This is a genomic window from Macrococcoides caseolyticum (assembly GCF_002902665.1).
GTDB lineage: Bacteria > Bacillota > Bacilli > Staphylococcales > Staphylococcaceae > Macrococcoides > Macrococcoides caseolyticum.
On the sequence record NZ_PPRM01000018.1, the window covers coordinates 57,672 to 99,435 of the forward strand.

The following is a 41,764-nucleotide window of genomic DNA, read 5'->3' on the forward strand; positions in this document are numbered from 1 at the left end:
TATCTTATGCAAAAGTGTTAAGCGTTAAACCATTTGAACAACTAAAGAATGATATCGATGTATTACTAGAACAGGGATATAATGTTATTAAAGTCAAACTCGGTGGAGATGTAGTATCGGACTGCAGAAAGTTACAACAGATTCTGGATTATGTAGACGAATCGATTGAAGTTCGTGTCGATTGTAATCAGGCGTGGTCTTCGCCGAAACGTGTTGCACAAATGGTCAATCAATTAGATTATCCGAATTTAATGTGGATAGAACAACCGTTAAGTTATAATGAGATTGAAGGGCTAAATTACTTATATAACCATATGAAAGTACCATTGATGGTGGATGAGAGTATATTAAATGTTAAGCAGCTTGTACAACTTAATATTAATACAGATTTAATCAACGTAAAATTAATGAAATGCGGCGGTATAAAAGCAGCAATACACATTATTAATTATGCTGAGGCACACGATATTCCGTGTCAGATAGGTTCTATGGTTGAATCCTCTATCGGCAGTGCTGCGGGATATCATGTCGCAATGAGCCATCATAATGTACAGTCTACTGAACTGACTGGACCACTATTATTCAGTGAAGAAATCGGAAATTTAAAATATGAAATTCCGTATGTCTACTTAAGTGATGCACCAGGACTTGGAATCGAAATAGATCAGCAAAGTTTAAATGCAATAACGACACGACAATTCGAAATGAGTGAAACAAATGAATAGTACTACTTTTAAAAATAAAATACATGAAATAAATACAGAACTGAACAGTATTGCAGAAGTAAGCTGGAAAGAACAGAAGACGACCGAGTATTTAACCACGTATTTAAAGGACTATACCATTGAACGTTTCAATAAAACTGGTTTTTTGCTGCAAATTGATGGTGAGATTAAAGATGCAATTGCATTTCGTACGGATATCGATGCGCTTCCATATCGTTTAAATAATGAATTGAAGGTGCTGCATGCATGTGGACATGATGTACATATGACGATATTAACAGGTTTCATCTTAAAGCTAAAAGAAATGGACTATAAACCGAAACACACATTAAAGTTTATTTTTCAGCCTGCTGAAGAACTAGGAGAAGGCGCGAAGTATGTTGTGGAACATGAACAAGAAGTTTTGGAGCATGTACACTATTTATTTGGTATGCATGTACGTCCTTTAGATGAACTTAAAAAAGGTCAGTTTTCCGCAAGTATACAGCATGGTGCGAGCGGTACAATCTATATGGATGTAATTACTAAAGCGGGACATGCGGGACGACCTTGGGAATCAATTAACAGTATTGATATCGTAATGGAGATATATGAACATATAAAGCGTATCAACATGGGAAGTAACCGTAATTATTCTATTAAGATGACAAAGATTAATACGATGAATGGACAGGATAATTCCATTCCTGGTCACGTAAGCGTAACATTTGATATTAGAGCGAACTATAATGATATGATGGATGAACTGATCGCGGTTTTTAATAAGATGATCGATGATAGGAAAGTTCAATATGCTGAACAAGATGTGTTTATCGATACTAGAATCGACAGTTATACAGTAGCTGCACAAATAGATACAGATGCGAAAGAATTTCTGAAAAAAGCGATAAAAAGTAAAGGATTTGAATATGTGGATACAATCTATACGCCAGGCGCAGAAGATTTCCATAACTATACGTATGCACTGCCGAATATCAAGTCGACAATGCTAGGGATTGGCTGTAATATGGAACATGGATTGCATCATCCTGATATGAAACTGGATAAATCAGTCATCTTTGATGCGATAGAAATATTTTATCAACTTTTAATAGATATCGATAAATAATAGGCAAATTTATTTAGGGGGATTGTTGTGGATAAAACTGTATGGACAGTCAAAAAACCTGTAGATACAATTCCTGCAGCGTTAATTAAAAAATATGACATCACTGAAATTAATAGGAAGATATTAGAGTCTCGTCATATTGTGACGGAAGCAGCATTACATGATATTTTTGTGGCAGATGACATTCATGATCCATTTGCGATGCACGATATGAGTAAAGCAGTTAAACGTATTCAAACCGCGATAGATAATAATGAAATGATACTCGTTTATGGAGATTATGATGCAGATGGTGTAACAAGTGTCACTGTTCTCGTTAACAGCTTGAAATCTATCGGTGCAAAGGTAGGCTGGTACATTCCGAATCGTTTTACAGAAGGATATGGACCAAATGAGCAGGCCTTTCGTGAAGCGCATGATGCGGGTATATCTTTAATCATTACGGTTGATAACGGAATACAAGGTCATCATGAAGTAAATGTTGCGAACGAACTAGGTATAGATGTTATTATTACAGATCACCACGAGATTGGTCAGACCCTTCCAGATGCATATGCAATTTTGCATCCGATGCATCCGGATGGCAGCTATCCCTTTCACCATCTCGCAGGTGTAGGGGTGAGCTATAAGCTTGCGTGTGCGCTAAACGGGCAGATGAATGAGCATCTACTCGGATTTGTTGCGATTGGTACAATCAGTGATCTTGTATCATTGACGGGTGAGAATCGAGCGCTCGTAAAGCGGGGACTTAAAGCCTTAAATGTAGATACACCGATTGGTTTAAAGGCATTACTCAAGCAAGCCTCTTTTAATGGTGAGATCACGGAAGAGACAGTCGGGTTTATTATAGGTCCGAGACTGAATGCAGTCGGTAGATTAGATGATGCACGATTAGCATGCGAATTACTGCAAATAGATAATGAAGATGAAGCAGAGTGGATGAGCGAACAAGTCGATCAGTTCAATATTGAACGCAAGGAGATTGTAAGCTCGATTACTGAACAAGCATTGATAGATGTTGAAGAAAAAATCGCTAATGGCAATCGTTTTATCGTTGTTGCAAAGGAAGGCTGGAACGAAGGTGTGCTCGGCATTGTCGCAAGTAGAATTACAGAGCAGTACCATTTACCCGCAATCGTATTGAACATTGATTATGATAAAGGCTACGCGAAAGGCTCTGCAAGAAGTATTGCGCAAGTATCGATGTATGACAGTCTTGAGGAAACGAGAAATCTTATTACTAAATTTGGTGGACATCATATGGCGGCTGGGATGACATTGCCCATTGAAAATATTGAACGACTCGAACAAGCATTGAATAACCATTTAGATACTTTGATCGATGGTGAAATCATTCAGGAAATAGAAATTGATGCTGCTGTTGAAATGTCAGATATTACAATAAAAAATATTAATGATATGGATAAACTCAGACCGTTCGGAACAGACTTCAGTGCCCCTTTACTCTCATTAATGAATGCTGAACTAACAGACGTGAAGCAAATTGGGCAGAACCAGGCTCATTTAAAGATGACTGTTCAAAATACACTTAATGCACTTATGTGGAATGAAGGTGCAAGAATATCAGGCCTTCCAGTAGGCAGTCAAGTGAATTTAGCAGGTACGCTGCAACTAAACGAATGGAATGGCAACGTTCAGCCACAGATGATTGTACGTCATATAAAGCAAGACACTATGCAGATGATTGATTTTAGAAACGTACACCCCAATTCATACAAATTTTTAAAGACCGAACAAGCTGCTTTTGTTATTAATCCACGTAAAAATAAATTAAATGAACATTATTTTTATTATGGTGAAATGATATCGGGTTATGACAAAGTTGTATTCCGCGATCTGCCTGAAAGTGAAGAAAGGTTTCTAGAGACTTATCACAGTCTGGATGCGACATTAATCTATTTTATATTTCACACACCAAGACAATTATATTTTGAAGGTATGCCGACAGCAGAGAAATTTAAGCTGTTATATAAATGCATCATCATAAAACCAGAGATTAATCTAGAAAAAGAAGGCGGTTATCTACTTCAGACCATAAATGTGTCACCGGATACTTTGCTGTTTATGCTAGATGTGTATCATGAAGTCGGCCTTATTGTTAAAGAAGGTCAATTTATAAAAAAGCAGGAAGTTGATAAAAAGGTCGATTTATTGAGCTCAAGTACTTATCAAGCACGATTAAATCAGTTAAAATTAGAAAGTAAGCTATTGTTTTCATCATTCGATGAATTAAAACAATTTATCTTATCGAATAACTCATTGTCCTAGGAGGCATATTATGGATCTAAAGCAATATATTACTCAGGTAAAAGACTGGCCAAAACCAGGCGTAAATTTCAAAGATATTACAACAATCATGGATAACGGAGCGGCATATAAATATGCAACGGATCAAATTGTGGAATATGCAAAAGAGAAACAAGTTGATATCGTTGTCGGTCCTGAAGCACGTGGCTTTATTATTGGCTGCCCGGTTGCTTATGCGATGAACATTGGCTTTGCACCTGTCCGTAAAAAAGGGAAGCTTCCTCGTGAAGTTATTAGCTATGAATATGAACTCGAATATGGTACGAACGTACTCACAATGCATAAAGATGCAATAAAACCTGGTCAGCGTGTACTAATAACAGATGATCTACTTGCTACGGGCGGAACAATTGAAGCGACTATCAAATTAGTTGAATCTCTTGGAGGTATCGTTGCAGGGATTGCATTTATCATCGATCTTAAATACTTGAACGGTATGGAGAAGTTAAAAGGATATGATGTGATTTCACTCGTTGAGTATGAAGTAGAATAATTATGTTTAAAAAGGATAAGTATGTACTTATTCTTTTTTTATATTATTTATTTTATATAGAGATTGTAGTATTATTAATACATTATAGCTTAGGAGGTGATAGGATGAATAATGAATATCCATACACTAAAGATGATGTGCTTGAGATGACAAGAAGCTATTTATCAGAGAAAGATTATCAGTTTGTAGTAAAAAGTTATGAGTTGGCAGAAAAGGCACATGAAGGTCAATTTCGTAAAAATGGACTTCCTTATATCATGCATCCTATCCAGGTCGCAGGCATACTTGCCGAAATGAAATTAGACGGACCTACAATCGTTGCTGGATTCCTGCACGATGTTGTGGAGGATACGCCTTATACGTACGAAGATCTGAAACAGATGTTCAATGAAGAGGTTGCTTATATCGTTGATGGAGTGACGAAGCTCGAAAAAGTAAAGTACCGTTCTAAAGCTGAGGAACAGGCAGAAAATCATCGTAAACTATTTATTGCGATTGCAAAAGATGTCCGTGTTATTCTCGTAAAACTCGCAGACAGACTACATAATATGCGTACATTAAAAGCGATGCCCCATGAAAAGCAAGTACGTATCGCTAAAGAAACGCTAGAAATCTATGCCCCTCTGGCCCACCGTCTTGGTATCAATACGATAAAATGGGAACTTGAAGATATTTCACTGAGATATATTGATAGTATCCAGTATTTTAGAATTGTTCATCTTATGAAAAAGAAACGTAGTGAACGTGAATCTTATATAGAGAATGCCATCGACAATATTCAAAAAGAGATGCAGATTACAGGAATTAACGGTGAGATCACAGGAAGACCGAAACATATATACAGCATTTATAGAAAGATGGTTAAGCAGAAGAAACAGTTTGATCAGATATTTGATTTATTAGCAATCCGTATTATTGTTGATAGTATTAAAGATTGTTATGCGGTGCTTGGACTTGTACATACATTATGGAAACCGATGCCTGGTCGTTTTAAGGACTATATCGCGATGCCGAAACCCAATATGTATCAATCACTTCATACAACAGTAGTAGGACCGAATGGCGATCCGCTTGAAATCCAGATTCGAACACATGAAATGCATGAAATTGCTGAACATGGGGTTGCTGCACACTGGGCATATAAAGAAGGAAAGTCATTAGTGAACCCAGATGAAGCGAGAAGTTTAAGCAAGATGAGCTGGATGAAGGAAATCGAAGAAACAGATTCTACTTCACCAGATGCGGAAGCTTTTATGGAATCATTAAAGTATGAGCTTCAAAGCGATAAGGTATATGTGTTTACCCCAGAATCAGATGTTGTTGAGCTTCCGATTGGTGCAGTGCCGATCGACTTTGCATACGCAGTGCATAGTGAAGTCGGCAACAAGATGATTGGTGCAAAGGTAAATGGTAAGATTGTACCGATTGATTATGAATTATCGACCGGGGATATTATAGAGATTAGAACATCAAAACATTCCTATGGCCCAAGTCGTGACTGGCTGAAAATTGTTAAAAGTGCAAGTGCAAAAAGTAAGATAAAGAGTTTCTTCAAGAAACAGGACCGTTCTAGCAATGTTGAAAAAGGTCGATTTATGATAGAAGCTGAAATCAAAGAAAACGGTTATCAAGTTGAAGAGATTATGACGAGTGAAAATATTCAGACCGTCGTGGAAAAGTATAATTTCCAAAGTGTTGAAGATGTATATGCGGCAATTGGTTTTGGTGGATTAACTGCATCGGCTGTTTTTAATAAGCTTTCAGAGAAACAAAGGATTAAAGAGAAGGAACTGAAGCTGAATCAAGTTCAGGAAGTAAATAAACAGTTAAGTGTTAAGGGTAATATCCAGACAGAGTCAGGTGTATATGTCGAGGGTATGGATAACATGCTGATAAAGCTTTCAAGATGCTGTAACCCAATTCCTGGGGATGAAATTGTCGGCTATATTACTAAAGGGCATGGTGTAAAAGTTCATCGTGCGGAATGCCCTAATATCGTAAATGAAACAGAGCGTTTAATCGATGTAGAGTGGGTTGTCTCTTCTTCTGAGAATAAGACATATCAAGTTGACCTGGAGATAACAGCTTATGACCGTCTCGGACTTATTAATGAAGTGTTGCAGGCCATAAACGCGACGAAAGTAGCACTTATTCAAGTTTCTGGAAAATCTGATGTTGATAAGAACGCGAAAATTAAAATCAGTATCATGGTTAGAAATGTATCAGAATTAATGAAAGTCGTAGACAAAATTAAGCAGCTTGGTGATATCTATACAGTAACAAGAACATTAAACTGAGGTGTTGTATGAGAGTTTTAGTACAAAGAGTGAAAGAAGCTTCCGTGAAGAGTGGTGATTATTACGGATCGGTTCAAAAAGGATTGCTGCTACTTGTAGGTGTCCATGAGCTCAGCACAGAAAGTGATGCAGATGCATTGGCAGATAAAATTGTGAAGTCCAGAATCTTTGAAGATGATGCCGGTAAGATGAACTTATCTGTTCAGGATATCGCCGGAGAAATTTTGTCGATTTCTCAGTTTACATTGTATGCAGATGTAAAAAAAGGTAATCGTCCAAGCTTTACCAAAGCTATGCAGCCACAAAAAGCAGAGCAGATATACCATTATTTTAATACACAGCTTAAAAATAAAGGATTAAAGGTTGTACAAGGATGTTTCGGCGAGATGATGGATATTGCACTAATAAATGAAGGCCCCGTTACTATCATGTATGAGAGTAAAGATGGTAAGTTAGTATGACGAAGATAAAGCTTACGACAAAAGCATTGAAACTATTGCTGGCACTTTCTTTGTTCGTATTAATTGTGCTGATCGTATTTGCTTTCATTGCAAAGCAGGAAAATCCAAAACGTTTGTCATTAGTTGAAGATAATTCTCTCAGAACTGGTCCGAATGCGATGTATCCTGAAATCTTCAAAGTTAAAAAAGGAGAGTCCTTCAAAATATTGAAACAGGATAAAAAATGGTTCTTCGTTCAAAATGATGAAAAAAAAGGATGGGTTGCAGGCTGGCACACGAACTTAAATATTAAACGTGACCATGTTCATCGGGAACATCCATTAAAAAATAAGACCATCATCATAGATGCAGGGCATGGTGGTGGTGACCAAGGTGCATCAAGTAAAAATGGTACAAAAGAAAAGGAAATCACCTTAAAGACCAGTCTCATGCTGAGGGATAAGTTACAGGATGAAGGTGCGAATGTAATTATGACGCGCGCAACTGATGAATACGTTACGCTCAATGACCGTAAAGGAAAAGCTGATGCATTTTTAAGTATTCATGCAGATGCGTTGGATGGATCTGCACCCCATGGTCTCACAGTCTATTATTACAGCGATTCACAAAAAATGCTCGCTGATACATTGCACATGGCGATTAAGAAAAAGGCATTATTATCTGATCGTGGGGTCAGACAAGAGAACTTTCAGGTCATACGTCAGACGAAGCAGCCGGCAGTATTGTTAGAACTCGGTTATATCAGTAATCCTACTGATGAATATATGATGAACGATAAAATATACCGTCAGATTACGACGACGAGTATAGTAGATGGTCTTAGAAATTACTTTTCTTATTAACTTGACTTTAAACAGTTAAATTAGTAATATAAACCTAATATTAATTCCATATCAACCGTTATGAGCTTATATATTGTTATTAATTATTTAAAGAGACATCTACAGCTGCTGGGAGTAGATGATTAATGATAGCAATGCGAACAATAGGCAAGGTTGCTTTATGAAAGTAAAGCCGTAATGCATGCGTTAAATGTACTAAAGAGGATATTCTATTCTGTTGAATATCAATTTGGGTGGCACCACGAATATTTCGTCCCTTATGCATATGCATAAGGGGCTTTTTTATATTAAGGAGGATAATGATGATTAATATACCAAGAGGAACACAAGATATATTACCTGCTGAAACTGCCAAGTGGCGTTATGTCGAATCAAAGTTACATAATATTGCAGCAAACTATAACTATAAGGAAATCCGTACACCGATGTTTGAGTCTACGGACCTCTTCGCACGTGGTGTCGGAGGTTCTACAGATATCGTTCAAAAAGAAATGTATACGTTCAAAGATAAAGGAGATCGTAGTTTAACATTACGTCCAGAAGGGACAGCAGCTGTTGTAAGAAGTTATATCGAGAATAAGATGAATGGAGATGCTAATCAACCGGTTAAACTTTATTATAATGGTCCGATGTTCCGCTACGAACGTAAACAAAAAGGACGTTATCGTCAGTTTGTACAGTTCGGTGTTGAAGCAATTGGTAGTGAAAATCCAGCGATTGATGCAGAAGTTATTCATATGGTGTATAACATATACAAATCATTTGGGTTGAAGCATATTAAGATTGTACTGAACTCAATCGGTGATATGGATAGTAGAGAAGAGTATAAACAGGCATTGATTGAGCATTTTGAACCACATATCAATAATTTTTGTAACGACTGTAAAAACAGATTGCATACAAATCCGATGCGTATCCTGGATTGTAAAGTTGACCATGAGCAGCCAACAGTGAAAACGGCGCCAAAGATTACTGAGTACTTGAACGATTATTCAAAAAATTATTATGAAGAAGTGAAACAATACTTAGACCTGCTAAACATTCCGTATATCGAAGATGCAAGTTTAGTGCGTGGTCTGGATTACTATACGCATACTGCATTTGAAGTGATGAGTGAGGCGGAAGGTTTCGGAGCGATTACTACACTATGCGGTGGCGGGCGTTATAATGGATTACTGGAGATGCTGGATGGACCTAAAGAAACAGGGATCGGCTTTGCATTGAGTATTGAACGATTACTGCTTGCAATCGAAGCAGAGGATATTCAATTAGATGTTGAAGAATCAGTAGATATATTTGTTGTAACGATGCCTGAAACTGTGAAGGAAGCGGTTAAGATTGTTGCAGAACTGCGTAATGCAGGTATACGTGCTGATATGGATTATCTCGGCCGTAAGATGAAAGGTCAGATGAAACAGGCAGACCGTATCCATGCAACATATACAGTGGTGCTTGGCAGCAACGAAATTGAGACGAACAAAATAGAGATTAAAGCGATGCAGACTGGGGAAAGTGAAACGATAAAGCTACAGGATATTGCATCATATATTAAAGGAGAATAATGAATGGATAATAGAACAACATATTGTGGCTTAGTCACAGAATCATATATCGGACAAGAAATTATTTTAAAAGGATGGGTACAAAAACGTCGAGACCTTGGAGGATTAATCTTTATTGATCTACGCGACCGTGAAGGTGTCGTACAGATTGTATTTAACCCGGATTTCTCAAAAGAAGCGTTGACAATTGCTGAAACCATCCGTTCTGAATATGTCATAGAAGTTCATGGTAAGGTAACGATGCGTGATGAAGCTGTCATCAACCCAAAGATTAAAACAGGTAAGGTAGAAGTTCAGGTTAGTGAAGTAACAATTATTAATAAATCTGAAACACCACCATTCCAGATTGAAGCAGAGACTGATAGCTCAGAAGACGTGCGTTTAAAATATCGTTACCTAGATTTACGCCGTGAACCTTTAGCGAATACATTCAAGATGCGTCATCAAATTACACGTGCTGTACGTAACTACTTAGATGAAAGTGGATTTTACGAAGTTGAAACACCTGTACTTACGAAATCTACTCCAGAAGGGGCGCGTGATTATCTTGTTCCATCACGTGTACAAGAAGGAGAATTCTATGCATTACCACAGTCTCCGCAAATTTTTAAACAGCTATTGATGATCGGTGGATTTGATAAATATTATCAGATCGTTAAGTGTTTCCGTGATGAAGACTTACGTGCAGACCGTCAGCCAGAGTTCACTCAGATCGATATTGAGATGAGTTTCGTCGATCAGGAAGATGTTATGTCAATGAATGAAGGAATGCTTAAGCGTATTATGAAAGATGTTAAAGGTATCGATATTGCGACACCTTTCCCGCGTATGACGTATGAAGAAGCGATGCGTGATTATGGAATCGATAAACCTGACACACGTTTTGATATGAAACTTGTGACTTTAAATGACCTTGCTTCAAAGATGGAATTTAAAGTATTCAAAGGTGCGGTAGAAAGTGGTGGTGCCGTTAAAGCAATCGTTGTCAAAGGCGCAAGCGATAAATATTCACGTAAAGATATTGATGCGTTACAGGAATATGCAAAGATATATGGTGCGAAAGGGTTAGCATGGGTTAAAGTTACTGAAGATGGATTAAACGGACCAATCGTGAAATTCTTTGAAGAAAGTCATGTATCAGAATTATTAGATGCGACAAATGCAGAGATGGGTGATTTAATATTATTTGTTGCTGATAAGTGGAGTGTTGTCAACGCAAGTCTCGCAAACTTACGTAATAAGCTTGGTAAGGAACTCGGCTTGATTGATGAGAATAAATATAACTTCTTGTGGGTAACAGACTGGCCGTTATTTGAATATGACGAGGAGCTAGATCGCTACTTCGCAGCACACCATCCATTCACAGCACCGAAAAAAGAGCATATAGAAATGCTTAAGACAGACAAAGAAAAAGTACAGGCGAATGCATATGACGTCGTATTAAATGGTTATGAGCTCGGTGGGGGATCTATCCGTATACATGATCAGGAAATGCAGAAAAAGATGTTCGAAGCTTTAGGATTTAGTGATGAAGAGGCACAGGAGCAGTTCGGGTTCTTGATGGATGCATTTAAATACGGTGCACCACCACATGGCGGTATTGCTTTAGGATTAGACCGTATGGTGATGCTGTTATCAGGCCGCTCGAACTTACGTGACGTAATCGCATTCCCGAAAACTGCAAGTGCAACTTGTTTATTGACAGATGCACCAAGTAAAGTGGACGACAAGCAATTAGAAGAACTTCATATCCAGCTAAATATTGAAAATTCAGAAAAATAGAAAGTTTTTTATTTGCATTATATGAAATATATGATATTATAAAGACATAAGATAGGTGTCTGAAGAGTACGACATTAGTTTTTATATTTTGACCTAACACTTTATGATCAGGGAGCCTAATAGGTTTTCTTAGGATGCACACGCCTCTACTGGAGGACTTGCTGAATAAGAAACAGGGCACCCACCTGAATTTATCAGGCCAAAATGATCAACTATACAATGACGGCTCAGTTGGATACTATCGTATTGGCGAAGGACTTATGTCCTTCGCCTTTTTTGTATTCACAAATTCGAGTTATATGGTAGGATATACATATAATGAAAGAAGAATGGAGAACATTATGAAACATCAATTTTCAAGAAATGAACTTGCATATGGAAAAGAAGGATTAGATGCATTAAATAATAAAACAGTCATGATATTAGGTGTCGGTGGTGTCGGCTCATTCGCTGCAGAAGCGTTAGCGCGTACAAATATCGGGCACATTATACTGATCGATAAAGATGATGTAGATATTACGAACGTTAACCGTCAAATTCACGCTTTAACGACAACTGTGGGACAATCTAAAGTGACATTAATGGAAGAACGTATAAAATTAATCAACCCTGAATGTAAGGTGACTCCTCTGCATATGTTCTATACAGACGAAACGTATGAAGAGATATTCGAATATGACATCGATTATGTCGTAGACGCATCAGATACGATTATGTACAAAATTCATCTTATGAAAGAATGTCTAAAGCGTGGGATAAAGATTATTTCGAGCATGGGTGCTGCAAATAAAACGGATCCGACGCGTTTCCAGATTGCAGATATCTCGAAGACACATACAGATCCTATGGCGAAAGTAATTCGTACAAAGCTGCGTAAAGAGAAGATTTATAAAGGCATCCCTGTTGTTTTCTCTGATGAAAGTCCGATTGTCATACGTGAAGATGTGAAATCATATGTCGGTAACCCGGATGCTCCGATTCGTAAAGCGCAGATGCCCCCGTCTTCTAACGCTTTTGTACCAAGTGTTGTCGGATTAATTTGTGCGAGCTATGTGGTAAATGATATTTTGAAGGATTTCCCGGTAACACGAGTTAAAGATAAACAGTAAGGACGACCTTATTGTCTTTTGTGAATTTTTATTGGTAATTTCAGCATTTTATAGATATTTAATTCAATTAATACAAAACGACAAAAGCGATCAACGCTTTTGTCGTTTTATATTATCATAGATCTGTTTGAACTGCTGCTCTGACTTACTTGTTGTTTTTGGTTCGTAATATTGTTTATGTTTTAACGTATCAGGTAAATACTGCTGCACGACATAGCCACTTTCAAAGCTGTGTGGATATTTATAATCAACACCATTTCCTAAGTCTTTGGCACCTTGATAATGTGCATCTTTCAAATGTTTCGGTATCGCACCGACTTTACCGGATTTAACATCTTTTAGTGCATGATCGATCGCACTGATACCAGAGTTTGATTTCGGACTTAAACATAATTCGATCACAGCTTGTGCGAGTGGGATGCGTGCTTCCGGAAATCCTAGACGTTCTGCAGATTCTATCGCAGCGAGGATTCTTGCACCAGCACCTGGTGAGGCAAGTCCAACATCTTCATAGCTGATGACGAGCAGACGTCTCGCAATTGTCGGTAAGTCTCCACCTTCAATCAGGCGTGCTAAATAATGGAGGCTTGCATCAACATCACTACCACGAATGGATTTCTGAAATGCACTCATTATATCGTAATGCATATCCCCATCTGCATCGAAATTAAAACTTGGTTTCTGCAGACAATCTTTCGCATCTTGTAACGTTATATGAACAGGGTCACCTTGTGCAGATAAAACTGCAAGTTCCAGTGCATTCAGTGCAGTTCTGATATCCCCGGCAGCACTTTGGACAAAGTGAGAAACTGCATCATCATCAATTTTAACATCTTTTTTACCATATCCATTCACATCATCATTTAAAGCACGCGTCAACGCCTGCTTTACTTCTTTATCGCCGTGTGGGTACAATTCGAAAATTTGTGTCCTGCTACGAATGGCAGGATTAATAGCATGATATGGATTGCTCGTTGTTGCACCAATCAGTATAATACTGCCCTTTTCTAGATGCGGCAGCAAAAAATCTTGTTTTCCTTTATCGAGTCGATGAATTTCATCCAGTAATAATATGACTTGACCACTCATCTTTGCCTCTTCAGCGATGAGCTGCATATCTTTCTTAGTATTTGTTACAGCATTTAATTGTCTGAATTTAAGATTTGTACTTCCAGCGATGGCTTGTGCGATACTTGTCTTGCCAATGCCGGGAGGTCCATATAATATCATTGAGGACAAACGTTTCGCCTCAACCATACGTCTGATAATGCCACGAGGACCAACGAGATGTGCCTGTCCGATGATATCATCAATCGTATTCGGTCTCATTCTATATGCTAATGGTTCCAAAAAAATCCTCCCCTTTTCATATAAAGTGTACCTTATTTCGAATAAAAATGTGATAAAATTGATTTATTGAAAAGGAGCATCTATATAATGAAAATATCTACTAAAGGAAGATATGGTTTAACGTTAATGATATCGCTCGCGAAACGATATGATAAAGGTGAAACTGTATCCTTAAAAACGATTGCAGAAGAAAATCATTTAAGTGATTTATATTTAGAACAACTTGTTGGACCACTTAGAAATGCAGGACTCATTAAAAGTGTACGTGGTGCACGTGGTGGCTATAAGTTGATGAAACATCCGAAAGAAGTGACAACGAGTGAAATTATTCGTTTGTTAGAAGGACCGATTACGCCAGTGGAGGGCATTGAAGATGAACCGCCGGCACAGAAACAGTTATGGATTGATATTCGTGATGCGGTGAAGAAAGTGCTTGATGAAACGACATTGTATGACTTAATGCATTATAAAGAGAGCAGTCCGATAGAAGGGTATATGTTCTATATATAATGTTTGATTATATGTTGTGATAGGGAGTAGATGCCGAACATGGTGAAAGTTCGCCACCTACAAGTGTTAAGACAGCCACCTGTAAGGTATAGATGCCGAACATGGTGAAAGTTCGCCACCTACAAGTGTCAGGGCGACCACCCGTATGGTCTAGGTGCCGAACATGGTGAAAGTTCGCCACCTACAAGCGTTAAGACAGCCACCTGTAAGGTCTAGATGCCGAACATCGTGAAAGTTCGCCACCTACAAGCGTTAAGACAGCCACCTGTAAGGTCTAGGTGCCGAACATGGTGAAAGTTCGTCACCTACAAGCGACAGGACGCACCCACAGCATCACCCCCACATATAACATTAAAAAACTCCCGGATCTATGATCCGGGAGTTTTAAATTATGATGTTAGTGCTTTAAACTTACGATAGCTTTCATGCTGTTTATCAATATCATATATATAACTTACAGCGATAAACTCATCTACATTAAATTCTTCTTGAAATGCTTCCAGCTGTGCTTTCACTGTCTCTTCAGAACCGATAAATCCAGTCGCTGTGCGTGACATGGCCATCAATTTCTCTTGAGGACTCCACAGTGCATCCATATTTTCTACAGGTGGCTGCATCGGGATACGTGCATTTCGGATAATGCTTAAGAACATCTGGTGCATCGTTGTTGCCAGGTATTCTGCTTCTTCGTCTGTTTCTCCGATGATAACATTTGTTCCGACCATAACATATGGTTCTTTCAAATATTCAGAAGGTGTAAATAAATTTCTGTATATCTGAATGGCTTCTTTCATCTGTTCTGGTGCAAAGTGTGATGCGAAAGCATAAGGGAGACCTAATCGCGCTGCTAGATGTGCAGAATCTGTTGAAGATCCTAATATATAGATAGGAACGTTCGTATCTGCACCTGGATACGCTTTGACGTAGCCTTGTTTTTCTTCTGGTCCAAAGTATTGCAATAAGTCTTTCACTTCATCAGGGAATGTGTAGACACTATCGTGTCTATCACGTCTTAATGCACTTGCAGTCATCATATCTGTTCCAGGTGCACGTCCTAATCCTAGACTTACACGGTTCGGATAAATTGTTGCGAGAGTTCCGAACTGTTCGGCAACAACAAGTGGTGCATGGTTTGGAAGCATAATACCACCAGAACCAACTTCGATCGTCTTCGTATGTTGTAATACGTGACCGATTAATATGCTCGTTGCAGAACTTACTAAGTTCGGTGTATTATGATGTTCTGCTATCCAATACCTTCTGTAATCGAGCTCTTCAGCGAATTGTGCGAGTGCTGTCATCTGTTCTACTGCTTCTTTATTTGTCGAACCTTTTCTAACAGGTGCTAAATTTAATATCGAAACAGGTACTTTAATATTTGACAATGTTATTCCTCCTAATACTTTTTCATGTATCGCTATTTTAACATTACGTCAGAAACAATGAATAGCAATTTGCTTTAAGTGATATATTTTATACAATGAAGTTGTTCCTATAGTTTTTTTATTGAAAGGGTGTTAATATAAGTTATTGAAAAAATAGAAAGGATGTTCAATATGAAAGTTTATGCAGATTATGCTGCGACGACGCATGTATCACCAACTGTAGCACAAGTGATATATGATGGGATTACTCAACAATTTGGTAATGCATCAAGTATTCACACAGTAGGTCGTGAAGCACGAAAATTGTTAGATGATGCACGTCGAAATATCGCACGTGAATTTAATGTCGATGCGAAAGAGATTATCTTTACGAGTGGCGCTACTGAATCAAATAATACAGCAATAAAAGGAGCGGCATATCGTCATCAGCATAAGGGGAAGCATGTTATTACTTCTCAAGTTGAACATCACGCTGTACTGCATGTCTTCAATAAGTTAGAGCAAGAAGGATTTGAAGTGACGTACTTACCGGTCGATCGTCATGGTGTGATTAATATTGAAGATCTGAAGCATGCGTTAAGAAGCGATACAATACTCGTCTCAATCATGACCGGCAATAATGAAGTCGGCGCGATACAGCCGATTGATGAAATAGGTGAACTATTATATGGGCATCAGGCATTATTTCACACGGATGGCGTACAGGCAGTCGGTCATATGCCACTCGATTTTCGTGCATTGAACATAGATTTGTTCACTTTAACTGCTCATAAATTATATGGACCTAAAGGTGTTGGTTTACTCTATGTTAAACAAGGTGTGGATTTAGAATATCAGCAGCTTGGAGGGTCTCAGGAGACAAAGCGTCGTGCAGGAACGGAGAATATCCCTTATATTCTTGGGATGACACAGGCAATCAAAGAAGCACATGAAAACATGACAGAACGCAATGTGAAACTTGTTAATTTAAAGATGCACTTTATTAATGCATTAACTGAACGCGATATCCCATTCGAAGTAAATGGCGACTTGAACAATCAGTTACCTCACATTCTTAATCTTTACTTTCCGTTTAGTGATGTAGAGATTATGTTAACGCGTCTTGATATGGCTGGTGTATATGTATCAAGCGGTTCAGCGTGCACAGCAGGCAGTATCGAACCTTCACATGTTCTCACAGCAATGTATGGTGAGGATAAGCGTACGAAGCAGTCCGTTCGCTTTAGCTTCTCGTACACAATGACAGAAGAAGAAATTGAATTTATCGCACAAAGTATACAGGAAATATATAATAATTAAGGATTGATAACATGGATAACAGTAAAACAAAAGTAGTAGTAGGAATGAGTGGCGGTGTTGATAGCTCTGTTACAGCGCTCTTACTGAAAGAACAAGGGTATGACGTTATCGGTATTTTTATGAAGAACTGGGATGATACGGACGAGTTTGGTGTATGTACAGCGACTGAGGATTATGAAGATGTGATTCGCGTATGCAATCAAATCGGCATACCCTATTACGCAGTGAACTTTGAACAGGAATATTGGGACAAAGTGTTTACATACTTCTTAGACGAATATAAAAAGGGACGTACACCAAATCCTGACGTGATGTGTAACAAAGAGATCAAGTTTAAAGCATTTCTTGAGCACGCAGTGAAACTTGGTGCAGATTATGTTGCAACAGGACACTATGCCCAAATAAGACGTTCAGAAGACGGTGTAGAAATGTTGCGTGGCGTCGATAACAATAAAGATCAGACATATTTCTTAAACCAGTTAACGCAAGAACAACTCTCACGTGTGATGTTTCCGCTTGGACATCTGCAAAAGCCTGAAGTGCGCGAAATTGCTTTGAAACATGATTTAGCGACAGCAAAGAAAAAAGATTCTACGGGCATATGTTTCATCGGTGAGCGGAACTTTAAAGAATTTTTAAGTGGATATTTACCAGCACAAAACGGTGAAATGCAGACATTGGATGGTAAACCGATGGGCACACATAGCGGTTTAATGTACTATACGATTGGACAGCGACACGGATTAGGTATCGGTGGAGACGGAGATCCTTGGTTTGTCGTAGGTAAAAACTTGAAGGATAACGTTTTATATGTTGAGCAGGGATTTGATCATGATGCGTTATACAGTGATTATTTAATCGCATCTGATGTATCGTTTGTAAATCCTGTTGATTTAACGACGCCACTTGAATGTACTGCGAAGTTCAGATATCGTCAGAAAGACACGAAAGTTACAGTTGAAAAAATTGATGATAATACAATTAAGGTAACGTATGCAGAACCTGTACGTGCAATTACACCGGGCCAAGCAGTTGTGTTTTATAATGGAGAAGTTTGTCTCGGTGGTGCAACAATCGACGATGTATATAAGACGTCAGGACAGTTAGAATATGTAGTACAGAATTAGAAGACAATTTGTCTTCTTTTTTTATAGTTTGATATAATAGTAGTATTTGGAGGTTATACAATGAATGATAATCAGTTGATGGAATTAATTAAGAATAAAAAATATGAAGAAGCGTTAAAGTTGTTATTTGAAGCAATTGAGTCTGAGCCTGAAGAGGTGACGCACTATATTAATGTTGGTACGATCTTGTTTGATACAGGTAAGCTTGAAGAGGCAGAGCGTTTCTTCCAGAAGGCGATCACTGTTAATCCTGAGCATGGTGGCGCTTATTACGGCTTAGCCAATATTTATTATAATGCTGAACGATTTGATGAAGCAGTGAAGTTGTATCAGAAGGCGATAGCGTATGAGCTGCAGGATGCGGATACGTATTATATGCTCGGTATGTCGTTCGTTAATCTAGGTGAGATGAGTAGCGCATTGCCGTATTTGATGCGTGCACATGAGCTAAATGATGCAGATATTGAGATCGCGTTCCAATATGGTCTCGTGATGTGTCAACTTAGTATGTATGGTGACGCTGTCAATATGCTGCAGCGTGTAATGGATCAGGACGCGTCTCATGCGGATGCGTTATATAATTTAACGCTTGCACAATATATGATTGATGAAGATGCAGATAAAGCAATTGAGGGGTTTAAGCGTGTATTAGAGATCGCTCCAGATCATATGCTTGCTGGTCACGCTGTTAAGCAATTCGAATTACTTAAGGAGGAGTAGCATTGGAAAATATGACTTTGTTTGAGCAATCCTTTGTAAAAGGGACAATAACGAGAATATTATTCTATAACAATGATAATTTCTATACTGTGCTGAAGGCTGAAGTGATTGAATCAAATGAAGATTTTGATGATGATGCTACGATTACAGGTTATCTCCCACAAATTGCAGAAGGCGATACATATACTTTTACCGGTAAGATTATAACGCATCCGAAGTATGGAAAGCAGCTCCAGGCGGATAAATTTGAGAAGGATATGCCACAGTCGCGTGATGGTATTATTCATTATTTATCAAGTGATTTGTTTAAAGGAGTCGGTAAGAAAACAGCGAGAACGATTGTAGAAGTGCTTGGTGAAGATGCACTGAACATTATTCTTGATGATAAAAGTAGTCTTGACCAGGTGCCGAAGTTATCAGATGAGAAGAAAGAATTAATCTATAGTACGATTCATGATAATCAGGCGATTGAGAAAATCATGATTCAGCTGAATGAATTTGGGTTCGGGCCGCAGCTTGCGATGAAGATTTATCAGTTCTATAAGGACGATACGCTGAAGGTGATTAATGAATCTCCGTATCAACTCGTGATGGATATTGAAGGGATCGGATTTAATAAAGCGGATGAACTGGCAGGGAAACTCGGTATCGATAACAATCACCCAGAGCGTCTGAAAGCAGCGCTCGTGTTTACGATAGAACAAGCCTCTAACCAGAATGGACATACATATATTCCGGACCAGGTATTACTTGAAACAAGCTTTAATCTACTGACGAAAAATGGCAGTCAAGTCAATCCTGATCGCCTCGTTATCGCACTCACTGAACTGACAGAGGAACATAAGCTCGTTGAACATGAGAAGAACATCTATATTCCAAGTCTATTCTATTCTGAAACAAAAGCTGTACAAATATTGCATCGATTAATGAACCATAAGAATCAGGTGAAAGAGTTCGAACAGTCAGAAGTATTGATGGCAATCGGAGAACTGGAAGCACTGTTTGAAGTCAGCTATGCAGAACGGCAGAAAGATGCGCTTATTACGGCGATGAACTCTAAGCTGATGATATTAACGGGTGGGCCTGGTACAGGAAAGACGACAGTCGTACGTGGTATTGTTAATTTATATGCCGAACTGCATGGCTTGAGTCTAGATTATGATGACTATGACGGACATGACTATCCGATTGTCGTCGCAGCACCGACTGGTCGTGCGTCAAAGCGTCTTCAGGAATCGACGGGACTTGAAGCGACGACGATACACAGGTTAATTGGATGGACGAAAGAAAATAAACCGGACGATGTGCTGGAAACCGAAATTACAGCGAAACTGGTCATTATTGATGAAATGTCAATGGTTGATACGTGGCTTATGTTTCAATTGATGAAGGCTGTACCTGACGATGCCCAGATTATATTTGTCGGTGACCAGGACCAGCTCCCTTCGGTCGGTCCAGGTCAAGTATTTAAGGATATGATTGATGCACACATTATGCCGCAGATTGAGCTGAACGAGGTGTATAGACAGCAGGAAGGTTCCTCGATTGTCGAACTAGCACATCAGATTAAGCGCAATGAACCTTTTGACATTAAGAAAAGATATAATGACAGAAGTTTTATACCGTGTACAAGCAACCAAATTCCGGAAGTGATTGAGAAAATTGTATGCAGCGCTGTGAATAAAGGGTACGATATGCGTGACATACAAGTACTCGCACCGATATATAGGGGGCCAGCAGGTATACGTGCATTGAATAAAGTATTGCAGGAAATACTGAATCCAAGCGATGAAAACAAACGTGAACTGCAGTTTGGTGATGTTTATTTCAGAACGGGTGATAAAGTTTTGCAGCTTGTCAATCGACCTGAAGATAATGTATTTAATGGTGATATCGGAGAAGTCACTGGTATATTTATGGCAGCTGAGAATGCATTAAATAAAGATGTTGTGATTGTTGACTATGATGGCAGTGAAGTAACGTATACGAAAGCAGATTTAATGGAAATTACACATGCATATTGCTGTTCTATTCATAAGTCCCAAGGTTCGGAATTTCCGATAGTAATCATGCCTGTAGTCAATCAGTACTACAGAATGTTGCAGAAGAATATTCTGTATACGGGATTAACACGTGCAAAACAATCCCTGATATTCTGTGGAGATGTTCACGCTTTTAATGAAGGAATTAAGCGTATCGGTAATGCAAGATTTACAAGCTTCTATCAGTTTCTAATCGATTATTTTAACGAAGACGAAATAAATGACAAAAAGCAAGATGACCAAGGTAATATACTACCTTTCAACGTGGGGGAGATGACTGAAGACAATATGCATCTTGTTGATCCGATGATCAATATGGAAGGTATAACACCATATGATTTTATAAGTTGACGATTACTGCTTATTTTTTTATAATTTATGTAATTCAATATACTTTAAAGATGAGTAAGCAAACTGTACTTTTATAGAGACATATCGGCTGGTGAGAGATGTGATGTGCGGTTGCTGAAGCTACTTTAATAGTTTTAAATGAATAACGATTGAGTGATGACTTTGTCATAACTAGGGTGGTACCGCGAACACGTTCGTCCCTTTATAGGGCGAGCGTGTATTTTTTAGATTAAAGGAGAAGATAGGATGAAACGATTAACGGCTGCAGAAATAAGACAGATGTATTTAGATTTCTTTGTAGAGAAAAGTCATATGATTGAACCGTCAGCACCATTAGTACCAATTGATGATGACACATTATTATGGATTAACTCAGGTGTCGCAACGCTTAAGAAATATTTTGATGGACGTGTGATTCCAAGTAATCCAAGAATTACGAATGCACAAAAATCAATTCGTACGAATGATATTGAAAATGTTGGATTCACTGCTCGTCACCATACGTTTTTTGAGATGCTTGGGAACTTCTCAATCGGGGATTACTTTAAGAAAGAAGCGATTGAGTTCGCATGGGAGTTCTTAACGAGCGAACGCTGGATGGCAATCGAGCCTGAGAAATTATATGTGACCATTCATCCTGAAGACACAGAAGCATATGACTTATGGGTGAATGAAATTGGTTTAACTGATGATCGTATCACACGTATTGAAGGTAACTTCTGGGATATTGGTGAAGGACCAAGTGGACCGAATACTGAGATTTTCTATGATCGCGGAGAAAGTTATGGGCAAGATGATCCGGCTGAAGAGATGTATCCAGGTGGCGAAAACGAACGCTATTTAGAAGTGTGGAACTTAGTATTTTCTGAGTTCAATCATAATCCAGACCATACGTACTCTCCGCTTCCAAAGCAGAACATCGATACAGGGATGGGATTAGAGCGTATGGCATCTATCTCTCAAGATGTTCCGACAAACTATGATACGGATTTATTTATGCCGATTATCAAAGCAACAGAGCAAATTTCAGGGCGTAAATATCGTGATAACAAAGAAGACGATGTTGCATTCAAAGTGATCGCGGACCACATTCGTACAGTAAGCTTTGCTATTGGAGATGGCGCTTTACCTTCAAATGAAGGTCGAGGCTATGTGTTACGTCGTTTATTACGCCGTGCAGTGCGTTTTGCACAGAAGATCGATATTAATAAACCGTTTATGTATGACCTCGTTGATATAGTAGCAGCAATTATGAAACCTTATTATCCTGACGTTGATAAGAATAAGGATTTCATCAAGAAAGTCGTGAAGTCTGAAGAAGATCGCTTCCATGAGACATTAGAAGAAGGTTTAGTGCAGTTCAATGCACTTAAAGATAGTGCCAAAGCTTCTGACAATGTCTTAAAGGGAGAAGATGTGTTCAAGCTTTATGATACATTCGGTTTTCCAGTTGAATTAACGGAAGAGCTTGCTGAAGAAGCGGGTGTAGAAGTTGATCACGAAGGTTTTGAAGTGGCGATGGAAGCACAGCGTACGCGTGCACGTGAAGCACGTCAGAAGACACAGAGTATGCAGGTGCAAAATGAAGTGTTATCGAATATTAGAGTATCCAGCACCTTCGTCGGCTATGATACATTAACAGTAGACACGAACATCATTGCGTTATTACAGGATGGTGTTGAAGTAGAAGAAGCAGACGACCGTTCTGATGTGCAGTTCATCATGGCAGAAACGCCATTCTATGCTGTAAGTGGTGGACAGGTTGCAGATACAGGAACTGTCACAGGAGAAGGTTTCGAAATTGAAGTGACAGAAGTTACGAAAGCGCCGAACGGCCAAAATTTACACACAGGTACAGTACGTTTCGGTAAAGTAACGAAATCTGCAGTGAACGCAACAGTGAACGCAGAATTCAGAACATTCGTCATTAAAAACCACAGTGCAACACATTTAATGCATCAAGCCTTAAAAGATGTGTTAGGCACACATGTTAACCAGGCAGGATCTTTAGTTACACCTGAGCGCTTACGCTTTGATTTCTCACACTTTGGACCTGTTACAAAAGAAGAGATTGCAAAAGTTGAACAAATTGTGAATGAAAAAATCTGGCAGAACATACATGTGGAGATCAACGAGATGCCGATTAGTGAAGCGAAGGCAAAGGGCGCTATGGCGTTGTTCGGTGAAAAGTATGGTGATATTGTTCGTGTTGTTGAAATGAGCGATTATTCAATCGAATTATGTGGTGGTGTCCACGTCCGTAATACAGGTGAAATTGGATTGTTCAAGATTGTGTCTGAATCTGGAACTGGTGCAGGTGTTCGTCGTATTGAAGCGGTTACAAGTAAAGCAGCGTTCAGCTACTTATCTGAGTATGTGGATACAGTAGATACGTTACTGCCAGTTGTAAAAGTAAAAGCTAAAGAACAGTTAACTGAAAAAGTAAATGAGATAACTTCAATGGTGAAAGAGCAAGAAAAACAGATTGTTCAGTTGAATAAAGAAATTTCTGCTTTAAAGATGGGGGATATTTCAAATAATATTCAAGAAATCAATGGCATAAAAGTGTTAAGTACGGAAGTGGAAGTACAGGACGCTAAAATGTTACGAGAACTTATGGATGACTATAAATCTAAAGTGCAAGACGCAGTCATCTTCCTAGTTGCTGCAACAGATAAATTAAACTACATGGCGAGCGTTCCTAAAGCTCTAACGGATAAAGTTAAAGCAGGAGACTTAATTAAAGCAGTTGCACAGGAAACTGGTGGTAAAGGTGGCGGACGTCCAGATTCAGCTCAAGGCGGAGCCCCGAATCCTAAAGACGTTACGAAAGCATTACAATTCGTTAATAGTTACATTAATCAATTGTAATTAAAATGTTATGTATAGTATGATGAATGTGTATCAGGTCATACTAAAAGGAGTGTTTCAAGTGGAATTTGACAAGACGATGAAATTTAATATTGAAGAATTACCTAAAGAAGAAGTACGCACCGTATTATTGAACGTCTATAACACGTTGGAAGAACGCGGATATAGTCCGATTAACCAAATTGTGGGCTACCTATTATCTGGAGACCCAGCCTATATTCCTAGACATAATGATGCACGTAATCAAATTCGCAGATTAGACCGTGACGAAATTATGGAACAACTCGTTTCAAGCTATATCAGTTCAGAGAAGACAGATGAATAAGTCAATTGGATTGGATGTAGGTTCTAAAACCATTGGAGTCGCACTCAGTGATGCAATGGGATGGACTGCTCAAGGTTTAACAACACTCCGTATCGATGAAGCGAATGAAGATTATGGAATTGAAGCACTTAAAGAAATAATAGAAACAAATAATGTAACTACGGCGGTAATCGGACTCCCTAAAAATATGAATAATACGATTGGCCCAAGTGGAGAGGCATCACTGCATTTCAGTGAAATATTAAAGTCAACTTGTCCTGAACTTGATATCATCATGTGGGATGAGCGACTGTCTACAGTTGGGGCTGAGCGTAGTCTGCTTGAAGCCGATGTATCACGTAAGAAACGTAAGCAAGTAATCGACAAGATGGCAGCGGTCTTTATACTGCAAGGTTATCTTAACTCTAAATAGAAAAGGATGATAAACATGACAGAAAATAATGAATTAAATCAAGGAACATTAGATATTAATAACGAGGAAGAGCTATTAACATTATTTGATGAAGCAGGTAATGAAGTACTATATCGCAAATTATTAGAATTCTATCACCCTGAATTTGAGAAGACATACATTATCTTAGCTGAAGAAGGCGCAGATGAGGAAGAAGAGATTGAATTAATTCCTATGATCAATGAACCTAGTGAAGACGGTGAAGGTGGTAAATTACTACCAGTTGAAACAGATGAAGAATGGGACATGATTGAAGAAGTTGTAAATACAAACTTTGACGGAGAATAATAGAAGGAGACTGTGATGACAAACAGGAACAAAGAAATTAGAGATTCAAAGACATTCTCTAAACTTCTTTCTTCTATTATCATTGGTATTATTTTATTAGGTGCTGTTATATTAGGTATTACAGGCTTTATATATTTTAATGCAAGTCAAAAGCCACTGGATCCAGGGAATAAGACAGTAACGAAAGTCGAAGTGCTTCCAGGTGAAACGGCAACGATGATTGGAGAAAAGTTAGAGAAAAAGAAAATCATTAAGAATAGTAAGATGTTCAAATATTATTTAAAGTTTAATAATATTTCTAACTTCCAGGCAGGAAATTATGAATTCTCACCTTCAATGACTTATGATCAAATCGCAAAGAGCTTACAAAAAGGTGAAGTATATCTCCCTGTACTATTCAAGATGAATGTGCCTGAAGGGATAACGATGGATCAAATTGCTGATATCGTATCTAAGAAGACGGATATCTCTAAAGAAGAATTTATGAAGACTGTAAATGATAAAACTTTTGTTAAAAAGATGATGAAGAAGCATCCGAAGTTAATTACAGATGATGTATTATCTAAAGATATCAAGTCCCCACTAGAAGGGTATTTATTCCCAGCAACGTATGATTTTACCGAAGAGAACCCAACCATTGAACAAGTGGTAGATAAGATGCTTACCGCTATGGAACATCATGCATTTCCATTATGGGATAAGTACGGTGGCATTAATATTACTGAAGCAGGCAAAGAGAGAAAGCTTACATTCCATGAGTTTTTAACATTCAGTTCGCTCGTTGAACGTGAAGCAACAGGTCTTACAGATCGTGCTAAAATTGCATCAGTATTTATTAACCGTATGGGTGAGAACCCAGAAATGCCGCTACAAACAGATCCGACTGTTTTATATGCATTAGGTAAGCATAAAGCAGTAACATATGAAGCAGACCTAAAAGTGGATTCGCCATATAATACCTACATTCATCCAGGACTACCACCAGGACCGATTGCAACGAGCGGTACTGCCTCTATGGAAAGTGTACTAAACCCGGCGAAAACGAACTATTTATACTTTTTAGCAGATAAAGACGGGAAAAACTATTTCTCTAAAACATTAGATGAACATTTAGAGAAAAAGGATAAACATATCGATAGTGTACAAAATTAATAATTAAAATCCGGATGGTGACTTTTCGTCATTGACCGGATTTTAATTATATGCATAACGTTTGTTAATGAATTACCTATTACATTTTCTACTGAAATATGATACAATACTTTGAAAATAAATTTTCTACTACCAGCCGTGTGGTTGGTAATTTTTTCGTTAAAGGATTGTTTAGATGATTAAAGAAGCAACATATATCAGTAATTTAAATCCAGTAAATGATATTGATACGTTAATTCAATATGCAATTGATAATGAAGTGCCGATTATGGATAAGGTTTCTGTAGAATTTATTAAACAGTTGATTCGAATTCATAAAGCACAATCTATTCTTGAAATAGGTACAGCGATTGGTTATAGTGCTTTGCATTTTGCTTCTGTAGATGATGCGATTCATGTTACGACGATTGAACGTAATGAAACAATGTATAAAGCAGCGCTGTTAAATTTTGAGTCGTTTAATTCGAAGCAGATTAGACCGATATACAAAGATGCACTTGAAGCATTTCATAATGTAAATGACAGACAGTATGATATATTGTTTATCGATGCGGCAAAAGCGCAGTCAATGAAGTTTTTTGAGCTGTACAGTCCACTCGTAAAAAGAGGAGGATTAATTATTACGGACAACATTTTATATCATGATTTTGTTGGTAATATTGAAATTGTACGCAGTAGAAATGTAAAGCAGATGGTACGTAAAATCGAAAAATATAATGCGTGGTTAAGTAAACACCCGGATTATGATACAAACTTTCTTGATATCGGCGATGGCATGAGCATATCAATTAAGAAATAAAGGAGAACACAATGACAGAATTATTAGTGACACCAAAATCATTATCACATATAGATGCATTAATTGAAGCGGGTGCTGATGCATTTTTAATCGGTGAGTCAAAGTTTGGATTAAGACTTGCCGGTGAATTCAATAGAGAAGAGGTAAGACTTGCTGCTGAGAAGATTCATGCACATGGCAAGAAGGTGTATGTAGCAGTTAATGGATTATTTCATAATGAACATTTGGATGAAGTTGAAGATTATATGAAGTATCTGCATACATTAGATATTGACGCGATTAGTTTCGGTGATCCGGCGATTGTTATGTATGCACGTGAACTTGGAAATACGATTCCTTTACAGTGGAATCAAGAGACGCTCGTAACTAATTATTTTCAGTGCAATTACTGGGGTGAGCGTGGCGCGAATCGTGCGGTGCTAGCGCGCGAACTTTCATTAGAAGAAGTAATGAATATTAAAGCGCATGCGAATGTTGAAGTAGAAGTGCAGGTGCATGGAATGACATGTATGTTCCAGTCAAAACGTAATTTGCTCGGGAACTACTTTATGTATCAGGATAAAGTAATGAAGATTGAGAATAGAGCACAAGCGGACGGCATGCTCTTATATGATGAAGAGCGTAATAATAAATATCCAATCTTTGAAGACAGTAATGGAACACATATTATGAGCCCGAACGATATCTGTGTCATCGAAGAATTAGAAGAGCTGCTTGAAGCAGATATCGATAGCTTTAAGATTGATGGCGTATTGCATAGTGAAGATTATATTACGACAGTAACGAGAGCTTACCGTCAGGCAATCGATCTATTTAACGAAGATCCCGACCTATATGATGATGCCAAGTTTGATTTAATCGATATGATTGAAGAAATCCAGCCTGAACATCGTCCACTTGACCAAGGATTCTTATTTAAACAAACTGTTTACTAATATGGAAATTAAGGAATGATAATATGAAAACTGAAATGGAAATCATCAATCAGCAACCAAAAGTTAAAAAGCCGGAATTGTTAGCGCCTGCTGGAAACCTTGAAAAGTTAAAGATAGCAGTACATTATGGTGCCGACGCTGTCTTCTTAGGTGGACAGGAGTATGGTCTGCGCTCTAATGCTGATAACTTTACAATAGAAGAAATTAAAGAAGGCGTTGAATTTGCCAAACGATATGGTGCAAAAATATATATAACAACAAATATTATTGCTCATGACGAGAACATGCCTGGATTAGAAGAATATTTACAGAAGTTAGAAGGGGCGGGGGCAACAGGTATTATCGTTGCAGATCCGTTAATTATTGAGACGTGTAAGCGCGTCGCACCAAAATTAGAAATCCATTTATCAACACAGCAATCGTTATCGAATGTTAAAGCAGTTGAGTACTGGAAATCTGAAGGGTTAGAGCGTGTTGTATTAGCACGTGAGACTAGCGCAGAAGAAATAAAAGAAATGAAAGAGAAAATAGACATCGAGATTGAAGCGTTTATTCATGGTGCAATGTGTATTGCATATTCTGGACGCTGTACATTAAGTAATCATATGACAGCAAGAGACTCAAATCGTGGTGGCTGTTGTCAGAGCTGTCGCTGGGATTATGATCTTATTACAGTTAATGATGGTGAACTAGATGTAGCTTATGAAGGCGATAATGTAACACCATTTGCAATGAGTCCAAAAGACTTGAAGCTTATTGAAAGCATTCCGAAGATGATTGATATCGGTGTTGACTCGCTAAAAATTGAAGGTCGTATGAAATCAATCCACTATATTGCAACGGTTGTATCCGTTTATCGTAAGGTCATTGATGCTTATGTCAATGACCCGGAAAACTTTAAGATTGATCCAGAATGGTTAGTCGAGCTTGATAAATGTGCGAACCGTGACACAGCATCTGCTTTCTTTGAAGGTGTTCCGGGATTTGAAGAGCAGATGTTTGGACACGAGCAATCTAAGAAAACACCGTATGATTTCTGTGGTTTAGTACTGGATTATGATGAAGCAACTCAAATTGCGACCATTCAGCAACGCAATAACTTTAAACCAGGCCAGGAAATTGAATTTTTTGGACCAGAAATTGAAAACTTCAGACAAGTTGTAACTGAAATTGTCGATGAAGAAGGTAATGTATTAGATGCTGCCCGTCATCCGTTACAAATTGTACAAATTAAAGTAGATCATCCGGTCTATCCAATGAATATGATGAGGAAGGAACTGAACTAATGAGCAAAACGACAATTATCGGCATTGCGGGAGGATCAGGTTCAGGTAAAACTTCCGTGACATCTAAGATATTAAAGAATTTAGAAGGATACAGTGTTGCTCTCATTGAGCAGGATTATTATTATAAAAATCAGGACCATCTCACATTTGAAGAACGTCTAAAAACAAACTATGACCATCCTTTTGCATTTGATAATGAGCTGCTCATTCAAAACTTGAAAGATTTGCGTAATGGTAAAACGGTAGAAGTCCCGACATATGATTATTCAAATCATACAAGAAGTGAGAAAACGATTACATTTGAACCAAAAGATGTTATTATAGTAGAAGGCATTTTTGCACTGGAAAATAGCAATCTTCGTGACCTCATGGATGTTAAGATCTATGTAGATACCGATGCCGATTTAAGAATACTGCGTCGTATCGTCAGAGACATCGAAGAACGCGGACGCACGATGGAATCTGTTATCGATCAGTATTTGACGGTGGTAAGACCGATGCATAATCAGTTTATCGAACCAACCAAGAAATATGCTGATATTATTATTCCTGAAGGTGGAAGCAATTCAGTTGCAATCGATATAATGACAACAAAAATACAATCATTAATTCAAGTTTAGAATTAGGAAAGAAGGATTATTTATGGAAATGCAAAAAGAGTATCCAATGACACAAGAAGGTTTTGACAAATTAGAAGTTGAATTAGAACATTTAAAGACGGTACGTCGTCCTGAGGTTGTAGAAAAAATTAAAGTTGCACGTAGCTTCGGTGATTTATCTGAGAACTCTGAGTATGACGCAGCAAAAGATGAGCAAGGTTTCGTTGAACAGGAAATTACAAAAATCGAAATGATGCTACGTCACGCTGTAATCATTGAAGATGACGGTTCAAAGTCAGAAGTCCAAATCGGTCGTACTGTAACATTCGCAGAAGTACCTGGAAACGAAGAAGAATCATATAAGATTGTCGGTAGCGCAGAAGCCGACCCATTTGAAGGTAAAATCTCTAATGAATCACCAATTGCTAAAGCATTACTTGGAAAAAAAGTTGGTGATGAAGTGAACGTGCCACTTCCGAACGGTAATGAAATGCGAGTAAAAATTGTCGAAATTAGCTAAATAAATGTTGAAAAGGTTGAGCAGGGTGTCCTGCTGAACCTTTTATGTGGAGGAAAATTATGATTGGTATTATTGGTGCGATGGAAGAAGAGGTTGCAATTTTAAAAAGTGAAATCCAAAACTTAACGACTGAGAAAATTGCACATGTTGAAATTTATAGAGGGATACTTTATGGCAAGGACGTTGTTCTGATGCAAAGTGGTATCGGTAAAGTGAATGCATCCATTTGTACAACTTTGCTGATTGCTAATTTTAAACCAGACTATATTATCAATACTGGGAGTGCAGGTGGTTTAGGTTCAGGGCTCAAAGTTGGAGATATATTAGTGAGTACAGACGTTCTGCATCATGATGTAGATGCAACTGCATTTGGGTATGCACAAGGTCAGGTGCCGATGATGCCTGAAACTTATAAAGCAGACGATATGCTAATAGATAAAACTAAAGGTGCGATATCTAAACATAACTATACTGCACAAACAGGTTTAATCGTTTCAGGTGATAGCTTCATCGGCTCAGCTGAAATGAAAGCATCGATATTAGAGAAGTTTCCTCACGCAATGGCTGTTGAGATGGAAGCGGCAGCAGTTGCACAGACGTGTTACCAGTTCAATACACCATTCATCATTACACGTGCTGTAAGTGATTTGGCAAATGGTGAAGCTGAGATGAGTTTTGAGCAATTTTTAAAAGTAGCTTGCGTATCAAGTTCTAACATTGTAAAATCATTATTAGAGACATTATAATAAGCTAGGGGGCTTATATATGATATTTATTATGGCATTAGCAGTAATTGCAACTTCTATTATTGGTTTTGTAATCTATAATGGAACTGAAGTAGATTACGCTCCGAATCAAGAAATCGAATAATTTGTACAGAGCGAATCAATCGTTTGGTTCGCTCTTTTGTTTTACAGAGGGAATAGTGGGTATCATAAATGTAATAAATATAAGAGGTGTATCATGGGAATATTTAAAAAATATTTGTTACCAAGCAAGTATGCAAAGTCAGTATTTGAAATAACGCCGGAAGAATTAAAAGGTAGAGGAGTAAAAGCAATAATCACTGATCTCGATAATACTTTAGTCGGATGGGATGTTGAACTTGCTACGCCTGAAGTGATTGCATGGTTCAATGGTATGCGTGAAGCAGGCATCCAAGTGACGATTGTGTCTAATAACAAACAAGCACGTGTGGCAACGTTTGCAACACCACTTGAAGTTGATTATATCTTTGGAGCGCGTAAACCGATGGGACAGGCATTTAAGAAAGCTGTCAAGGCGATGAATGTGAAACCGGAAGAAACAGTTGTTATCGGTGATCAGATGATGACAGATGTGCTGGCTGCTAACTCAAATGGATTCTACTCTATTATGGTCGTGCCGGTCAAAGCAAATGATGAGTGGAAAACGAGAATGAACCGTATGATGGAGCGTAAGTTTTTAGCATACTTTAAGAAAAAGGGATATATCACGTGGGAGGATTAATTTTATACTGATGATGTAAAAATAATTCTTTACTTTGTAGGATAAATTTTGTATTATTATTTTACAAAGTTGATATATGCGGGTGTAGTTTAGTGGTAAAACCTCAGCCTTCCAAGCTGATGTTGTCGGTTCGATTCCGATCACCCGCTTCTAAATAGGATGGGACGTATGTCTCGTCCTTTTTTATTGTGCCTTGCAATACTAATAACATCATTTATGATAAAATATACAATAGTGAGTTTAATAATGGAGGAATATAATTTGAGTGAACACATGAAATGTATCGGTTGCGGTGCAGAACTTCAGTCAGATGATCAGAATAAGCCTGGATATGTACCTGCTTCAAGTTTGAAGAAAGAAGACGTCATATGCAAACGTTGCTTTAGATTAAAGCATTATAATGAGATTCAGGACGTAAATATGACGAGCGATGACTTTTTAACGATGTTAAATGCATTGAGCGAAAAGCAAGGGATTATTGTTAATGTGATAGATGTGTTTGATTTTCAGGGTTCGTGGATTAACGGCTTAAAACGTATCGTGGGTAATAAGAAGGTCATCATTGCTGCAAACAAAATGGATCTATTACCGAAACTAATCAATAAACGTCGTGTAAAACTATGGATTGAAAAACAGGCGAAAGCACTTGGTATGAATCCGGATGACGTCGTATTAATTTCAGCACAGAAAAATCATGGTATCGTAGAACTACTTGAGTCGATTGAAACTTTAAGAGCAAATCAGGATGTCTATGTGGTAGGGACGACAAACGTGGGTAAATCGACTTTAATTAATAAATTAATTGAGACGAGCGTGGGTGAGAAAGATGTCATTACGACGAGTCACTTCCCGGGTACAACCCTTGATTTAATTGATATTCCGCTTGATGAACATTCATTTCTGTTTGACACACCGGGTATCATCCAGGCACATCAGATGACGCATTACGTTACCGATAAGGAACTGAAAGTAATTATGCCAAAACAAGAGATAAAGCCTCGTAACTTCCAGTTAAATGAAGGACAGACGTTGTTTCTGGGTGGCTTAGTGCGCGTCGATTACGTATCAGGTGGTAGAAGAAGCTTAAATTGTTTCGTAAGCAATTTACTGCACATTCATAGAACAAAGACGGATAATGCGCAGGAACTATGGTATCGTCAGATTGGTGACTTATTGACACCACCTGGAAGTGGCGAATTTGATTTTGATAATGTGAAGCAAGTTCAGTTATCTGTGAAAGAAGAGAAACAAGATATCATTATTTCAGGCCTCGGTTTTATTACGGTGGATAAAGGTGCACAAATCGTCGTGCATGCACCGAAACAAGTGGATGTTTATTTAAGACCGAGCATATTGTAGAGGTGACATTATGAAATTTGCAGTTATAGGGCATCCCATAAAGCATTCATTATCACCACTCATGCATCATGCTAATTTTAATGCGCTGCAGACAGATGATGAATACGCTGCTCTCCATATCGATCCGAAGCACTTTCATCATCTGAGAGATATCATTCACGAGAAGGCCATTGACGGCTTTAATATTACGATTCCATATAAAGTGGATATGTTACAAGTTGTTGATGTTGTAGATATAAAAGCACAGATGATTGGTGCGATTAATACGGTGCACATTGAAGATGGGATATGGTACGGTTATAATACTGATGGTGCAGGATTTAAAGCATCTATTGAGAAGTATACCGGTGGAAAGAATATTGTCGTACTTGGTGCGGGTGGTGCGAGTCGAGCGATATGTTATACATTATTTAAAGATAATAAAGTAACGGTACTGAACAGAAATACGAATCGTGTTGCAGACTGGCCATTTCAAATAGACGCTTATACGTATGAGGAGAGTGACGGAGTCATTCAGCAAGCCGATATTGTTATTAACACGACACCGGTCGGCATGGAGGGATTTATGCCGGATACTTTAATCGATATATCCCAGTTGAAGTCGAGTGCTGTCGTATGCGACATTATATATACACCTGACAAGACACCGATACTGCAAAGTGCAGCACAACGAGGATTATCAGTTATCAACGGCCTTGATATGTTTGTGAATCAAGGTGCGCTGAGTTATGGAATATGGACAGGAAAAAAAGCGAATAAAGCAGCGATGAAACAATCTGTAATCAATTATTTACAAAGGAGCACATTATGTTAACAGGAAAACAAAGAAGATATCTACGCGCACAAGCACACAATTTGGACCCAATTTTTCAAATTGGTAAAGGTGGTATTAGCGATAATTTAATTGAGCAATTAAATGATGTACTGGAAAAACGCGAACTCATAAAAGTCAGTGTGTTGCAGAATAATATGGATGATAAAGAAGAGCTTGCAGAAACAATTGCACGTCGTGTCTACGGGGAGCTTGTACAAGTAATCGGTTCAACAATTATTCTGTATAAACCTTCAGTAAATCACAAAAAAATAGAACTCCCACGCTAATGGAAATCATACTTTACGGAGGCTCGTTCGATCCTATTCATATTGGCCATGCATTTGTTGCAAATGAAGTTTATCAGCAGTTTAGACCAGATAAATTCATCTTTATGCCTGCGGGACAAAGCCCGCATAAAACATCTAGACCGAACGTATCAGATCAACATCGGTTAAATATGATAGAACAGACGATTGATTATTTACAGTTCGGTGAAATTGATACGTTTGAACTAGAGCAGTCAGGAAAGAGCTATACGTATCAAACTGTTTTATATTTGAAGGAAAAGTATAAAAATTGCACGCTGAAAATATTGATTGGATATGATCAGTATGAAGTGATTGATAAATGGTACAATTTAGAAGCGATTGCTTCGCTTGCATCCTTTATCGTTGTGAACAGATCACGTGATGAACTGAATTTAAGAGAGCCTTTTATACCGTTTACCTTACCAAGGATGGATGTGAGTGCGACTGATATCAGAAGGCGTATGCTTAATGGACAGTCAGTGAAATGCTTGCTACTAGATGAAGTAGAAAAGTATATTAGAGAGGAGCACTTGTATGAAGAGAAAAAAAGCGATTAAATTAGCAGAAGAGAAATTACCTAAGAAGCGATTTGAACATTCATTACGTGTTGCAGAAACAGGTGTTAAACTCGCTGAAATGTTCGGTGGTGACAAAAACGTCGTAGAGATTGCCGGGATATTGCACGATTATGCAAAGTACGATGATTTAAGTATACTTTATCAGGCGGTGACACATTATGAACTTGATAATGAACTACTGGCATACAACTCAGAAATATTACATGGTCCTGTCGCAGCTGAAGTTATGAAACATGAACACCATATTGAAGATGAAGAAATATATGATGCAATCTATCATCACACATGCGGTCGTAAACAAATGAGATTAAATGAAAAAATTATATTTGTGAGTGATTATATTGAGCCGGGTAGAACACAGCCTGGTGTTGATGAGATTAGAGATATTGTATATAACGAGCGAAATTTAGACAAAGCGATATATGAAATTTCAAAGCGTACGACACTCTATTTAGTTGAAAATGATAAGACCATATATCCGAAAACGATTGAATGTCTTAATTATTATAATTTACAAAGATAAAGGATGGATTTAATGAATAGTAAAGCATTATTAGAACTTGCATTTAATGCATGTGATAACAAAAGAGCAGAAGATATTATCGGCATTAATGTCGCAGATGTAACAGGTGTCACAGATTATTTCGTAATCTGTGAGGGAAATTCTGATCGACAAGTACAAGCAATTGCACGTGAAGTTAAAGACGAAGCACAAAAGAATGGCATTGAAGTGAATCGTCTGGAAGGATTTAATGAAGCGCGCTGGATACTTGTGGATCTTGGGGATGTTGTAGTACACGTATTTCACCACGAAGAACGTGATTATTATAATTTAGAGAAATTATTCCGAGATCAGGAAATTATTACATACGAATCGGAAATGATGTAATGGAATACGGGCAATTTGCACATATCTATGATCGATTTATGTATGATCAGCCTTATGATACGTGGGCGCAGATTGTTCAGCAATATATCCCGGCAGAAGGATCGATTCTAGATGTTGCGACGGGTACAGGAAAGTTATTGCAGCTCGTCACTGCCAATGAAAAGGTCGGTGTTGATCTAAGTGAGGATATGCTTGCTGTTGCTCAACATAATGTAGGGAATGCACAATTTGTTGCACAGGATATGACTGAACTGAATCTTGCGAGGTCGTTCGATACGATTACGTGTTTATGTGACAGCCTGAACTATCTGCAAGATGAGGATGCTGTAGTGCGAACGTTTCAAAGTGTGTATGCGCATCTGAAACGTGAAGGTACATTTATTTTTGATGTGCATAGTGTTCAGAAATTTGAACACTATTTCAATAATGCAACCTATAGTGACGATTTATCGGATATTGTGTATATATGGCATGCCATTAAAGGCGAAACACCATTTTCTGTCTATCATGATATGACCTTTTTCGTATCAGATGGAACGCGGTATGATAGATTCGATGAATCTCATGAACAACGTACCTTCCCGATTGATTTCTATAAGATGCAGCTCGAACAGGCAGGATTTGATATCGAGAGCGTATTCTTTGATTTTGATGAAGCACAAGTAACAGAAACTGACGATGTAGAACGCGTATTTTTTATCGCAAAAAAACGATTATAGATAAAATAAACTTTAAATTGTTACAAATAAGAGATTTTGTCCACTTCCTGATATAACTATTCAGGAGGTGTTTTTTGCAGAAATTATTAGATTTCGGTGCGCTGCTAGAAAGGTTCAATGTGAATAAGCAGATGATTGGATTAACGATCGTCACCTTTATTGTTGTGATGATTGTATGGATGAAATCGATATCAAGTACAGAAATTCAGGAGGAAGAATTACAACAACCGGCTGAAACTTCTGAGGTGGACATAAAGAAGGAGGAAGCGACTGAAGAAAGTGCAGCACAGAATATTAAAGTTGATGTGAAAGGTGCTGTCAAGTATAGCGGTGTCTATGATGCCCATCAAGGTGAGCGTGTACATGATGTGTTAAAACATGCTGAAGTACTGCCGAATGCTGATCTGGATGCAGTGAACTTATCTCAGGAAGTACGCGATGCTCTTGTGATCTATATTCCGTTTAAAGGTGAGGTGAAGACAGACAAATACACGCTCTATCAAAATGCCGGTGGGTATGAAGGTAATTCAGGAAGCAACGTACAGAAAAAGATAAACATTAATCAGGCAGAACAGTCTGAGCTTGAAGAAATACCTGGAATCGGTCCGAAGAAAGCACAGGATATTATCAAATACAGAACCGATAATAAAGGGTTTAAAGCTATCGAAGAAATTAAAGAAATACGAGGTGTAGGAGATAAGACATATGAAGGCTTAAAGGACTATATAGAAGTATGATTGATTTAGCGTAAATATCATATTACAATTGTATCAAAATGATTTGGAGTGGATGTTATGGAACGTATACAGTGGAAAGAGTATTTTATGGCGCAAAGTCAGTTGTTGGCATTACGATCAACGTGTACAAGACTCAGTGTCGGTGCGACAATTGTGAAGAATAACCGTATTATCGCAGGAGGGTACAATGGTTCAGTATCAGGTGAAGTGCACTGTATAGATGCAGGATGCTATGTTGAAGGTGGACATTGTATCAGAACGATACATGCCGAGATGAATGCGTTATTACAATGTGCTAAAATGGGTGTAACGACTGAAGGTGCCGATATTTATGTCACACACTTTCCGTGTATTCATTGTACGAAGTCACTCATTCAGGCAGGCATTAAGAAGATTTACTATGCAGAGGATTATAAGAATCATCCTTATGCCGTAGAACTGCTGGATAAGAATCGGATTGACACCGAGAAGATTGACTTTAATCCACAGCATGTCGCCCATTATTTTGAACAAATGTAGAGTGGAGGACATGTGGGCTTAATTGCAGTTCTTGTAGTGATATCTGCAGTGTTGTGTCAGTACGATTACTTAAGTAGCGTTATTTTAATGTTCGTAGTGATAATGGTTATCTATAAGAAACGTTTATCACGCTTTATTTACATTTATGCAGCATTATTTTTATGTACGTACCTTTATTATGAGAGCCATTCATTCAGCCGGAGTGTTACTCAGTTTGATGACCAATCGGATATTAAGATAAATACGACCGGTTATTTTACCACGCAGTTTAAAGTGGATGGCAACTTGATGATGGGTGATATTATAATTGATAATGACACGTATAAGTTCGTTTATAGGATTAAAGAAGAAGCTGAACAATTACGCCTTAAACGTGGAATGCACATCTATCAGCGATGTACATTCAGTAGTGCAGCTGAATCACCGTTGCCAAATACAAACCAGCCGGGGTTTCATTATGATGAATATTTATATTATGGCACCTATAAAGGAATGCTTACAATCGATGATATTGATTTTGCATCATGCAGACAACAAGCATTGACGATATTGGATGGCATACGTCTATATCGCTATCACTTAGGCGAACAGATGGTACATTTAAAGTACGGTGCATATATTACGGCGCTGACAACAGGGGATACTAGATATTTAGATCATAAGACCTTAAATGATTTGAAAACGTTAGGTATCTATCATCTCTATGCGATTAGCGGCAGCCACGTTGCACTGGTTACAGTTCAGCTCTATTATTTGTTTAAACGACTTTATATACCATTACATATAAGCAGATTGATGATATTAATTATTCTGCCGGGCTATGTTATATTGACTGGAGAAGCACCAGCTGTTGTGCGTGCAGCGCTATTTATGGCATTCGTATTAGTAAAGCCAAGATTTATCTCGATGCTCGATGCACTCGCGATTACGTTTATCATAAATTTAATAATGGCACCTTTTGTAATCTTTAACGTTGGATTTCAGCTATCTTATATTATATGCTTTTCATTTATCTTCATATTACAAAGCTATGAATTAACGCCAATCAAACTTTTTTTATTAACCAATTTTATTTCACAAGTTGCAGCGTTACCCATTCTTTTTTATCATTTCAATATCGTTTATTTTATCGGATTGTTGACTAATCTTTTATTTATACCACTTTTCTCTTTCATTATTTTCCCGCTTTGTACTTTCATCTTACTTTGTTTAATGTTGTTTAATTTTACACCGGAGATACTGGACGTTATTACTCACTATGCATTCTTATTGCATGACATATGTGTAGAAATATTTTTATCATTACATGCATTGCCACTTGTTATTAAATCGCAGCATATAATCTATTATGTCATCATGATGGGCGTAATCTATTATCTCTTTCATCAGAAACCCCGCATTCAAGTGATTGCAATATGTCTATGTTCAGTACTTATTCTTATTGGTTGCATACAAAATGAAGACGCACTACATGTTCTGGATGTTGGGCAGGGGGATTGTATTGTTATTGAATATAATGGCAGAGTTGTGATGGTGGATACCGGCGGTAAGTTTGATTTCAATGAAGGATGGGAGAAACGGAAAGACGCACGCCCCATCAGTGAGAAAATAATCATACCATTCCTATATCATAAAGGGATTACACAAATTGATGATTTAATATTGACACATCCGGACTTGGATCATATGGGAGAAGCAGAACAACTTATAAAATTAAAGCTTGTAAAGCGTATCATCATAAATAAGACAGCTGCATCGATACCAAAGTACGCATCACTTCAAACGATCGCTCATCAATACAATGTTCCAATATTCGATGAATCAGAGGTCAAGATAGCTGGGATTGACTTAATTACAGCAAGTGAAGGAGATGATATTAACGACGAAAGTATTGTCACATTTATTCGAGGAGAAAAAGTCAATGCATTGCTGACGGGCGATTTGAGCAAAGCACAGGAAGAAGAGGTGCTGGCTCATATTTCATCAAGAATCGATGTCGTTAAGATTGGCCATCACGGCTCCGATACAAGTACAGGTGACGCGCTGTTAAAGCGTGAATTTAAAACAGCGATGATATCTGCCGGGCGAAACAACAGGTATGGTCATCCGCACGAAGAGACAATCAAACGATTAATCGAGTATAATAAGCAAATTTATAATACGCAGTCAGACGGCAGAATAACAGTAAAGTTAGACCAAAGTGAAATCTCTACGATGCGCAAGGAATTAAAGGATAATAAATAAAAACCCGAGCAATAATAGCACGACAGTGTGCATTATTATTCGGGTTCGTGTGACGTACGAAACGGACACACGGATAAGTACATTATTTTGCAATCAGGTCAAAGATTTGAGCGATGATGTAAATTGTGGCAAATCCACCAAATCCAAATAAGAATGCATAACCAGAGTCTTGTACGTCATTATTTTTTGATTGAACATTTTTTTCGAATTGATTCATAATTTCTCAACCTCCTAATGTATCTATTTAAGTATATGATAACATATAAAAAAAAGCTATAATGAAAAAGAGATTTTTATTTTAAGGAGTAAATGATGCGCTATATTTATTTGATACATGGAAGTACGAAGCCTTTAGTTGAATCAGAAACAGAGCAGCTGGTTACAAAGTTAATCGGTACGAAAGATGAATTTAATTATAGCCAGTACGATATGAAGGAAACCGAAGTTAAACCGATGTTAGAAGATGCGATGACATTTCCATTTCTATCCGATGCGAAAGCAGTTGTCATCAATAATGCATTCGTGTTTACAGGTGAGAAAGTCAAGACGACATTTAAAATCGATATAGATGAGATATTGGCATTTATTGAAGGATTTGAAGGCCCGAACTATGTTATCTTCACCGTCTATTCAGATAAGCTCGATGAACGCAAGAAGCTTGTGAAGAAAATAAAGGCCAATCATGAAGTGAAGAAGATTGAACCGCTTGATGAACAAGAGATTAAAAAAATCATTAAATCAATTTTAAATGAAAACTTCAAGGATATTAAAGAAGATGCACTTAATGAAATGATTCATCTTACCGGAATTGATTATGGAGCAGTCATGAAGGAACTGGATAAGCTGGTGTTATATAGTGGGGATGCACCTATAATAACGAAAAGCGATGTAACACAAGTCGTCAGCAGAAGCCTTGAGCAGAATGTGTTTTTGCTCACAGACTATATAACATCAGGAAAGAAGGCAGAAGCTATTCAATTGTTGAAAGACTTGATACACATGAAAGAAGAACCGATTAAACTGCTCGCGCTTATAACAAGTCAGTATCGATTGTACTATCAGGTGAAGATATTGTCTGAAAAGGGATTTTCTGAGCAGCAGATCGCACGCGAAGTGAAGGTGCATCCGTATCGTGTGAAACTATCGATGCGTAAAGTACGACAAATTCCGTTAAAGCATCTGCTGGATGTTATCGATGCATGTGCTGAAGCAGATTATGAACTGAAGTCATCTTATATGGATAAAGTATTGATACTGGAGTTGTTTATATTGAAGATATAAAAAACCCGGCGATAGTGAAACTGATATGCTCCCTATAAGGTAGACACTTAAAAAGTGAAAATTTTATAGGGAGTTTTTAATTTGAGAAACAAGAAAATTTCATTTGATAAA

General features: G+C 37.9%; 41 protein-coding genes, 1 tRNA gene and 1 other RNA gene (1 of these 43 running past the window's edge). 40 read left to right on the top strand and 3 right to left on the bottom strand.

The window, feature by feature from the left end; translation table 11 throughout:
* The 11 genes from CD152_RS03650 to CD152_RS03700 all read left to right on the top strand — a co-directional run.
* On the top strand, positions 1-725 hold the 3' portion of the coding sequence (locus tag CD152_RS03650) for a mandelate racemase/muconate lactonizing enzyme family protein (protein ID WP_012657180.1). It extends 391 nt beyond the left edge of the window; only the last 725 of its 1,116 coding nucleotides appear in the window; the start codon falls outside the window, past its left edge; the stop codon is at positions 723-725.
* Positions 718-1,833 carry an amidohydrolase gene (locus CD152_RS03655; protein ID WP_103214413.1) on the top strand — a complete coding sequence of 372 codons (1,116 nt, stop codon included), beginning with the start codon at positions 718-720 and terminating at the stop codon, positions 1,831-1,833. Before CD152_RS03650 ends, CD152_RS03655 begins: the two co-directional genes overlap by 8 nt.
* A gap of 21 nt (positions 1,834-1,854) precedes the next feature.
* Positions 1,855-4,122, top strand: coding sequence for a single-stranded-DNA-specific exonuclease RecJ (gene recJ, locus CD152_RS03660; protein ID WP_407943922.1), 2,268 nt, complete (start codon positions 1,855-1,857; stop codon positions 4,120-4,122).
* A gap of 10 nt (positions 4,123-4,132) precedes the next feature.
* A complete protein-coding gene (locus CD152_RS03665) occupies positions 4,133-4,654 on the top strand; it encodes an adenine phosphoribosyltransferase (protein WP_012657177.1) in 522 nt (173 codons plus the stop codon).
* Between the two features lie 104 nt (positions 4,655-4,758).
* Positions 4,759-6,951, top strand: a complete 2,193-nt coding sequence (locus CD152_RS03670; RefSeq protein WP_103214414.1) for a RelA/SpoT family protein — start codon at positions 4,759-4,761, stop codon at positions 6,949-6,951.
* Positions 6,952-6,959: 8 nt separating this feature from the next.
* Positions 6,960-7,412, top strand: a complete 453-nt coding sequence (gene dtd / locus CD152_RS03675) for a D-aminoacyl-tRNA deacylase (RefSeq protein WP_012657175.1) — start codon at positions 6,960-6,962, stop codon at positions 7,410-7,412.
* Positions 7,409-8,254 (top strand): N-acetylmuramoyl-L-alanine amidase, encoded by an 846-nt coding sequence (locus CD152_RS03680; protein ID WP_012657174.1) that lies wholly within the window; start codon positions 7,409-7,411, stop codon positions 8,252-8,254. The genes dtd and CD152_RS03680 overlap by 4 nt, the downstream gene beginning before the upstream one ends.
* 302 nt (positions 8,255-8,556) lie before the next feature.
* Entirely contained in the window at positions 8,557-9,816 is a 1,260-nt protein-coding gene (gene hisS / locus CD152_RS03685) for a histidine--tRNA ligase (RefSeq protein WP_103214415.1), read from the top strand.
* Positions 9,817-9,819: 3 nt separating this feature from the next.
* Entirely contained in the window at positions 9,820-11,598 is a 1,779-nt protein-coding gene (aspS, locus tag CD152_RS03690; RefSeq protein ID WP_101144401.1) for an aspartate--tRNA ligase, read from the top strand.
* Positions 11,599-11,651: 53 nt separating this feature from the next.
* Positions 11,652-11,840: non-coding RNA, 6S RNA (gene ssrS / locus CD152_RS03695), on the top strand.
* Positions 11,841-11,939: 99 nt separating this feature from the next.
* The gene (locus CD152_RS03700) at positions 11,940-12,707 is read left to right on the top strand and encodes a tRNA threonylcarbamoyladenosine dehydratase (RefSeq protein ID WP_041636431.1); all 768 of its coding nucleotides are present in this window, start codon (positions 11,940-11,942) and stop codon (positions 12,705-12,707) included.
* 90 nt (positions 12,708-12,797) lie between these two features.
* Here CD152_RS03700 and CD152_RS03705 read toward each other — a convergent pair whose 3' ends face one another.
* Positions 12,798-14,063: a replication-associated recombination protein A gene (locus tag CD152_RS03705; RefSeq protein WP_103214416.1), complete on the bottom strand. Its 1,266-nt coding sequence runs from the start codon at positions 14,061-14,063 to the stop codon at positions 12,798-12,800.
* An 81-nt stretch (positions 14,064-14,144) separates the two neighbouring features.
* Here CD152_RS03705 and cymR point away from each other — a divergent pair, with 81 nt between their 5' ends.
* Positions 14,145-14,567, top strand: a complete 423-nt coding sequence (gene cymR / locus CD152_RS03710; protein ID WP_012657169.1) for a cysteine metabolism transcriptional regulator CymR — start codon at positions 14,145-14,147, stop codon at positions 14,565-14,567.
* 389 nt (positions 14,568-14,956) lie between these two features.
* Here cymR and CD152_RS03715 read toward each other — a convergent pair whose 3' ends face one another.
* Positions 14,957-15,952, bottom strand: a complete 996-nt coding sequence (locus CD152_RS03715) for an LLM class flavin-dependent oxidoreductase (RefSeq protein ID WP_101140267.1) — start codon at positions 15,950-15,952, stop codon at positions 14,957-14,959.
* A 171-nt stretch (positions 15,953-16,123) separates the two neighbouring features.
* Here CD152_RS03715 and CD152_RS03720 point away from each other — a divergent pair, with 171 nt between their 5' ends.
* The 27 genes from CD152_RS03720 to CD152_RS03850 all read left to right on the top strand — a co-directional run bounded on the left by CD152_RS03720 (position 16,124) and on the right by CD152_RS03850 (position 40,372).
* Positions 16,124-17,251, top strand: a complete 1,128-nt coding sequence (locus tag CD152_RS03720; RefSeq protein WP_101140268.1) for a cysteine desulfurase family protein — start codon at positions 16,124-16,126, stop codon at positions 17,249-17,251.
* An 11-nt stretch (positions 17,252-17,262) separates the two neighbouring features.
* Positions 17,263-18,378 carry a tRNA 2-thiouridine(34) synthase MnmA gene (gene mnmA / locus CD152_RS03725; protein ID WP_101140269.1) on the top strand — a complete coding sequence of 372 codons (1,116 nt, stop codon included), beginning with the start codon at positions 17,263-17,265 and terminating at the stop codon, positions 18,376-18,378.
* 60 nt (positions 18,379-18,438) lie between these two features.
* Positions 18,439-19,098 carry a tetratricopeptide repeat protein gene (locus CD152_RS03730; RefSeq protein ID WP_101140270.1) on the top strand — a complete coding sequence of 220 codons (660 nt, stop codon included), beginning with the start codon at positions 18,439-18,441 and terminating at the stop codon, positions 19,096-19,098.
* Positions 19,099-19,100: 2 nt separating this feature from the next.
* Positions 19,101-21,491 (top strand): SF1B family DNA helicase RecD2, encoded by a 2,391-nt coding sequence (gene recD2, locus CD152_RS03735; RefSeq protein WP_101140271.1) that lies wholly within the window; start codon positions 19,101-19,103, stop codon positions 21,489-21,491.
* 246 nt (positions 21,492-21,737) lie between these two features.
* Positions 21,738-24,362 carry an alanine--tRNA ligase gene (gene alaS, locus CD152_RS03740; RefSeq protein WP_103214417.1) on the top strand — a complete coding sequence of 875 codons (2,625 nt, stop codon included), beginning with the start codon at positions 21,738-21,740 and terminating at the stop codon, positions 24,360-24,362.
* A gap of 79 nt (positions 24,363-24,441) precedes the next feature.
* On the top strand, positions 24,442-24,687 hold the full coding sequence (locus CD152_RS03745) for an IreB family regulatory phosphoprotein (protein ID WP_012657162.1): 246 nt from the start codon (positions 24,442-24,444) through the stop codon (positions 24,685-24,687).
* Positions 24,680-25,099 carry a Holliday junction resolvase RuvX gene (ruvX, locus tag CD152_RS03750; RefSeq protein ID WP_099482912.1) on the top strand — a complete coding sequence of 140 codons (420 nt, stop codon included), beginning with the start codon at positions 24,680-24,682 and terminating at the stop codon, positions 25,097-25,099. Before CD152_RS03745 ends, ruvX begins: the two co-directional genes overlap by 8 nt.
* Positions 25,100-25,114: 15 nt before the next feature.
* The gene (locus CD152_RS03755) at positions 25,115-25,426 is read left to right on the top strand and encodes a DUF1292 domain-containing protein (protein ID WP_041636040.1); all 312 of its coding nucleotides are present in this window, start codon (positions 25,115-25,117) and stop codon (positions 25,424-25,426) included.
* A 15-nt stretch (positions 25,427-25,441) separates the two neighbouring features.
* Positions 25,442-26,578, top strand: a complete 1,137-nt coding sequence (gene mltG / locus CD152_RS03760) for an endolytic transglycosylase MltG (RefSeq protein ID WP_169926156.1) — start codon at positions 25,442-25,444, stop codon at positions 26,576-26,578.
* A gap of 175 nt (positions 26,579-26,753) precedes the next feature.
* Positions 26,754-27,377, top strand: a complete 624-nt coding sequence (locus CD152_RS03765; protein ID WP_101140274.1) for an O-methyltransferase — start codon at positions 26,754-26,756, stop codon at positions 27,375-27,377.
* A gap of 11 nt (positions 27,378-27,388) precedes the next feature.
* Positions 27,389-28,312, top strand: coding sequence for a peptidase U32 family protein (locus CD152_RS03770; protein WP_101140275.1), 924 nt, complete (start codon positions 27,389-27,391; stop codon positions 28,310-28,312).
* A gap of 23 nt (positions 28,313-28,335) precedes the next feature.
* Complete coding sequence (locus CD152_RS03775) at positions 28,336-29,598, top strand: peptidase U32 family protein (protein WP_012657156.1); 1,263 nt, start codon at positions 28,336-28,338, stop codon at positions 29,596-29,598.
* On the top strand, positions 29,598-30,218 hold the full coding sequence (udk, locus tag CD152_RS03780; protein WP_012657155.1) for a uridine kinase: 621 nt from the start codon (positions 29,598-29,600) through the stop codon (positions 30,216-30,218). The genes CD152_RS03775 and udk overlap by 1 nt, the downstream gene beginning before the upstream one ends.
* Positions 30,219-30,240: 22 nt before the next feature.
* Positions 30,241-30,717 (top strand): transcription elongation factor GreA, encoded by a 477-nt coding sequence (gene greA / locus CD152_RS03785; RefSeq protein ID WP_012657154.1) that lies wholly within the window; start codon positions 30,241-30,243, stop codon positions 30,715-30,717.
* A gap of 59 nt (positions 30,718-30,776) precedes the next feature.
* Positions 30,777-31,463 carry a 5'-methylthioadenosine/S-adenosylhomocysteine nucleosidase gene (gene mtnN / locus CD152_RS03790; protein ID WP_041636038.1) on the top strand — a complete coding sequence of 229 codons (687 nt, stop codon included), beginning with the start codon at positions 30,777-30,779 and terminating at the stop codon, positions 31,461-31,463.
* A 217-nt stretch (positions 31,464-31,680) separates the two neighbouring features.
* Positions 31,681-32,205: a YqeG family HAD IIIA-type phosphatase gene (locus CD152_RS03795; RefSeq protein WP_086038877.1), complete on the top strand. Its 525-nt coding sequence runs from the start codon at positions 31,681-31,683 to the stop codon at positions 32,203-32,205.
* A 78-nt stretch (positions 32,206-32,283) separates the two neighbouring features.
* Positions 32,284-32,354 (top strand) — tRNA-Gly (locus CD152_RS03800).
* Between the two features lie 112 nt (positions 32,355-32,466).
* Complete coding sequence (yqeH, locus tag CD152_RS03805) at positions 32,467-33,564, top strand: ribosome biogenesis GTPase YqeH (protein WP_101140276.1); 1,098 nt, start codon at positions 32,467-32,469, stop codon at positions 33,562-33,564.
* 10 nt (positions 33,565-33,574) lie between these two features.
* Entirely contained in the window at positions 33,575-34,378 is an 804-nt protein-coding gene (gene aroE / locus CD152_RS03810) for a shikimate dehydrogenase (protein WP_103214419.1), read from the top strand.
* Positions 34,372-34,665 carry a ribosome assembly RNA-binding protein YhbY gene (yhbY, locus tag CD152_RS03815; RefSeq protein ID WP_041636036.1) on the top strand — a complete coding sequence of 98 codons (294 nt, stop codon included), beginning with the start codon at positions 34,372-34,374 and terminating at the stop codon, positions 34,663-34,665. The genes aroE and yhbY overlap by 7 nt, the downstream gene beginning before the upstream one ends.
* Positions 34,665-35,243 (top strand): nicotinate (nicotinamide) nucleotide adenylyltransferase, encoded by a 579-nt coding sequence (gene nadD, locus CD152_RS03820; RefSeq protein ID WP_086038876.1) that lies wholly within the window; start codon positions 34,665-34,667, stop codon positions 35,241-35,243. The genes yhbY and nadD overlap by 1 nt, the downstream gene beginning before the upstream one ends.
* The gene (gene yqeK, locus CD152_RS03825) at positions 35,221-35,787 is read left to right on the top strand and encodes a bis(5'-nucleosyl)-tetraphosphatase (symmetrical) YqeK (RefSeq protein ID WP_103214420.1); all 567 of its coding nucleotides are present in this window, start codon (positions 35,221-35,223) and stop codon (positions 35,785-35,787) included. The genes nadD and yqeK overlap by 23 nt, the downstream gene beginning before the upstream one ends.
* Before the next feature lie 12 nt (positions 35,788-35,799).
* Positions 35,800-36,153, top strand: a complete 354-nt coding sequence (gene rsfS / locus CD152_RS03830; protein WP_041636034.1) for a ribosome silencing factor — start codon at positions 35,800-35,802, stop codon at positions 36,151-36,153.
* Positions 36,153-36,872: a class I SAM-dependent DNA methyltransferase gene (locus tag CD152_RS03835; protein WP_101140279.1), complete on the top strand. Its 720-nt coding sequence runs from the start codon at positions 36,153-36,155 to the stop codon at positions 36,870-36,872. The genes rsfS and CD152_RS03835 overlap by 1 nt, the downstream gene beginning before the upstream one ends.
* Positions 36,873-36,946: 74 nt before the next feature.
* Positions 36,947-37,609 carry a helix-hairpin-helix domain-containing protein gene (locus CD152_RS03840; protein ID WP_103214421.1) on the top strand — a complete coding sequence of 221 codons (663 nt, stop codon included), beginning with the start codon at positions 36,947-36,949 and terminating at the stop codon, positions 37,607-37,609.
* 57 nt (positions 37,610-37,666) lie between these two features.
* Positions 37,667-38,128 carry a ComE operon protein 2 gene (locus CD152_RS03845; RefSeq protein WP_099482926.1) on the top strand — a complete coding sequence of 154 codons (462 nt, stop codon included), beginning with the start codon at positions 37,667-37,669 and terminating at the stop codon, positions 38,126-38,128.
* 12 nt (positions 38,129-38,140) lie between these two features.
* On the top strand, positions 38,141-40,372 hold the full coding sequence (locus tag CD152_RS03850; RefSeq protein WP_103214422.1) for a DNA internalization-related competence protein ComEC/Rec2: 2,232 nt from the start codon (positions 38,141-38,143) through the stop codon (positions 40,370-40,372).
* Between the two features lie 82 nt (positions 40,373-40,454).
* On the opposite strand, the gene CD152_RS03855 is transcribed toward CD152_RS03850, so the two are convergent.
* Positions 40,455-40,589 (bottom strand): YqzM family protein, encoded by a 135-nt coding sequence (locus CD152_RS03855; protein WP_083754277.1) that lies wholly within the window; start codon positions 40,587-40,589, stop codon positions 40,455-40,457.
* Positions 40,590-40,681: 92 nt separating this feature from the next.
* Here CD152_RS03855 and holA point away from each other — a divergent pair, with 92 nt between their 5' ends.
* Positions 40,682-41,653, top strand: a complete 972-nt coding sequence (gene holA / locus CD152_RS03860) for a DNA polymerase III subunit delta (RefSeq protein WP_103214423.1) — start codon at positions 40,682-40,684, stop codon at positions 41,651-41,653.
* The last annotated feature ends 111 nt before the right edge of the window (positions 41,654-41,764 follow it).

Coding starts and splice junctions, on each gene's coding strand:
- CD152_RS03655 (WP_103214413.1), top strand. CDS start 718: ATGAATAGTACTACTTTTAAAAATAAAATACATGAAATAAATACAGAA.
- CD152_RS03665 (WP_012657177.1), top strand. CDS start 4,133: ATGGATCTAAAGCAATATATTACTCAGGTAAAAGACTGGCCAAAACCA.
- CD152_RS03670 (WP_103214414.1), top strand. CDS start 4,759: ATGAATAATGAATATCCATACACTAAAGATGATGTGCTTGAGATGACA.
- dtd (WP_012657175.1), top strand. CDS start 6,960: ATGAGAGTTTTAGTACAAAGAGTGAAAGAAGCTTCCGTGAAGAGTGGT.
- CD152_RS03680 (WP_012657174.1), top strand. CDS start 7,409: ATGACGAAGATAAAGCTTACGACAAAAGCATTGAAACTATTGCTGGCA.
- hisS (WP_103214415.1), top strand. CDS start 8,557: ATGATTAATATACCAAGAGGAACACAAGATATATTACCTGCTGAAACT.
- aspS (WP_101144401.1), top strand. CDS start 9,820: ATGGATAATAGAACAACATATTGTGGCTTAGTCACAGAATCATATATC.
- CD152_RS03700 (WP_041636431.1), top strand. CDS start 11,940: ATGAAACATCAATTTTCAAGAAATGAACTTGCATATGGAAAAGAAGGA.
- cymR (WP_012657169.1), top strand. CDS start 14,145: ATGAAAATATCTACTAAAGGAAGATATGGTTTAACGTTAATGATATCG.
- CD152_RS03720 (WP_101140268.1), top strand. CDS start 16,124: ATGAAAGTTTATGCAGATTATGCTGCGACGACGCATGTATCACCAACT.
- mnmA (WP_101140269.1), top strand. CDS start 17,263: ATGGATAACAGTAAAACAAAAGTAGTAGTAGGAATGAGTGGCGGTGTT.
- CD152_RS03730 (WP_101140270.1), top strand. CDS start 18,439: ATGAATGATAATCAGTTGATGGAATTAATTAAGAATAAAAAATATGAA.
- alaS (WP_103214417.1), top strand. CDS start 21,738: ATGAAACGATTAACGGCTGCAGAAATAAGACAGATGTATTTAGATTTC.
- CD152_RS03745 (WP_012657162.1), top strand. CDS start 24,442: ATGAAATTTAATATTGAAGAATTACCTAAAGAAGAAGTACGCACCGTA.
- ruvX (WP_099482912.1), top strand. CDS start 24,680: ATGAATAAGTCAATTGGATTGGATGTAGGTTCTAAAACCATTGGAGTC.
- CD152_RS03755 (WP_041636040.1), top strand. CDS start 25,115: ATGACAGAAAATAATGAATTAAATCAAGGAACATTAGATATTAATAAC.
- mltG (WP_169926156.1), top strand. CDS start 25,442: ATGACAAACAGGAACAAAGAAATTAGAGATTCAAAGACATTCTCTAAA.
- CD152_RS03765 (WP_101140274.1), top strand. CDS start 26,754: ATGATTAAAGAAGCAACATATATCAGTAATTTAAATCCAGTAAATGAT.
- CD152_RS03770 (WP_101140275.1), top strand. CDS start 27,389: ATGACAGAATTATTAGTGACACCAAAATCATTATCACATATAGATGCA.
- CD152_RS03775 (WP_012657156.1), top strand. CDS start 28,336: ATGAAAACTGAAATGGAAATCATCAATCAGCAACCAAAAGTTAAAAAG.
- udk (WP_012657155.1), top strand. CDS start 29,598: ATGAGCAAAACGACAATTATCGGCATTGCGGGAGGATCAGGTTCAGGT.
- greA (WP_012657154.1), top strand. CDS start 30,241: ATGGAAATGCAAAAAGAGTATCCAATGACACAAGAAGGTTTTGACAAA.
- mtnN (WP_041636038.1), top strand. CDS start 30,777: ATGATTGGTATTATTGGTGCGATGGAAGAAGAGGTTGCAATTTTAAAA.
- CD152_RS03795 (WP_086038877.1), top strand. CDS start 31,681: ATGGGAATATTTAAAAAATATTTGTTACCAAGCAAGTATGCAAAGTCA.
- aroE (WP_103214419.1), top strand. CDS start 33,575: ATGAAATTTGCAGTTATAGGGCATCCCATAAAGCATTCATTATCACCA.
- yhbY (WP_041636036.1), top strand. CDS start 34,372: ATGTTAACAGGAAAACAAAGAAGATATCTACGCGCACAAGCACACAAT.
- nadD (WP_086038876.1), top strand. CDS start 34,665: ATGGAAATCATACTTTACGGAGGCTCGTTCGATCCTATTCATATTGGC.
- yqeK (WP_103214420.1), top strand. CDS start 35,221: ATGAAGAGAAAAAAAGCGATTAAATTAGCAGAAGAGAAATTACCTAAG.
- rsfS (WP_041636034.1), top strand. CDS start 35,800: ATGAATAGTAAAGCATTATTAGAACTTGCATTTAATGCATGTGATAAC.
- CD152_RS03835 (WP_101140279.1), top strand. CDS start 36,153: ATGGAATACGGGCAATTTGCACATATCTATGATCGATTTATGTATGAT.
- CD152_RS03845 (WP_099482926.1), top strand. CDS start 37,667: ATGGAACGTATACAGTGGAAAGAGTATTTTATGGCGCAAAGTCAGTTG.
- CD152_RS03855 (WP_083754277.1), bottom strand. CDS start 40,589: ATGAATCAATTCGAAAAAAATGTTCAATCAAAAAATAATGACGTACAA.
- holA (WP_103214423.1), top strand. CDS start 40,682: ATGATGCGCTATATTTATTTGATACATGGAAGTACGAAGCCTTTAGTT.